Origin of the sequence: Psychrobacter sp. Pi2-1, from assembly GCF_904846645.1 — a bacterium.
GTDB lineage: Bacteria > Pseudomonadota > Gammaproteobacteria > Pseudomonadales > Moraxellaceae > Psychrobacter.
Map to the genome: position 1 here is coordinate 1 of NZ_CAJHBO010000018.1, position 57,671 is coordinate 57,671.

52 protein-coding genes and 4 tRNA genes (1 of these 56 running past the window's edge) are annotated in these 57,671 nt (G+C 43.6%); 25 read left to right on the plus strand and 31 right to left on the minus strand.

Going from position 1 to position 57,671, the window contains the following annotated elements; genetic code table 11:
- Positions 1–108 precede the first annotated feature (108 nt).
- The 5 genes from JMX91_RS10215 to JMX91_RS10235 all read right to left on the minus strand — a co-directional run bounded on the left by JMX91_RS10215 (position 109) and on the right by JMX91_RS10235 (position 4,285).
- Positions 109–621, minus strand: coding sequence for an AMP-binding protein (locus JMX91_RS10215; protein WP_227679380.1), 513 nt, complete (start codon positions 619–621; stop codon positions 109–111).
- A 5-nt stretch (positions 622–626) separates the two neighbouring features.
- On the minus strand, positions 627–1,421 hold the full coding sequence (locus JMX91_RS10220; protein ID WP_037032897.1) for an ABC transporter ATP-binding protein: 795 nt from the start codon (positions 1,419–1,421) through the stop codon (positions 627–629).
- A gap of 47 nt (positions 1,422–1,468) precedes the next feature.
- A complete protein-coding gene (locus tag JMX91_RS10225) occupies positions 1,469–2,236 on the minus strand; it encodes an ABC transporter ATP-binding protein (protein WP_201548964.1) in 768 nt (255 codons plus the stop codon).
- A complete protein-coding gene (locus JMX91_RS10230; RefSeq protein ID WP_201548966.1) occupies positions 2,233–3,330 on the minus strand; it encodes a branched-chain amino acid ABC transporter permease in 1,098 nt (365 codons plus the stop codon). Before JMX91_RS10230 ends, JMX91_RS10225 begins: the two co-directional genes overlap by 4 nt.
- A 76-nt stretch (positions 3,331–3,406) precedes the next feature.
- A complete protein-coding gene (locus tag JMX91_RS10235) occupies positions 3,407–4,285 on the minus strand; it encodes a branched-chain amino acid ABC transporter permease (protein WP_057758078.1) in 879 nt (292 codons plus the stop codon).
- Positions 4,286–4,735: 450 nt separating this feature from the next.
- Between JMX91_RS10235 and JMX91_RS10240 the strand changes: the two genes are divergently transcribed.
- Together JMX91_RS10240 and JMX91_RS10245 are read left to right on the plus strand one after the other, a co-directional pair.
- Complete coding sequence (locus tag JMX91_RS10240) at positions 4,736–6,076, plus strand: NAD(P)/FAD-dependent oxidoreductase (protein WP_201548968.1); 1,341 nt, start codon at positions 4,736–4,738, stop codon at positions 6,074–6,076.
- A gap of 241 nt (positions 6,077–6,317) precedes the next feature.
- A complete protein-coding gene (locus JMX91_RS10245; RefSeq protein ID WP_201548970.1) occupies positions 6,318–7,283 on the plus strand; it encodes a pirin family protein in 966 nt (321 codons plus the stop codon).
- A gap of 87 nt (positions 7,284–7,370) precedes the next feature.
- Here JMX91_RS10245 and JMX91_RS10250 read toward each other — a convergent pair whose 3' ends face one another.
- Together JMX91_RS10250 and JMX91_RS10255 are read right to left on the minus strand one after the other, a co-directional pair.
- On the minus strand, positions 7,371–8,474 hold the full coding sequence (locus JMX91_RS10250; protein WP_057758073.1) for an alkene reductase: 1,104 nt from the start codon (positions 8,472–8,474) through the stop codon (positions 7,371–7,373).
- 250 nt (positions 8,475–8,724) lie between these two features.
- On the minus strand, positions 8,725–9,648 hold the full coding sequence (locus JMX91_RS10255) for a DMT family transporter (RefSeq protein WP_201548972.1): 924 nt from the start codon (positions 9,646–9,648) through the stop codon (positions 8,725–8,727).
- A gap of 606 nt (positions 9,649–10,254) precedes the next feature.
- On the opposite strand from JMX91_RS10255, the gene JMX91_RS10260 reads away from it, so the two are divergent.
- From JMX91_RS10260 to JMX91_RS10275, 4 genes are all read left to right on the plus strand, one after another.
- Positions 10,255–10,668 (plus strand): hypothetical protein, encoded by a 414-nt coding sequence (locus tag JMX91_RS10260; protein WP_101205128.1) that lies wholly within the window; start codon positions 10,255–10,257, stop codon positions 10,666–10,668.
- Positions 10,669–10,948: 280 nt separating this feature from the next.
- Positions 10,949–11,953, plus strand: a complete 1,005-nt coding sequence (locus JMX91_RS10265; RefSeq protein WP_201548973.1) for a lipoate--protein ligase — start codon at positions 10,949–10,951, stop codon at positions 11,951–11,953.
- A 209-nt stretch (positions 11,954–12,162) separates the two neighbouring features.
- Entirely contained in the window at positions 12,163–12,579 is a 417-nt protein-coding gene (locus JMX91_RS10270; protein ID WP_201548974.1) for a VOC family protein, read from the plus strand.
- 128 nt (positions 12,580–12,707) lie between these two features.
- Positions 12,708–13,475, plus strand: a complete 768-nt coding sequence (locus JMX91_RS10275; protein WP_201548975.1) for a lysozyme inhibitor LprI family protein — start codon at positions 12,708–12,710, stop codon at positions 13,473–13,475.
- A 144-nt stretch (positions 13,476–13,619) separates the two neighbouring features.
- Here JMX91_RS10275 and JMX91_RS10280 read toward each other — a convergent pair whose 3' ends face one another.
- Complete coding sequence (locus tag JMX91_RS10280; RefSeq protein ID WP_201548976.1) at positions 13,620–15,755, minus strand: NADPH-dependent 2,4-dienoyl-CoA reductase; 2,136 nt, start codon at positions 15,753–15,755, stop codon at positions 13,620–13,622.
- A 403-nt stretch (positions 15,756–16,158) separates the two neighbouring features.
- On the opposite strand from JMX91_RS10280, the gene JMX91_RS10285 reads away from it, so the two are divergent.
- A complete protein-coding gene (locus JMX91_RS10285; RefSeq protein ID WP_201548977.1) occupies positions 16,159–17,823 on the plus strand; it encodes an AMP-binding protein in 1,665 nt (554 codons plus the stop codon).
- A gap of 203 nt (positions 17,824–18,026) precedes the next feature.
- Here the strand turns inward: JMX91_RS10285 and JMX91_RS10290 are convergent, their stop codons facing one another.
- From JMX91_RS10290 to hemA, 4 genes are all read right to left on the minus strand, one after another.
- A complete protein-coding gene (locus JMX91_RS10290) occupies positions 18,027–18,446 on the minus strand; it encodes a DUF6691 family protein (protein ID WP_201548978.1) in 420 nt (139 codons plus the stop codon).
- 98 nt (positions 18,447–18,544) lie between these two features.
- Positions 18,545–18,982 carry a YeeE/YedE family protein gene (locus tag JMX91_RS10295; RefSeq protein ID WP_201548980.1) on the minus strand — a complete coding sequence of 146 codons (438 nt, stop codon included), beginning with the start codon at positions 18,980–18,982 and terminating at the stop codon, positions 18,545–18,547.
- A gap of 234 nt (positions 18,983–19,216) precedes the next feature.
- Positions 19,217–20,353, minus strand: coding sequence for an aminotransferase class V-fold PLP-dependent enzyme (locus JMX91_RS10300; protein WP_201548981.1), 1,137 nt, complete (start codon positions 20,351–20,353; stop codon positions 19,217–19,219).
- A 356-nt stretch (positions 20,354–20,709) separates the two neighbouring features.
- A complete protein-coding gene (gene hemA / locus JMX91_RS10305; protein WP_201548983.1) occupies positions 20,710–22,122 on the minus strand; it encodes a glutamyl-tRNA reductase in 1,413 nt (470 codons plus the stop codon).
- Between the two features lie 551 nt (positions 22,123–22,673).
- Here hemA and JMX91_RS10310 point away from each other — a divergent pair.
- The 10 genes from JMX91_RS10310 to JMX91_RS10355 all read left to right on the plus strand — a co-directional run bounded on the left by JMX91_RS10310 (position 22,674) and on the right by JMX91_RS10355 (position 31,661).
- Entirely contained in the window at positions 22,674–24,629 is a 1,956-nt protein-coding gene (locus JMX91_RS10310) for a tetratricopeptide repeat protein (RefSeq protein ID WP_201548984.1), read from the plus strand.
- Between the two features lie 207 nt (positions 24,630–24,836).
- Complete coding sequence (gene lolB, locus JMX91_RS10315) at positions 24,837–25,469, plus strand: lipoprotein insertase outer membrane protein LolB (RefSeq protein WP_201548985.1); 633 nt, start codon at positions 24,837–24,839, stop codon at positions 25,467–25,469.
- Positions 25,470–25,559: 90 nt separating this feature from the next.
- Complete coding sequence (gene ispE, locus JMX91_RS10320; RefSeq protein ID WP_201548986.1) at positions 25,560–26,525, plus strand: 4-(cytidine 5'-diphospho)-2-C-methyl-D-erythritol kinase; 966 nt, start codon at positions 25,560–25,562, stop codon at positions 26,523–26,525.
- 167 nt (positions 26,526–26,692) lie between these two features.
- Positions 26,693–26,768, plus strand: a tRNA-Gln gene (locus tag JMX91_RS10325).
- Positions 26,769–27,008: 240 nt separating this feature from the next.
- Positions 27,009–27,084: transfer RNA gene (locus JMX91_RS10330), tRNA-Gln, on the plus strand.
- Positions 27,085–27,193: 109 nt separating this feature from the next.
- Positions 27,194–28,141 (plus strand): ribose-phosphate pyrophosphokinase, encoded by a 948-nt coding sequence (locus tag JMX91_RS10335; RefSeq protein ID WP_057758042.1) that lies wholly within the window; start codon positions 27,194–27,196, stop codon positions 28,139–28,141.
- 421 nt (positions 28,142–28,562) lie between these two features.
- The gene (locus JMX91_RS10340; protein WP_201548987.1) at positions 28,563–29,252 is read left to right on the plus strand and encodes a 50S ribosomal protein L25/general stress protein Ctc; all 690 of its coding nucleotides are present in this window, start codon (positions 28,563–28,565) and stop codon (positions 29,250–29,252) included.
- 177 nt (positions 29,253–29,429) lie between these two features.
- A complete protein-coding gene (gene pth / locus JMX91_RS10345) occupies positions 29,430–30,011 on the plus strand; it encodes an aminoacyl-tRNA hydrolase (RefSeq protein WP_201548988.1) in 582 nt (193 codons plus the stop codon).
- Between the two features lie 100 nt (positions 30,012–30,111).
- On the plus strand, positions 30,112–30,492 hold the full coding sequence (panD, locus tag JMX91_RS10350) for an aspartate 1-decarboxylase (protein WP_201548990.1): 381 nt from the start codon (positions 30,112–30,114) through the stop codon (positions 30,490–30,492).
- A gap of 188 nt (positions 30,493–30,680) precedes the next feature.
- Positions 30,681–31,661, plus strand: a complete 981-nt coding sequence (locus JMX91_RS10355; protein ID WP_201548992.1) for a calcium/sodium antiporter — start codon at positions 30,681–30,683, stop codon at positions 31,659–31,661.
- A gap of 113 nt (positions 31,662–31,774) precedes the next feature.
- Here JMX91_RS10355 and JMX91_RS10360 read toward each other — a convergent pair whose 3' ends face one another.
- From JMX91_RS10360 to JMX91_RS10370, 3 genes are all read right to left on the minus strand, one after another.
- A complete protein-coding gene (locus JMX91_RS10360) occupies positions 31,775–32,437 on the minus strand; it encodes an RDD family protein (protein ID WP_201548994.1) in 663 nt (220 codons plus the stop codon).
- 315 nt (positions 32,438–32,752) lie between these two features.
- Positions 32,753–32,829 (minus strand) — tRNA-Arg (locus JMX91_RS10365).
- A 181-nt stretch (positions 32,830–33,010) separates the two neighbouring features.
- A tRNA-Ser gene (locus tag JMX91_RS10370) sits at positions 33,011–33,100 on the minus strand.
- Between the two features lie 351 nt (positions 33,101–33,451).
- On the opposite strand from JMX91_RS10370, the gene JMX91_RS10375 reads away from it, so the two are divergent.
- Positions 33,452–34,246 (plus strand): hydroxymethylpyrimidine/phosphomethylpyrimidine kinase, encoded by a 795-nt coding sequence (locus tag JMX91_RS10375; RefSeq protein ID WP_201548995.1) that lies wholly within the window; start codon positions 33,452–33,454, stop codon positions 34,244–34,246.
- 108 nt (positions 34,247–34,354) lie between these two features.
- On the opposite strand, the gene JMX91_RS10380 is transcribed toward JMX91_RS10375, so the two are convergent.
- From JMX91_RS10380 to ppx, 5 genes are all read right to left on the minus strand, one after another.
- Positions 34,355–34,915: a YggT family protein gene (locus JMX91_RS10380; protein ID WP_224737825.1), complete on the minus strand. Its 561-nt coding sequence runs from the start codon at positions 34,913–34,915 to the stop codon at positions 34,355–34,357.
- Positions 34,916–35,043: 128 nt separating this feature from the next.
- On the minus strand, positions 35,044–35,877 hold the full coding sequence (gene proC, locus JMX91_RS10385; protein ID WP_201548996.1) for a pyrroline-5-carboxylate reductase: 834 nt from the start codon (positions 35,875–35,877) through the stop codon (positions 35,044–35,046).
- A 177-nt stretch (positions 35,878–36,054) separates the two neighbouring features.
- Positions 36,055–37,623 carry a tRNA lysidine(34) synthetase TilS gene (gene tilS, locus JMX91_RS10390; RefSeq protein WP_201548997.1) on the minus strand — a complete coding sequence of 523 codons (1,569 nt, stop codon included), beginning with the start codon at positions 37,621–37,623 and terminating at the stop codon, positions 36,055–36,057.
- A gap of 189 nt (positions 37,624–37,812) precedes the next feature.
- Positions 37,813–38,616 carry an acetyl-CoA carboxylase carboxyltransferase subunit alpha gene (locus JMX91_RS10395; RefSeq protein WP_102078709.1) on the minus strand — a complete coding sequence of 268 codons (804 nt, stop codon included), beginning with the start codon at positions 38,614–38,616 and terminating at the stop codon, positions 37,813–37,815.
- Between the two features lie 177 nt (positions 38,617–38,793).
- A complete protein-coding gene (ppx, locus tag JMX91_RS10400; RefSeq protein WP_201548998.1) occupies positions 38,794–40,359 on the minus strand; it encodes an exopolyphosphatase in 1,566 nt (521 codons plus the stop codon).
- Between the two features lie 460 nt (positions 40,360–40,819).
- On the opposite strand from ppx, the gene JMX91_RS10405 reads away from it, so the two are divergent.
- Positions 40,820–41,155, plus strand: a complete 336-nt coding sequence (locus JMX91_RS10405) for a DUF962 domain-containing protein (protein WP_227679381.1) — start codon at positions 40,820–40,822, stop codon at positions 41,153–41,155.
- A gap of 162 nt (positions 41,156–41,317) precedes the next feature.
- Here the strand turns inward: JMX91_RS10405 and hemL are convergent, their stop codons facing one another.
- On the minus strand, positions 41,318–42,619 hold the full coding sequence (hemL, locus tag JMX91_RS10410) for a glutamate-1-semialdehyde 2,1-aminomutase (protein ID WP_201549000.1): 1,302 nt from the start codon (positions 42,617–42,619) through the stop codon (positions 41,318–41,320).
- A gap of 106 nt (positions 42,620–42,725) precedes the next feature.
- Entirely contained in the window at positions 42,726–43,079 is a 354-nt protein-coding gene (locus JMX91_RS10415) for a zinc ribbon domain-containing protein YjdM (RefSeq protein WP_275950121.1), read from the minus strand.
- Between the two features lie 314 nt (positions 43,080–43,393).
- Here JMX91_RS10415 and JMX91_RS10420 point away from each other — a divergent pair, with 314 nt between their 5' ends.
- Positions 43,394–44,146, plus strand: a complete 753-nt coding sequence (locus tag JMX91_RS10420) for a YgfZ/GcvT domain-containing protein (protein WP_201549003.1) — start codon at positions 43,394–43,396, stop codon at positions 44,144–44,146.
- Between the two features lie 91 nt (positions 44,147–44,237).
- Positions 44,238–45,563, plus strand: a complete 1,326-nt coding sequence (locus tag JMX91_RS10425; RefSeq protein ID WP_201549005.1) for a D-amino acid dehydrogenase — start codon at positions 44,238–44,240, stop codon at positions 45,561–45,563.
- Between the two features lie 89 nt (positions 45,564–45,652).
- Here the strand turns inward: JMX91_RS10425 and JMX91_RS10430 are convergent, their stop codons facing one another.
- Together JMX91_RS10430 and JMX91_RS10435 are read right to left on the minus strand one after the other, a co-directional pair.
- On the minus strand, positions 45,653–47,857 hold the full coding sequence (locus tag JMX91_RS10430; protein ID WP_201549007.1) for a molybdopterin oxidoreductase family protein: 2,205 nt from the start codon (positions 47,855–47,857) through the stop codon (positions 45,653–45,655).
- Between the two features lie 64 nt (positions 47,858–47,921).
- Positions 47,922–48,620 carry a TetR/AcrR family transcriptional regulator gene (locus tag JMX91_RS10435; RefSeq protein WP_201549009.1) on the minus strand — a complete coding sequence of 233 codons (699 nt, stop codon included), beginning with the start codon at positions 48,618–48,620 and terminating at the stop codon, positions 47,922–47,924.
- A 210-nt stretch (positions 48,621–48,830) separates the two neighbouring features.
- Between JMX91_RS10435 and JMX91_RS10440 the strand changes: the two genes are divergently transcribed.
- From JMX91_RS10440 to JMX91_RS10455, 4 genes are all read left to right on the plus strand, one after another.
- A complete protein-coding gene (locus JMX91_RS10440; RefSeq protein ID WP_201549011.1) occupies positions 48,831–50,072 on the plus strand; it encodes an NADH:flavin oxidoreductase/NADH oxidase family protein in 1,242 nt (413 codons plus the stop codon).
- Positions 50,073–50,505: 433 nt separating this feature from the next.
- A complete protein-coding gene (locus JMX91_RS10445; protein WP_057758006.1) occupies positions 50,506–50,709 on the plus strand; it encodes a CsbD family protein in 204 nt (67 codons plus the stop codon).
- A 738-nt stretch (positions 50,710–51,447) separates the two neighbouring features.
- Positions 51,448–52,107: a hypothetical protein gene (locus tag JMX91_RS10450; protein WP_201549013.1), complete on the plus strand. Its 660-nt coding sequence runs from the start codon at positions 51,448–51,450 to the stop codon at positions 52,105–52,107.
- 84 nt (positions 52,108–52,191) lie between these two features.
- On the plus strand, positions 52,192–52,566 hold the full coding sequence (locus JMX91_RS10455) for a hypothetical protein (RefSeq protein WP_201549014.1): 375 nt from the start codon (positions 52,192–52,194) through the stop codon (positions 52,564–52,566).
- Positions 52,567–52,708: 142 nt separating this feature from the next.
- On the opposite strand, the gene JMX91_RS10460 is transcribed toward JMX91_RS10455, so the two are convergent.
- The 7 genes from JMX91_RS10460 to JMX91_RS10490 all read right to left on the minus strand — a co-directional run.
- Positions 52,709–53,020 carry an NGG1p interacting factor NIF3 gene (locus JMX91_RS10460; RefSeq protein WP_201549015.1) on the minus strand — a complete coding sequence of 104 codons (312 nt, stop codon included), beginning with the start codon at positions 53,018–53,020 and terminating at the stop codon, positions 52,709–52,711.
- Positions 53,021–53,057: 37 nt separating this feature from the next.
- Positions 53,058–53,690, minus strand: coding sequence for a DNA-3-methyladenine glycosylase (locus tag JMX91_RS10465; RefSeq protein ID WP_201549016.1), 633 nt, complete (start codon positions 53,688–53,690; stop codon positions 53,058–53,060).
- Between the two features lie 293 nt (positions 53,691–53,983).
- Entirely contained in the window at positions 53,984–54,493 is a 510-nt protein-coding gene (locus JMX91_RS10470; RefSeq protein WP_201549017.1) for a hypothetical protein, read from the minus strand.
- Between the two features lie 226 nt (positions 54,494–54,719).
- Complete coding sequence (gene purC, locus JMX91_RS10475) at positions 54,720–55,433, minus strand: phosphoribosylaminoimidazolesuccinocarboxamide synthase (RefSeq protein WP_201549018.1); 714 nt, start codon at positions 55,431–55,433, stop codon at positions 54,720–54,722.
- A 128-nt stretch (positions 55,434–55,561) separates the two neighbouring features.
- Positions 55,562–55,891 carry a hypothetical protein gene (locus JMX91_RS10480; RefSeq protein WP_227673345.1) on the minus strand — a complete coding sequence of 110 codons (330 nt, stop codon included), beginning with the start codon at positions 55,889–55,891 and terminating at the stop codon, positions 55,562–55,564.
- Between the two features lie 141 nt (positions 55,892–56,032).
- Positions 56,033–56,938, minus strand: a complete 906-nt coding sequence (gene dapA, locus JMX91_RS10485) for a 4-hydroxy-tetrahydrodipicolinate synthase (RefSeq protein ID WP_101204579.1) — start codon at positions 56,936–56,938, stop codon at positions 56,033–56,035.
- A gap of 450 nt (positions 56,939–57,388) precedes the next feature.
- Positions 57,389–57,671: the 3' end of a hypothetical protein gene (locus JMX91_RS10490; protein ID WP_201549019.1), read on the minus strand. 926 nt of this gene lie beyond the right edge of the window; the window shows 283 of its 1,209 coding nt (coding positions 927–1,209); the start codon falls outside the window, past its right edge; the stop codon is at positions 57,389–57,391.

A 57,671-nucleotide genomic window follows, 5' to 3' on the forward strand; every position in this document is an offset into this window, starting at 1 on the left:
TGAACCCCATCGAAAAGAAATGGGCACAGGCTAAGTTTCTACGCCAAGGCTGGATGGAAAACGACTTATCCAAATTGTTTTATGATATTTGTCCTAACCATAACAATTTTATTTTGAACTGACTATATAAGCAAGCTGCTCGGGACTGTCTGTCGTATAGACACCATTGGGTATCCCGCCTACGCCGCAGACACCCATATCAAAATAAAGCCATTCTTTATTGTCTTCACTTAAGATAGAAACGGTATCGCCTTTACTCAGGCCAAGCTCGACGAGTGCCATACCGATATCGCAGCTATGATGATAATAGTCTAGCCAACTATAACTCTGCCAAATACCAAAGCTCTTTTCGCGATGAGCAATCCTGTCGCCTCGGCTCAAGCAAACCTGTCGCCAAAGTTTGCTCAACGTATCGCACCCTTCTAGGATTTGAGGTGCATGATCGAAAGGCGCATTATGTATCTGTTGACCAGTATTGTCAGCATGACTTTTAGCATGGTTTTCAGAATGGTCTTGAGACGATACTGGTGCGGCAGATGTTACTTTCGTGACCGTAGCATCCGCGGGAGAAAGTGAAGTATTGTTTTTAGTATTAACATCAATATCAATGGAGGTCGTCATGATTATTATCGCCAAGTCTTTTTGCGTTTCCACCGAGTGGCTTCCGCAGTGTTATCTTTGGTTTGTCCCAAATAGAACTCTTTAATATCATCAGAGTGCATGAGTTTGTCCGCTGAGCCTGCCATGACAATACGCCCTGTTTCTAACACGTAACCGTAATCCGCTGCTGCCAAGGCAACTCTAGCATTTTGTTCAACCAGTAGAATCGTCACACCTTGCTCTTTATTTAATCGTCGAATAATGGCAAATATCTCTTGTACCAATAATGGAGAAAGTCCAAGAGACGGCTCATCGAGTAGCATAAGAGAGGGTCGTGACATTAGCCCGCGACCGATAGCGAGCATTTGCTGCTGACCTCCAGACATCGTGCCAGCTGCTTGTGTACGGCGATCTTTTAGAATAGGAAAATACTCATATATCATCTCTACATCGCGCTGTATCTCAGACTTATCACGCCGAGTATAAGCACCCATTGCCAAGTTTTCGGCGACATTCAAAAAGGGAAATACCTCGCGTCCTTCGGGTACGTGCGACAGTCCTTTTTTGACCAAGCGATCAGGCTCAGTACCATCGATACGCTCTCCGTGGAACCATACTGCGCCCTTGCGAGGATTGATAACCCCCGAGATGGTTTTCATTAGCGTCGTCTTGCCCGCCCCATTCGCACCCAAAATAGTGACCACTTTGCCTTCGGGCACCTCTAGACTCACGCCTCTCAATGCCATCACTGGGCCATAAGCGGATTCTAGGTTTCGCACCTCAAGCACGTTGTTTTTTACTTCGGAGTCGACCAAATTCATTTCGGTAGCCGGCGCGGCAGAGGATAGTGATTTTTTAATAGCTGACATTACACACTCTCCTGTCCAAGATAGGCTTCAATAACCTGTGGATTGGCTTGCACCTCAGCTGCCGTGCCCTGAGCCAAAAACTTACCTTCAGCGACGGCCAATACGCGATCTGATACGCGATTCACAAGACTCATGTCATGCTCTACCATCAAGATAGTCAAGCCAAGATCCTTTTGCATATCCTCAATCCACCATGCCATCTCGGATGTCTCCTCTACGCTAAGACCAGAGGCCGGCTCATCGAGCAAAATAAGCTTTGGGTTAGCAGCTAATGCGCGCGCAATCTCGACCACTTTTCTAATACCGTAAGGCAAACCTGCAATCAGCTTATCTCGATACGGCGCTAACTCTAAAAAATCGATAATTTTTTCAACTTGCAAACGATGCTCGCGCTCGCTACGGCGTACCTTTGGCAGAAACAACAAGTCCTGTATCCATGACGTATTGCGCTGCGAATGGCGACCGATAAGCAGGTTTTGAAGCACGCTTGAGTGATCAAACAACTCAATGTTTTGAAAAGTACGGGCAATACCCAATTTTGCGATATCGTGAGCTGGGAGCTTAGTAATATCAGTGTCATCAAAAGTAATACGACCACTAAGCGGCTCGTATAAGCGACTGATTAAATTAAAAATCGTTGATTTACCAGCACCATTAGGCCCTACGATAGTAAATACCTCGCCCTCGTTTACCTCAAAACTAATATTATCAACGGCTTTTACACCACCGAACGCGATAGATAAGGAGTCAACTTTTAATAAGCTCATCGCATACGCTCCGTTTTAAGATAAGTTTTAGAACGGCGAAACAGTCCTTTTCGATACAATGGAAACATCTGAAACCAAGTCCGTATCTTTATCCAAATGCCGTATATACCGCGTGGCTCATAGATGATCATGATGACAATGACTAAGGCAAACAGCGCCGTATCAATACCAGGAATACTGGTGATACTAGAGCCCGCACCTTGACCAACCATATCGCCTAAGATAGCAATCACTTGTGGTAATAAGACAACGACAACAGCACCAAAAAACGCACCATGTATGGAGCCCAAACCACCAATGACAATCTGCAGTAAGATGGTGATAGAGATGATAACGGTGAAGCTCTCATAATTGACTGCTTGTACAAAATGCCCATACATAGCGCCGCCAACAGCGGTAATCGCGCAAGATATGCTAAAAGCTAGCGTTTTGGCTTGCGGTACATTGACGCCAAGCGCGCGGGCGGATACTTCACTGTCTCTGATGGCTAAGAACGATCGTCCAGTGCCGCTTCTGAGTAAGTTGATATACCCTAAGGTAACCAACACCACGAGTGCGAGGCATAAGTAATAAAAGGCTTTGGGCGTGATGTAGCGATCGATGGTGTAGCCAAACAGATTGATAGGAGAGGCAAAGGTGCCAGAGATTCCACCCGTAATAGGCTCAGCTACGATAGCGATGTCCTCAACGATAATACTAAGCGCTAAGGTTGCGATGGCTAAATAGATACCGCTGGTTCGTAGGATAGGTCTGGCGATGATCGCACCGATAACCCCAGTGATGAGTGCGCAGGCAATCAAAGCAGGGAAAAAATTCCACCCTCGAGCCATCAGTGCCATATGGCTAAATGCCCCTATCGCCATAAAGGCGGCATGACCTAAGCTGACCTGTCCGGTGTGCCCGGTCAAGAGCATCAGACCGAGTCCAGAGATTGACCAAATCAATATGGCGCTTAGCTCACTGATATAATAGTTGCTCAATAACCAAGGCGCCATCAGTAGTAGCAAAAGAAGCACGCCATACTTTATAAGTTGGCTTTTGTCATCAAAGATATTGATATCTTGATCATAGCTGTGTTTAAACTGAGCTTTCATGGGCAGTACTCATCCTTGAAAAGATTTGGAGGCCGCTTTGTCATCCTTGAATCAAAGCTGCCTTGGATCAAAGCTTCTATACTTTTTTCTGTTTGACCTGAGAAAAAATACCGCCCGGACGTACGATTAGTACGATTAGCATAACCACATAAGGCGCAATTTGACTAAGACCTAGCGGTAGATAACGACCAGCAAAGGGCTCTATCACCCCTACTAGCAATCCGCCTGCCAGTGCACCAGGCAAGGAGCCTAAGCCACCGATTACCGCAGCGGCGAAGGCCTTGATACCGAACAGTAATCCGACAGAAGGTTCAATGGCACCTTTGGCCGCAAATAGTATTCCAGCAAGTGCGGCAACCACCCCTGACAATGCCCAAACGATACCGTTGACCCGCTTGACAGGAATACCCATATAGTAGGCTGCCATTTGGTTTTGACTACTGGCTTGCATCGCAATACCAAGCCGCGTGTGGGCAAAAAAGAAGTACAAAATGGAGGTTAATGCGATAGTAGATATGATGATAATAATGTCGACATAAGCGATACTCAGTGAGCCTAATGCCAACATCTTGCCTGAAAATGGTGTCTGTAGTGAGACGGGGCTATGTCCCCAGATGACACCAGCGACAAAACGCATCAAGAAACCAAGCGAGATGGTAAGGATGACCATCGCAAATTGCGGTTGACCAAAAATACCACGTAGGATAAAGCGATCAAGTAAGTAGCCAAATGCACCCATGATGACAGCAGCAAAGGTGATGCCTAATAAGAAGGGAAGGTTTGCCTGATCGGCATTGATGAAAGATATGCCTAAAAAGGCACCGAGCATAAGCATGTCGCCTTGGGCGAAATTGACCGCTTCTGAGGCTTTGTAAATGAGTACAAAACCCAGCGCTAACAGCCCATATATACAACCATTAGCAATCCCGCTAATGAGCAGTTGTAGGATATCCATAAAGTCCCTTTTGTCTTAACATTATCATCCGTGACAATGTTTGAATAAGCGGTTCAATCGACTGACTTTTTCATCAACTACTTGTAAAGAAATTCATTTCCTTCATATAAAGACGACTAGCGTTTTAGTAAGTAATCAACATGGCAGCAGTAGTAGCGAATCATATTCATGTATTATCAACTACTTGTAAAGAAATTCATTTTCTTCATATCAAAACGACTAGCGTTTTAGTAAGTAATCAAAATGGCAGCAGTAGTAGCGAATAATATTCATGTATTCACATTATACCAACTACGAATTATTGTCTATAGAAAAATCAAAGTTATTCAATGATTTATAGCAAGCGACAAAAGCTATTTATATTACTCACCTAAAAACACCGCCATTGTTGCCATGGTATAATTAGCTACTTTATATCGTCTATCCAAACCTATTCTATAAGTCATCATCATGAGTCAAATGCCAAAACAAGCAAAGCCAGTTAAGCCAAGCAATTCATCAGCGGGTAATCCATCGTCAGTTAAGAAATCTACTGATAATCACTATGACGTCATTATCATCGGTGCTGGTGCTTCAGGATTGTATTGCGCACTGACTGCTGGTCGCCGTGGTCGCCGCGTATTGGTATTAGATCATGCCAATAAAGCTGGCAAAAAGATTTTGATGTCGGGTGGTGGTCGCTGTAATTTCACCAATTACTTTGTAGAGCCTGAGCATTTTATCGGTGCCAATCCCCACTTCTGCAAATCAGCGCTAAGTCGCTACCCGAGTTGGGAGTTTATCGGCATGGTAGAGTCGCATAAAATTGCCTACCATGAGCGCGAACATGGTCAGCTGTTCTGTGACGACTCAGCACAAGACATCTTATCTATGCTGCTAGATGAATGCGCGGCTGTAGGCGTACAAGTAAAGCTTAATGCTCAAATTGATCATGTTAAAACTGCTGCTCATGATAAAGGCGAACGCTTTTATCTAACGACGAGCAAAAAGCTTGGTAAAAAAGACATCGCGAGCGGCACTCAGTCCGCGCAAACACGCTATAGCTGTGAGTCTTTGGTGGTCGCTACTGGTGGTCTATCTATCCCGACCATGGGAGCAAGTGGTATCGGCTATGAGTTGGCACAGCAGTTCGGGCATACGCTTGTGCCTACTGATGCCAGTCTCGTACCGTTTACCTTCACTGATAAAACAGGCGAGCTTATCCGTGCCTTGGCTGGTATCAGTCTGCCAGTTATTGCCAGTAACGAGCGTATCTCTTTTAAATTACCCGTTCTATTTACCCATCGCGGTCTCTCTGGCCCTGCCATGCTACAGCTCTCCAACTATTGGCAGACTGGCGAAACCATCAGTATCAATCTGTTGCCTGAGATAGACGTCACTGAGCTTTTACTGACTCGCAAAAAATCACATCCACGCCAACTGATTCGTACCGTATTGGCAGAAAACACAGACAATGCGCTACCTAAGAAGCTATTGGCAGCGTTACAGACGCACCTGTGGGAAGACATCAAAGATACAGAACTTGCCAATATCAAAGACGAGCGCCTTACAGAACTTGGTGCTACGCTCAATGGCTGGCAACTCAAGCCCTCTGGCACAGAAGGTTACCGCACTGCTGAGGTCACACGCGGCGGCGTCACAACAGACGAGGTATCTTCCAAAACGATGCAAAGCAACTTGCAAGATGGCTTGTACTTTATCGGCGAGGTGCTCGATGTGACTGGCTGGCTTGGCGGCTATAACTTCCAATGGGCTTGGGCAAGTGGTTTTGTCAGTGGTGAAGTCGTTTAATCACTTCAATGGCTTCCCTATTTATAGCGATAATAGTGGCTTTAGTGTCTGTTAGGATTTGAATAATTGATCAATGTTCAGATAATGGCTGACAGTATGTTTGATGATAGTTGAATGGTTTTAGACAGTAATCTTAGAGAACGATGAGAATAAACACAACATAAGTCTATTTTTATAGTAGAATTAACGTAAGGCATTCATCCTATTGATAGCAATGCCACTTAGACTTATGAGGTAATCCATGCGTCCAATCAAGCATATTCATGGTGATAAAAAGCCGCATTGGGTAGGTGATGGGTTTTTCGTAAAAACCCTAATCAACCATCTCGATAATAATCCTGATTTTAACTACAGCCATACCGATCCCTTTTTATTATTTGACTACGGTAAGCCTACGACCTTTTTACCCAATCCTGATTATAAACTGCAACCGCACGGTGTTGGACTGCATCCGCACAAAGGTTTTGAAACTGTAACCATCGCTTATTCAGGTGAGATTAGCCATGCAGACTCGACCGGTGGGCGCGGCGATATTTTAGAAGGCGATGTACAGTGGATGACTGCTGGTCGCGGCATTCTGCACGAAGAGTTCCACTCTGAAGCCTTTGGGCAACGTGGCGGCGTCTTTAGTATGGTGCAGTTATGGGTCAACTTGCCAAGCGCCCACAAACTAACCGACCCCAAATATCAGTCTATCAAACGTGCTGATATGCCTATCGTCGATCTGATAGACAACAGCGATGAGCAAACTGTCATCGGTCAAGCTGCCATTATTGCCGGTGACTGGCATGGAATAACGGGAGCAGCAACGACCTTTACGCCAGTCAATATGTGGGATATCGAGCTACATAAAGCAGGTACAACCACGCTACAAGTACCGAAAACACATAACACCCTACTGCTGGTACAAGAAGGTCAAGTATTGGTCAACGATACAGCTGTCAGCGCAGGTAGTTTGATAGAATTTTCAGCGCCTATCCGAGCTCATGTAGACACTCAGGTTAAACATCCACCATTATCTGCTACCGATACTGTTGAATTGACCTACCCTGCAACTACCGATGAAGGCATACCCATCAAATTGCTACTGCTAAGCGGCGAGCCAATCGGTGAACCGGTCGCAGGTCACGGTCCCTTTGTCATGAATACTCAAGAAGAACTAAGACAAACTTTCCGTGATTATCAAATAGGCATTTTCGGCAAATAATAAAAATTTATGCATAAAAAAAGCCGCTCAACTATTGCTAGTTAAGCGGCTTTTTTATCTTGCGTTATTTAGCTAAAAATCTAACTATTACGCTTGGTCTAAAAATGGATAGTCGGTATAACCTTCAGCACCGCCACCATAGAAAGACTCTGGATGCTGCTCATTAAGCGGGGCGCCTTTTTGAATGCGCTCAGCCAAATCAGGGTTGGCGATATAGTCACGACCAAAGGCGACTGCATCGATATAACCTGCTTTTACATTTTGCTCTGCTTTTTCGGCAGTATAGCCACCAGCTGCGATAATCATTTGATCAAAAGCAGCACGCACACGCTTACGGAAGTCTTCGCTATACGGCGTGCCACCTGCCCAATCTGGCTCTGACAGATGCAGATACATGATACCGCGTTTGTTAATCTGCTCAATCATCCAGATATTTTCGTCTTCGTTATATCCAGCTTCTACGTTGTTGAACGTACCAAGTGGTGAAATACGAATACCAACATGATCTGCATCCCAAGCGTCTACACACGCATCGATAACATCAAGCGTCAAGCGCGCACGGTTTTCGCGGCTACCGCCGTATTCGTCATCACGCTGGTTGGTTTGCTCAACCCAAAACTGATGCAATAGGTAACCATGGGCACCATGAATCTCTACCCCATCAAAACCCGCTTCTTTAGCGTTCTTAGTTGCTTGACCAAAGTCAGCAATAACTTGTTTGATTTCTTCAAGCGTGGCTGGACGTGGCGGCGTTGCATCTACACGAATGGCTTGGTTGTCGCTGTCACGTAGCGAGGTACGTACACCAACATCAACGTTAGAAGCAGAAATCGGCGCTTTGCCGTCTGGCTGTACACTCTCATGAGAGACTAAGCCCGTGTGCCATAGCTGTACGACGATTTTGCCACCTTTAGCATGGACATTATCTACGATGGTTTTCCACGCAGTGATTTGGTCTTTGGTATGAACGCCTGGCGCGCCAGCATAGCCTTTCGCTTGGAAGGACACTTGCGTCGCCTCAGTGATTACCAGGCCAGAACCTGCGCGCTGTGAATAATATTCGCTTGCCAGTGCTGTTGGTACATCGCTTGGCTCAACCGAACGCAGACGCGTCAACGGTGCCATAATAATACGGTTTTTTAGGGTTTGGGTACCCATCTCGACGGTTTCAAATAAATTATCGTGTGCCATAAAAAGCCCTGTTTATTGTTTTAAACCTTAGTATCAGGTTTACTATTATTGGTAATAAATAGCACTTATATTAGTAGGTAGCACTTAGCTGTCGTTCTATAATTTGCAAAGTACGCTACTCATAAGCCGAGTTCTTTATAGGGGGCGAAAGCGATTATTCCAAGCAATATTTACAAACAGAAACACCAATATTTAGATATTCGAATCTTTATAATTAAAGGCTACGAAGACAGTTTACTGTAGCTTAAACTCACGTCGCCCGCGTGGAATTCTTTGGTTGTAGCATCTTTTTGACAGACAGCTCTAGTGACAGATACGTACCAAACAATATCACCACTGAACCGATGATGGCTTGAATATTTAGGGCTTCACCAAGCAGTAGATACCCTAAAATAATGGCAAAAATCGGAATAACTAGCGTGATACTAGTGGCGCGCGTCGGGCCAATATTTTTAATCAGCTGATTCATAAAAATAAGGGCAATAGCAGTCGAAAATACACCGATACAGATTACGGATACCCACGCCTTTATGCTAATATCTTTACCATAAGGGAACTCATTAAAAGCCACAGGCAGCATAATGATACTACCGATAATGAGCGAGCCTGCGGTGATAGCGACTGGCGATATCTCATACAGATAGTTTTTAGTGATGTTGGCCCCAAGCGCATAACCTACACAGGCTAGTAGCGCGTAACCCATCGGTAATAATCCCTCGACCAACCCTTTGCCTGGCTCACCGCCACTAAATAAGCTTTCGCTCATCAGTATGATTACCCCAATCACTCCGATGACCAAACCGAGTGCTTGTTTTTTTGATAACCTATCTTTAAAGAAGACTCTAGCGATAAAACCACTCATCATCGGCACAGAAGCATTTAGTACGGCTAGCACGCCTGCGTTCACTGACTGCGCGGAAAACGAGAACAACACAAAAGGTAGCGCTGCCGAAAACAAGCCAACGAGCGCTAACATTTTCCAATGCTCCTTGATGCCGACTCTGTTTTTCTTATTGAGTAATACAAAGACCAACATGACCAATCCGGCGAATATCACACGCAAACTGGCGAATGCCAATGAGCCAAACTCAGGTACGCCGATACGATAAAAGACGAAAGAGAGTGACCACATAAAAGAGAGCGTCACAAAGATGATGAGGTCACGGTTGGTCATTGGGTAATCCTATTAAGCGCCTAGACTGCGTTTGCCAACTCGTGTCGGTCATAAGCGTCTGATGCGTTGTAAAAATTATCAAGCGATTAAAAACTCATGATGATAACTTTTTAATTGTTTGATGGGTAATTTTTTATAAAATTTATAGTGGAATTTTACTCATCCGTTGAGTTTTTTCGGAATAATATGAACATTTCTATCTCTTCTATAATCTGTAAATCTGGACAAATCCCTTTTAGTAAGTACTATATAATAAGCAGCGCTTATCCTATAGCTCCTATACTTTAGCCTATTCCAACGCCTTTCTATTCACATACTAAAGAACTCCAAAGTCATCCTTAAGTAAGTCATCCGTTCAATACCTATAAAAACAGATTCACGGTCATAGTAAACCCTTCTTATAACCCTGTCCTATAACAGCTACTCTTAATAATACTGATGTTAAAAGTAGCTTTAATACATCAGTTCAAGATTTTCTTAAAATATATTAGTTGATATTTGTTCACTAATTTTCTACTATCTAAAAGGTATTGGTTAGTATTTGGCAATACAAAAAATAGATGGCAAACATCATTAGTAGGATTTATAAATTATTGAGGAATAATTATGAAAAGGATAGCGTTATTTATCGGTATGATGTCAGTTGCAACGGCAGGTTTTTGCGGGGTTGGTCAGTTCTCAGATGAGACTACTTGCTATGTTTATAAACAAGATAAACTGCAAAAAAAGCTAAACTGTCAGTATGAGGGTGCTGAGGGTGCAGCGATGAGTTACAGTTTTAGACAGGTCTCCTATAACCTGCCAGGATTTGGCAAAATGGCAACCTCTACCAGTGCAAATTATAATGACCGTAATGAAGTGACTGGATGGACGACCACTGTCAATGACGAGCCAGCGATCATCAGATATCGTCTGCCAACCAATCAGCGTATCGTCAGTGATGCCTATGCGCAGTCTGGTAAAGCAGTTATGCAATGTTATCTTAGTACAAAATCGCAGTGGGAGATTTGTGCTAAATAGAACAAAGTACTCTGGCAATTTATAGTGCAATAAAGCTGAGCGTTTTGATTGGCTTTTATGTCCGCCCGCTAAAAACTGAAGCATCACCCTTAGCACCATCCTCTATAAAATTTTTTCACCGTTTTCTCTATATGCTCAACGTCTTCACCACTGTCAAAGCCACTGATAAGATCGCTCCCTCTATTCGACAGCCATTGAATTACAAACCTACATCGGTAAGAATGGGGCTACCTATTTATAAAATCTGCTCACCAACCCAGTTTATTAACGAGTCAAATACATGAAACTGCGCATCCTAAAATCTGCTGTGACCAATCCTTGGTTCAACCTTGCCACCGAGGATTGGATATTTAATACGCTCAATCCCGACTCTCATACCCTATTTTTATGGCGTAACTCTGAGACCGTGGTTATTGGACGCTCACAAAATCCATGGGTAGAATGCAAAACCGATAAGATGGAAGCAGACGATGTGTTTTTAGCGCGGCGTCAGAGTGGTGGCGGCGCGGTATTTCATGATTTGGGTAACACCAACTTTACCTTTTTATCGCCCAGTGATGCTTACGACCAAGAAGCAAACTTCACAATCATCATCAATGCGCTTAAGAAACTCGGCATAGATGCCACGCTGTCTGGTCGTAACGATATGCAGGTCGGCGACCGCAAAATATCGGGCAGCGCATTTAGACATTCAGCCGATCGCAGCTTTCATCATGGCACATTGCTGGTCAATGCCAATATGCAAAAGCTTGGCGACTATCTGAACCCGCATCCGCTAAAGCTGAAAGCAAAAGGCATCAAGTCTGTGCGCGCTCGCGTGGCAAACTTGGTAGATTTTAATGAGGCTATCAATCACGAGACCTTGTCTGATGCGATTATCGAAGCGTTCTGTGAATATCATGGAGAGACTGCACAGGTCGAGCAATTAGATGAAGCTAGCCTTGCTAAGCAACCGACGCTAAACGCTTACTATCAGCAGATGGCAGACTGGGATTGGCGCTTTGGTAAAACGCCTGAGTTCACCCATCATATCGAGACACGCTTTGATTGGGGCATGATGGATGTGCATATGGATGTGAAGCAGGCAATGATTACAGAGGTTGTCATTTTCTCTGACGCGCTAAATGTTGAACTTATTGATCTGCTTAAAAAGACATTGACTGGCGTTAAATATAATAAGCCTGAGATTAAAAACAAGCTCGATGACCTAGCAATAGCGCAACCTGAATTGGCAACGCAAGTGAGCGATTTTGAAAAATGGTTGGTTGGTGAGATGGAAGGTTAGATTTTGCGACGTCAGATTTAATCTAGTAAGTATCCCAGAGTGTGCCGCTTGCACTGCTTGATAAAAAGTTACTGACACAAATGCGCTGTATATAGTTAACGGTATTGACATCGTACATACGCCATTTTAGATTTTGTATATTAATGATGCATAAAAAGCACCCTGCCATTACTCCATTTTTTATGAATAATCAATATTAAGGTATTTTCATGAAGTACTTACATGCAATGATTAGAACCAACAAACTAGAAGAAACGTTATTTTTCTATTGTGACCTTATGGGCTTACAACTGCTAAGAAAGAGAGATTCTGAATCAGGCAGATTCAGCTTATATTTTTTAGCAACGCATGAGGGTGCACCTGAAATTGAGGTGACACACAACTGGGATGAAAAAGAGTATACCACTGGCGATAATTTTGGGCACTTTGCCTTTAGAGTCGACAACATATACGCACAGTGCGACACCTTTATACAGGCAGGGATCGAGATATTAAGACCGCCTAGAGATGGCCATATGGCTTTTGTTAAAGACCCTAATAATATCTCAATTGAGCTGCTACAAAATGGCGAAGACTTAGAGCCTATTGAGCCTTGGATTTCGATGGAAAATATTGGCAGTTGGTAGGTGAGTGAGGCTGGTTAGTTGGGCTAGGATGGGTGGACTGATTCGTTTTTTGCGGAAAGTGATGATGACACGTATATCACAATTTAGCTTTCTTAAAATACAATCAAGCTCTAAAAAATGAGGGTAATATGAAAAAGTTATGCATCACCACAATCGGTATTTTAGGCACTTGCCTACTCTCCACTTATGCCAATTCAGCAAGTTTTGACTGCAACAAAGCTGCTAGCTGGGTAGAAAAAACCGTCTGTGACAGTCCTGAGCTTTCTAGGCTTGATGACGCAATGGCGAAGAAATATAAAATCAATCTTGGCGCTGCTCCTGACTATGAAGACAGCAAAGCTTTTAAAGATAGGTTCATTGCTAATCAACGCACATGGCTTACGTTTCAGCGTAATACCTGTAAAAGTGAAGAATGTCTGATACGTGAATATAAAGAATATATCGAAGAGCAAACCAATTACGGTGTGGCTTGGAATTTTTCAGATGAGTTAAGTCCTTCTGATTTACCGAGAAAAAGTGCCTTTGGTAAGTTTTCTCAAACCTCTCAAATCTCAATATATAATTCAGGTACTCAACGCTGGGAGGATACAGAAGAGGCGAAAAACACGGTATCGATTCATAGTGTCGCTAATAAACCTTACCTTTCTATTATCGAGGGCGTTTTGATTTTTACCAATGCTCATACTTGTGATTTAGGAGAGAGTAAGGCCGTATGGTCACAGAATCATTGGGTCATCAACGATGATCAGCCAAATAAAACTGTTGAGCTGCGTTTATATCCAGCAACTTATAAAGGCCAAACTCAATTATTATTAAGAGATATGGATGATCAATATAGAAGACTGCATTGTGGTATGCGAGGGTATTTTGACGGTATTGTATTAGAGCATGAGTAAGTGAACAAAATCACTCTATTCTCTCAAAATAAACATAAGCTGAACTGAATATTCAATTTAATAAGTCAAACTTTCATTCTAAATAAAAAAAAACGGCAAGAGATATCCCTCGCCGTCCATTATTTAACATTCATGCTAAAGAGTTTAGATCTGAGCAGCGACTTCAGCACCATCACGAATCGCACGTTTGGCATCTAGTTCAGCTGCTAGTTTAGCACCGCCGATTAGATGGTATTGCGCGTCTGGCGCATCGCCAACATTTGGCATCAGCTGAACGACTGACTCTTGACCAGCACAGACAACGACGCTATCGACACGTAATAACTGGCTTTGACCTTGTGGGTTAGTTACCCAGATACCTTCGTTGGTGATTTTGTCATATTGCACGCCTGCGACTTGGATCACGCCGTGAGATTTGATATGCGCACGATGTACCCAGCCTGAGGTTTTGTTCAGACCACTGCCCAGACGGCCTTTGCTACGCTGCATGAGATAAACTTGGCGAATCGGCTTGATCGCTGCTGGTCTGACCAGACCACCATCACTTTGATAGTCGGTATCATTGGTCACGCCCCACTCTTCACGCCACTTGCTGATTGATTGTGGCTCAGGACGATAGCTTGGATCTTTTAGTCCCTCAGGGCCGATCTCATCCAGTGACTTACCATGATTAGCCGTCAGATATTCACTGACATCAAAGCCGATACCACCAGCACCGATGACCGCTACGGTATTGCCCACTGCTTTTTCGCCAGATAGCAGCTCAGCATAGCTCATGACTTGTGGCAGCTCTGCCCCTTCGAGCTTACCTTCTAGACTTCTCGGTACGACACCCGTTGCTACGATGACATGATGGAACTTAGCTTTTTCGAGCATGTCTTTATCGACTTTGGTATTCAGTTTAATCTCAACACCCAAGTGCTCAAGCTCATTGATATAGTAGCGAATAGTCTCAAAGAACTCTTCTTTACCAGGGATAACTTTAGCGTAGTTAAACTGCCCGCCAAGCACGTCTTTAGCTTCAAACAGAGTCACATCATGACCACGTAAGGCCGCCACATGAGCCGCTGACATACCAGCGACACCGCCGCCAATGACGGCGACTTTTTTCGGTTTTTTGGTTTTCTTATAGACCAATTCAGTCTCATAACAAGCTTGTGGATTGACTAAGCAAGTCGAACGTTTGTTTTCGAACGTATGGTCGAGGCAGGCTTGGTTACAAGCAATACAGGTGTTAATGCGGTCTGTCTGGCCATTTTTGGCTTTATTAACCCAGTGCGCATCAGCCAAGAATGGACGTGCCATCTGAATCATATCTGCTTGACCAGTCGCAACGATTTCTTCTGCTGTTTCTGGCATGTTGATACGGTTGGCCGCCATCATTGGGATACTAATGTGCTTTTTAATTTCAGCGGTGAAATCCACAAACGCAGCACGTGGCACACTGGTCACGATCGTCGGCACACGCGCTTCATGCCAGCCAATGCCCGTATTCATGATGGTCACGCCCGCTTCTTCTAGCGCTTTGGCCACGGTGATAACTTCATCCATGACGTTACCGTCTTTGACCAAATCAATCACTGATAAACGGAATAGAATAATAAAGTCTTCGCCAGTCGCAGCGCGTACCGCTTTGACCACGTCGACAGCGAACTTCATACGACCATGAATATCACCACCATAGATGTCTTTACGCTTATTCACATGGCTTGATAAAAACTGGTTGAGCAGATAACCCTCAGAACCCATGATTTCGACACCATCATAGCCTGCTTGCTTGGCAAGTTTGGCTGAGCGAGCATAGTCTTTTACCGTTTGCTCGATGTTTTTGATGCTCATCTTGCGTGGTTTAAACGGTGAGATTGGTGACTTAATCGGGCTAGAGGATACGGCAAATGGATGATAGCCATAGCGACCACTGTGCAATATCTGCATGATGATTTTGCTGTCGTGCTTGTGCACAGCACGGGTGACGCGCTGGTGATTGATAACGTCAGCTTTAGTATTCATCGTTCCGCCAGCAGGCAACAACCAACCTTCGCGATTGGGCGAGATGCCGCCAGTAATCATCATTGCCACGCCGCCCTTGGCACGTTCTGCAAAATACGCCGCCAACTTGCCATAATTATAAAAACGGTCTTCAAGCCCAGTATGCATTGAGCCCATAACCATACGGTTTTTTAGCGTAGTAAAGCCCAAATCTAGCGGCTCAAATAAATGCGGATAGTGTTCATTGGTGCTAGCGGTTTGGATCGTATTGGCACTATGGCTGGCAGACATATCATTTTCCTTATGAATAGTTTATGAGGCTACTTCTTAAAAACGGCTTTTTAGAATTAGTGGGCCTAAGGGGTTTAGCATCATCGATATCGTAACACACCGCGATTATTGTCAGCTATGCAGACAAGCGACTGATGAGTGAGCACTATATTAATTGCTATAATGAGCGGGACGGTGTATCAGGCGGTACTGTGGCATATGGTTAAGCAAACACCACAAAACCCAGCCAACTTTTGAGGTAGATTATATACCGTTAGCTTAATATCATTGAGAGATTAGACTAAGATATAAATCGATAAATATCGACTTATACCTATAATTTCTATGCTAGATTACTGTACTAAATAATATACTGACGTTAACGTAATGACGCATTATAGAAATACGATAAAGGACTATCATCATGACAGATTTCCATACAGGTCTCGGCAAAAATGCCGCCAACCATCAACCACTTACCCCTATTGATTTCATCATTCGCAGCGCGCAAGTTTATCCTAATAAGACTGCCATCATTTATGACGACCTAGAACACAACAACCTGACTCAGACGTGGCAACAGACTTATACTCGCTGTCGCCAACTGGCTGATGGCCTGCGCAAACTGGGTATTGACAAAAACGACACCGTAGCCGTGATGCTGCCGAACACGCCAGCCATGGTCGAATGCGCCTTTGGTGTACCTATGTCAGGTGGCGTACTCTGCACCTTAAACACCCGCCTTGATATTAATGCACTTACCTTTTGTTTGCAGCATTCCGAAGCAAAAGTTTTAATTTTAGACAGCGAGTTTGCTGAGCATGCTGAGATTATTGATGAGACTTTTCCAGACTTAATCGTCATTCATTCAACGGACAAAGCTGTCGATGTTGAGCGCTTTGGGCATATGAGTTATGAAGCATTGATTACTAGTTCAGACAGCCTGAATAACTGGGAAATGCCGACAGATGAGTGGGATGCTATTGCGCTGAACTATACCTCTGGGACGACAGGCAAGCCCAAAGGTGTGGTCTATCACCATCGCGGTGCAACTCTCAATGCTATCTCTAATATTTTAGATTGGGATATGCCTAAACACCCGATGTACCTATGGACGCTACCACTGTTTCACTGCAACGGTTGGTGTTTTCCGTGGACCATCGCTGAACGTGCTGGGGTCAATGTATGCTTGCGAAAAATTGATGCTGATTTGATATTGCAGCTGATTGCCAAGCATCAAGTTAGTCACTACTGCTCTGCGCCAGTCGTGCACAATATGATTGCTGGCGGCAAACCAGAGTATAAAGACGCTATCAGCCATACCGTCAAAGGCTGGGTCGCTGGTGCACCGCCGTCTGAAACCATGCTAGCAGCAATGGAAGCAATGGGTTTTCATATCTCTCATGTCTACGGCCTTACTGAAGTATATGGACCAGTGACGGTCTGCGCTGAGCAGGAAGAATGGGATGAGCTTGATGTGGCCACACGCGCCCAAAAGAAATCACGTCAAGGCATGACTTCTCACTTGATGGCAGGGTTTGAAGTATTTAAGCAAGGTACTACCGAGCCAGTCGCCGCTGACGGAGAAGAGATGGGCGAGCTGGCACTGCGTGGCAATATGGTGATGAAAGGCTATCTAAAAAGCCGCAAGGCTACCGAAGAGGCTTTCGCTGATGGCTGGTTCCGCACAGGCGATTTGGGGGTTAAATACCCTGATGGCTATATCAAAATTATGGATCGACTCAAAGATATCATCATCTCAGGCGGTGAGAATATCTCTAGTATTGAGGTGGAAAACGTCTTGTATAAACTACCTGCGATTGAAAGCTGTGCTGTCGTCGCGGCGCCACATGATAAATGGGGCGAAGTGCCCGTTGCCTTTATCGAGATTCACGCTGGTAGCACGCTGCAACGTGATACGGTGATGGAGCATTGTAGTCAGCATCTAGCAGGTTTTAAAGTGCCGAAACATATTGTCTTTGCAGAAATACCAAAGACCAGTACAGGTAAAGTTCAAAAGTTTGAGCTACGCCAAGCGGCTAAGTCTTTGGCACACGAAACGCCAAAAGTAACCGCCAGTGCGAAATAAAACGGCAATCTATTAAGTCTTATCATCAATTAACATTCATCAGAAAGGTCAGCTATATATAGCTGACCTTTTTTCGAGTGCTAGCCTATTTATACTATAGTTGGTTCAATATAATTTGGAGACAAGGAAGCCAAGTGAAAGTACTACAAATAGTAGACTAAGCGAGGCTGACACCGTATCCAATTTATAGAGAACTAACGATATCAGCCAAGCTTAGGCTCAAGCCATTGATAAGCCAGCATCCCTATAATCATGGCAGGAATAAAGACATACGCTTGCCATTGTCCTGTACCGAGCAATACAATTCCTGGTCCTGGGCAAATACCAACCATCCCCCAGCCGATACCGAACAACATCGCACCGATAAGCAATTTTTTATTAATGACAGTTTTACTCGGCATATCAATCGGTGTGCCAATCCAACTGCTCTGTTGACGCTTTGCTAATCGCACACCGAAAAACGCGACGATTAGGCCACCGCCCATCACCAGTGCAAGGGAGATATCCCATGCGCCAAATACATCCAAAAACCCTTGTACCTTTACAGGATCGGTCATACCTGACACCAGTAGTCCGAGTCCAAACAGCAGTCCTGCTAGCAATCCGATTATATTTTTTAGCATCGTCGTATCTCGCTATTATTATATTTTATTAACCATCGTATGTCGTTCGCGTATGAGCCCAACTATCAACCTTCATCTGGCAATATGCCATGAGTTCGCTATAGCAAGCCTAGTACATGACGACCTATATAAACGGTCACAATTCCAAACAGCATAAAGGTGACGGTCGCTGCCAATGACCGTGGAGACAGACGCGCATTACCGCAGATACCATGCCCACTCGTGCATCCTGAACCTAAACGCGTGCCAAAACCGACCAGTAACCCTGCACCAATTAATGATGGCAAAGAGCTACTGATAGCTACCTCAGGTAGTGGTCTTGCCAACTGATATAGTAGTGGTGAGATGACTAAGCCCAGTATAAATAGCACCTGCCACATCTCTACACGCTTGGGTTTTAGTAAGCTTGAAAAAATACCACTGATACCTGTTATACGGCCAATACCTAGCAGTAAGATAACCGTCGCTATGCCTAGCATTAGACCTCCTACCAAGGAGATCGGCGTAAATGCTTGCCAGTCTATTTGTATGCTCATAACGGACTACCTAATTAAGTTTATTAAATGCGTGCTTGAATATTAATTTATAAAAATACATTATATTATAAAACATAATAAAAAGGTAAAAAAATACTGAACCTAGCATGACACTAATGGTTCAGTATTTTTTATAACTGTAAAGACTCTACTGTAAAGGCTTTAAAAAAGGCGGTGAAAAAACTTAATAAGCTATCATATTACTGTCTTTATCAGCCCTCTTAATTGGTATTTTTACTGACCCAGCACTTTATCAAGTGCCGTTTCAAAACGCGCTACTGTGCCATCGATATCAGTCAATTTATCCAAGCCAAACAGGCCCAATCGGAAAGTTTTGAAGTTATCAGGCTCGCCCACTTTCAATGGTACGCCAGCCGCGATTTGCACTCCGATTTCAGCAAACGCGCTACCCTTATGCATGTCATCACGATCAGTATAAGAGACGACAACGCCAGGTGCTTTAAAACCTTCGGCAGCGACGCTCTCAACGCCCTTGGCTTCTAATACTTCACGGATACGTTTGCCAAGTGCCCACTGCGCGTCACACAATTTATCAAAACCGATTGCTTTGGCTTCATTCACGGCATCACGGAACTGACGTAAGCTGTCTGTCGGCATAGTCGCATGGTACGCATGACCGCCATTTTCGTAAGCACGCATGATGTTCAACCATTGCTTTAGGTCGATACTAAAGCTATCAGACTCAGTACTGTCCACTTTTTTGACAGCAGCGTCGCTTAGCATGACCAAGCCAGCGCCCGGCGTACTGCTCCAGCCTTTTTGCGGGGCGCTAATCAGCACATCGATGCCCAATGATTTCATATCTAGCCATACACAGCCTGAGGCGATGCAATCAATGACTAACAATCCGCCGACGCTATGCACAGCCTCGCTCAACGCTTTGATATAGTCATCTGATAAGATGATGCCCGATGAGGTTTCGACATGCGGCGCAAATACCACTGCTGGCTTTTCTTCTTTGATTTTGGCTACTGCAACGTCGATATCGACTGGAGCAAACGGCTTTGGCGACTCACTATCATCGGCACGATTGGCCGTAAGGACTGTAGATGATTTGGCGATTTTGCCTTTTTCTAAGATTTGCGTCCAACGATAGCTGAACCAGCCATTACGAATGATTAGGCAGTCTTCATCATTTGCCAACTGGCGAGCGACTGCTTCCATACCATAAGTACCAGAACCAGGAACAATCACCACGGCGTCCGCGTTATACACAGATTTTAGGTCACTAGATAGGTCATTCATCACTTGCTGAAAAGCTTTTGACATATGGTTCAGCGCGCGATCGGTATAAACCACTGAATACTCTAATAAGCCGTTTGGATCGATATCTTGACGTAATGCAGGCATTGAACACTCCTAGTGTATGGTTAGATAATATGCGACATGGATTAGATAGCACTGTAGTCAAGTGCTATTATTTGATGGTGAGGTCTTGCGCTGTCTAGAGATGCATTATTTTTAAACAAATAAAAAATAACGAACACTGATGAGGTCTACTAACGTGAAGTTAATATATTTATAGTCATATTACGAGCAAACACCAGCACATATCTTGACCTAAGCCATCCATGAGAGCTTGATATTAGCACTGATACTGAAGGTTGACAACGATACGCTCAGGCAACGATATGACTTGCGCTATCGAGTATTTATTGGTAGGTATTGGTTGATAAATTTTGATTTATAAAGCCACGGTGAAAACATCAATGCCCTCGATGAGCATCTTGTAGTCCTGACACCACGAAGTCTAGCAGTTCACTATCGCCTTCGCGTGCGGCTTTGCGCATAAGTTTCGATGGCGCATGGGTCAATGTTTGAGTCAAACGTCGTGATAGCTCAGTGATGATATCTTCTGGACTGACATCGTCTTGTTGCAGCTTAGCAATAGATTCATGCAGCAGCTTATCCACCTGACCTTGAGTACACGCACGGTATTGCTGAATGTCTTTGCCAACTTGGCGAACCTGAAAGCGACGGTCTATTTCAACCACCAATTGGCTCACTAGCAGTTCAGCATCCACTGCGGCTTGGCGACGCTGTTCGATATTACCTGCAATCACATGCTGCAAATCATCGACAGAGTACAGATAAACATCATCGATACGGCTAATGGTCGAATCGATATCGCGTGGTACGGCCAAATCTATCATAAGCATTGGCTGATAACGGCGACGCTTGAGCGCTTGTATGGTCATTGTCTTATCAATCAACAAATCCATACTGCCACTACAACTGCTGACAATATCAGCTTCCGCCAATACTTGCGGTAGTTCCTGTAAAGGTTTAACGTCTACACGGCGATTAGGGCCACGTAGCTCAGCCGCTAACGCTTCGGCACGTGCGGGATTACGGTTACAGATAATGACTCGTCCGACCCCTAGCCCTGCGATATGGGTCGCAACTAAGCGATTCATCTCGCCTGCGGCAACGACCAAAAGCGTACGGCTGGGTAAATCATCAAATATTTGTGTGACCAATTTGGCGGCGGCAAAGCTAAGCGATACGGCCTGCGCGCCAACCTGCGTCTCATTACGCACTCGTTTGGCGGCAGCGAATACTTGATCGATGATCCAACCGAGCTGATTACTGAGTACTTTTTGGTCTTGAGCCAGATGCACAGAGTTTTTGATTTGACCGAGAATCTGCGGCTCACCCAGTATCATAGAGTCGAGACCAGCCGCTACTCTTAACCAATGAGTCAATGCATGAGTATCACGATGTACATAGAGATAAGGATCAATATCAACGAGTGATAGTTGCTTGAAGTCAGCCAACCACGTTTTGATTTTGGTAATATGCGCACTAATCGCAGCAGACGAGATATTCATGCTACTACTAAAAGCATTATTAGATGATGAATGGCCAGCAGCTTTGACATCCTGTATATCGGATAATTGTGAGTCAGATAATTGGCTATTAGCGGGCTGCGACGTTGAAGTGTGCGGCACTAGCGCATAGATTTCGGTGCGGTTACAAGTAGAGACGATCACGCTACCATCAGTAAAAGCTTCTATTTGTTTGAGTGCGACATTTACATCGTCACCCACAAGCGCCAAGCGCTCTCGCAGAGCGACTGGTGCAGTTTTGTGATTGACCCCAATGACCACTAATCTCATTATCGATAGACCATAAACATGACGCTCAGTTGCCCCTTACGCTATCTTATTATTTTTAAAAGACAGTTTTTGACGACAGCGCTAAAAAGGAAGACCCTAAAAACCGCCTATTATACCATTATTGCGGGCTTTAATTAACACTCACCCATCTATGATAACCATATCTCTGTATCTGGTCGCAAATGTAACAAATCAACTACTCATACGATTTATAAAATCAATAGCTGGGTTTTGACTTATGGTCAATAATATAATGTTAAATCATTCGCTTACTCTATCTTAACTTGTTATATTTCTATAATATTCAGTTCGACAGACCTATCTATATTTAATTATCTTCAGTGTCGTTTTTTGGCAATGTGCTCGCTACTAGTAGCATATTCATACGGTCAGACCTGCCAATATCTGAGTAACACGGATGCTATTGTTTATCTCATCGGTCTACTCTTATAATGTTTGTCATGGGTACATATTGCCAATATTTAACTTAAAATGATTAAAACAAACTTGCCTTATCTGTGTAGGTAAACCATGGGCGAATACGGCTATCTATGATTTTTTTTGGGTCATTACTTCGGTCACCACATTCCTATAGCGAATACTCTAGCTTCCGTGCTTTATTGCATGTCGCTATTGAGCGCCTGTGTCAACGGTATAAGCTAGCATTGTCTCTAGCTGTGTGCCTGTGTTTGGCAGCCCCTGTTCATGCTAGCCATCCCGATGTATTGCTAGAAGCAAAGACTCCTAAAGTATCTGTTGCTACCGATAATAAAGCAACTGCCAATAAGCCAAATGGCAATAAAGTAAATGATAATAATGCTGCGATTGATACACCTTATAATGAAGACACGCTCACCATAGAAAACGTAAAAAACATCAATGACTTAGCGCCAACCAGCCTATGGCAACCTGAGCTTAGTGAACCAAGCTTGTACGCTCTACTGGATGCCGAGTTTGCTGCTGATCGCAATGACAAACGACGTGCAGTTGCCATTTATAAGCAACAGTCTTTTAAAGAAGATGCGACAGCCGTGTTTGAGAGAGCGCTTAGCTTGTCTTTGCGTAACGAAAGGGTTGAGGACTCATTACAGTTTGCCAAGACATGGCAGGACCAAAACCCTGACCACGTACCCGCTTGGTTTTATGTCGCACATTTGGCACTACGTGCCCACGACTATATATTAGCGGGTGAAACGTTAAACCGCATCTTGCGCTATGATCCACGCGCAGACTTAAGCGAAATCCTCATAGGTATTTATCCAAATAATGATGATGACAAACGAGAGCTTCTTGCCGCGTTGCAACCACTAGATAGCGAGCAAAATGCCTCATTGTCAGTGTTAAAAGCGGGTTTACTCTATCAGTTTAACGAACCTGAAGTCGCTATCGTTCATATCAATCGAGCGCTAGATCGTCAGCCAGACTACGTGCCCTTTATTACCTTAAAAGCGGATATATTGCGTAAAATCGTGACCGCAGAGACTGTTATCAATTATGTCAGTCAAGCTCGTCTACGCAACCCTGATAGCAAAAGCTTATATCTATATGAGATTCGCTATCTATTAGATGTAAAGCAAAGCGAACAAGCGTGGAAGTTACTGCTTGAGGCGCATAACCGCTTCAGTGATGATTCTGAGATTACCCTGCTAGCAGCTTTAGTGAGCTTGGATATTGAAGAGTACGCTAGTGCTGATGAGCTACTCAATATGCTTGCCAAGAGTCCAGCTTATCTTGATCAAGCCTATTACTATCTGGGTATCAGTGCTGAGCGTCAGCAGTTGTTCGATCAAGCCAAATACTATCTCAATGGCGTCATGCAAGAGGATTTGGTATTAGAAGCGCGTAGAAAGGTAGTGGCGTTTGAATTACTCGATAACGACGTCGATGGGGCAATCGCGACTTTAGAGAAGCTGCGCAAAGATTTTACGGTATTCGCGCCTGACACTTTTGTCATGCAAGCCGATATTTTGTGGCAACAAAACGAGTCGGATGAAGCACTGCGTTTACTAACCCGTGCCGCTCGTAAATATCCTGACAATGAGATGCTACTCTTTGCACGGGCTCAGCTGTTAGATGATAAAGAAGACTATGTCGTTAAGCGCACCCTGCTCAACCATTTGCAGGCTTTAGATCCTAGCAACTTGTCCTATCAGTTGAGCTATGCACAGTTGCTACTGGCAAATGAGCGCAGCTCAGAGCAAGGACTGGCACTAGCGACAGCGATTATTCAGATTCGCTATGATGATCCACGTTATGATAACGACCTACATCTGCAAGCCTTAAATGTCTTGGCAGGCAATGCATTAGCCAAAGAGAACTATCAGCAGGTCATCGACTACCTACAGACACCTTATGATGTGCTACCAACCTTGCGTTCAGGCACGCTGTTATTGCGCGCCTACCAAGGCTTAGGTAACAATGACAAAGTTGAGGCGTTACTCGCAGATTTGCAGCAGCGCTTCTCATTTGGACAGCACAATATCAATGACCGCATACAGCTGTATTAATAGCGCTGATTTTGGATGTGCTATTCGAGCTTTGCGGTTACAGAGATATGATAATTGACAAGGTCTTTATAAAACCGAAGCATTTATAAATTACAAGGTCGTTATAAGAAGTTAACAGCCGTGCATAACCGAGCAACAAATAACGCTTAAGCTAATATCTTTGTTCATCTTTCCATTTTGAGAAACTACCATTTTTGAGAGACTATTATGTCAGCATCAATCACTTCTTCTAAACCGAATAAATTGGCTTTGTTCACTGCTATAACTGCAGCAATGGTCATTACCTCTGGTTGTCAGTCATTAAAAACGGCCAACGCGACCAACCAACCAACGACCACTGTACAAGGTCAAAACGCTGAGCAACCCAAAAAGCTAGAGAACTTCAATATCACCGGTAAAATTGGGGTCACGACGCCTGCGAATGATTCGACCGGTACCCAAGGTGGTAGTGCGTTTTATGCATGGGGTCAGCAAAACGACCGATTTGCCATTGAGCTGATTGGCGCACTTGGTATCGGTAAAACAAACATTGAATACAATGGTCAGACCGCTATTCTAGTTAGCGAAAAGACAGGTACATTGACCGCTGACGATCCTGAAACTTTGCTAAAGAAAGCCACTGGTTGGCAAGCGCCAATTTCACAAATGCCTTACTGGATTTCTGGTCGCCCGGCACCTTCAGACAGTGCACCACAAATGGATAGTCAGAACCGCTTAGTTAGCTCAGTCAATGGTGAGTGGACAGCCAGCTTTACTTATAAAGGTACGGATAAGCTACCTAGTAAAATTAGTGCCGTACAACCACAAGGCAACAAAGTTGTAATGACGATTAACCATTAATCCATCTTTTATTAACAACAGAAAGCCTGCTAAAAACCATCATTGCTAATTAAGATAGCTGCTTATAACTGCACCTTATGATAAAAAAATATGACTGAAAATATGGCCGAACCATCTGCTTCTATGATTACCCGTTTATCACCTGCAAAACTCAATCTGTTTTTGCACATCACTGGTAAACGAGCCGATGGCTATCATAATTTGCAAACGGTATTTCGCCTGCTTGACTGGGGCGATTACTTGCATTTTTCGGTTAGTAACGATGTCGTAATTTCTACTATAGCTAGTGAATTAAGTGCTAATCAATTCTGTCGTCAGCTACTGATATTGGATGGTGCAGAGGCTATCACTATTAGTATAGAAGATAATTTAATTTTCAAAGCGGCACGCGCATTGCTAGCATCTGCCATACAGTCAAATATTTTACCTGAGCAGTTAGCAAAAGTGAATATCACTTTAGATAAGCATTTGCCAATGGGTGCGGGTCTAGGTGGTGGCTCATCTAATGCAGCAACGGCTATGCTGGTGCTCAATGAGATTTGGCAGCTTAATTTTACCTGTGATGAGCTTATAAAGATTGGCGCGACTGTAGGTGCGGATGTACCGATATTTATCTTTGGCCAAGACGCTATTGCCATGGGAATTGGTGAAGAACTGACTACGATTGAGTTGCCTGACCAGCAATATTTAGTACTGACGCCTAACGCTCATGTAAATACTGCCAAACTATTTGCACATTCCAAACTACAGCGAGATATCGCGCCCCTATCGGTTGCAACTATCCAAAACCAATACGCTGACTATGTACAAACGCTCACTACGCCCTATCATAATGTCTTTACCCCAGTCGTCACAAGCCTCGCTTCTGCTGTTGCAGATGCCTTAAGTTATCTACAGGGGTTAGAAGCGCAAGCATTGAGCACAGCACGAATGACTGGCTCTGGTAGTGCCGTGTTTTTACCTCTAGATGCGAGTGTGGCTACTAACAAAAAACTTGTGGCGAAGTGGATTGCAGATGCGCCTTGTGCGGCATATATCGTTGGAAACTTAAAATAGCACATATAACCTTTAGATTTCTTATCATCTAAATAATGACAACGGTAGGATTGCCTATTTTAATTTGCTAAAATAGCGCCAGCAGTAACCTATGATGAATAAATACCAGAAAAAGCTGCAAATGACTTGCAAAATCTGAAAATTTACTTATAATAGGTCGCCACAATAGGGGTATAGCCAAGTTGGTAAGGCATCAGGTTTTGATCCTGACATCCGTTGGTTCGAGTCCAGCTACCCCTGCCATTTTTTAGTACGAAGCGTTAGAGATACATCGAGTATAAGCGGTTTATAGACAGCCACTTATCTTATTGTCATTGACAACGTTATCCCAGTTTCGGTATAGTTCGCAATGGACACCGCTAGGGAAAAGTTATGTTTTAAACGGTTTATCCGTTTTTTAGATAACTGACAGGTCATGACACCATGTTAAGAACGACTACTTAGTCGCTATTATATATCGGTTGTTCATAGCCTAGACATTACAGGGGTATAGCCAAGTTGGTAAGGCATCAGGTTTTGATCCTGACATCCGTTGGTTCGAGTCCAGCTACCCCTGCCATTTTTTACTGTAATAGTATACTTCAACACCTTCACCACTCTTTTCTTAATTTGAGCAGTTTGACACTGCTTAGCGGTCGCTGCTTGAGTCAATCAATAGGACTTCTGTCATGCCTTATTTGGCGATTTTTACGGGTAATGCCCACCCAGAATTAGCAAAAACCGTAGCCGATCATCTTCACATACCTCTTGGTAAAGCTGACATCACGCGTTTTTCTGATGGCGAAATTGCCGTGGAAATCAAAGAACACGTACGTGGTAAAGATGTGTTTATCATGCAGCCTACTTGTGCACCGACCAACGACAACTTGATGGAAATCATGATGATGGCTGACGCCTTGCGTCGCTCTAGTGCTGGCCGTATCACAGCTGTCATGCCGTATTTTGGTTATGCTCGTCAGGATCGTCGTCCACGCTCAGCTCGTGTACCTATCTCGGCTAAAGTAGTCGCTGACATGCTAAATATCGTCAGTATCGATCGCGTAATGACTGTTGATTTGCACTCAGATCAGATTCAGGGTTTCTTTGATATCCCTGTAGACAACATCTACGGCACACCTGTATTGCTAAACGACCTACAAAAGCAAGACTATGACAATATCATGGTTGTTTCACCTGACGTAGGCGGCGTGGTTCGTGCACGTGCGATGGCCAAACAGTTAGGCGATACCGACATGGCAATTATTGATAAGCGCCGTGCTCGTGCCAATGAGTCACAAGTAATGCATATCATTGGTGATGTCCGTGACCGTGATTGCGTTATCGTTGATGATATGGTCGATACTGCAGGTACATTGTGTAAAGCAGCTGAAGCATTGAAAGAAAATGGTGCTCGTCGCGTCTTAGCTTACATCACGCACCCTGTCCTATCAGGTAACGCACTGAAAAACATCAGCGAATCTGCATTGGACGAAGTGGTTGTGACCGATACTATTCCACTATCTGCTGAAGCCAAAGCTTGTAGTAAAATCCGTCAGGTAAGTATTGCACCAATGCTGGCTGAAAGCTTACGCCGTATCAATAACGAAGAGTCTATTAGCGCGATGTTTGACGCTTAACCTGATACAGTTATTTTTAAAACAGCTATTGCGGTAATTTTTAGTAGCAATGACTGTAGTAAGACATCTTAAATAGTTAAAAAACAGAGCGTCAAGTAACATTACTTGGCGCTTTGTTTTGTGTAAGCGTTTTGCGTAGGTCTTTATTATTGCTACAGAATCACGTATAATGCGCGCCTGTGCTGACCTTTTCGTTGTTTTTATTAGGCTAGCACTATCAAAAGTGCTGATCATGCTTAACAGCAACCATCGTTATGGTAATTATCATAGCGAGCGCTGCTATAAGCAAATGGCTAAGCTTAGACATTATGAGGTTTATTCGTAATGATAATATTAGCTATCATCACGTATTAGTGGATTGGTCGCAAATCCACTTTTTTATGACCAGACACTTCATCATTTTTTTTATAGGATTATATCCATGAGCATTAATCATTTTGAACTAAAAGCCGTTGATCGTTCTGCTGAACTACAAGGTAAAGGTGCGAGCCGCCGCCTACGTAAGCAGAACCTAGTTCCTGCTATCATCTATGGTGGTAATGAAGAACCAACAGCTATCTCTATCAAGCTTAACGAACTAGTAAAATCACTAGAATTCGAAGCGTTCTTCTCACACATCTTGACTATCAATGTTGATGGTGAAGAGCATCAAGCAGTCATCAAAGACTTGCAGCGTCATCCTGCTAAAGGTTTCCCAATGCATGCTGATTTTCAGCGCATTGTGAAAGGTCAAAAAATCCACATGAATGTTCCTGTGCATTTCTCTGGCCGTGAAGAAGCGCCTGGTACTGCTGCTGGTGGCGTATTGTCTACTCTAGTATCTGACATCGAAATCATCTGCCTACCATCTAAACTTCCTGAATACCTAGATGTAGACGTTTCTGGTATGGAAATCGGTGATTTGTTCCGTCTATCAGACATCGAACTTCCTGAAGGTGTTGTGATTCATGAGCTTGAGCTAGAAGATGGCCATGACCGTACTATCGTTAACATGCAGCCACCTACTGTTGAAGAAGTTGATGAAGATGCTGAAGACGTTGATGCTGATGAAGTACCAGCAACTGAGCAAAACGCTGAAGTTGACACTGAAGAGAAAGAAGACGACGAGTAAGATACACTTTCTATGTAGCGACTCATATTGCGCTATGTAGTAACAGACTCGTTTAGTCAACAAAACAGCAGGTGATTTAAAATCTCCTGCTGTTTTTGTAAGTAAGGTTTGAAAATACACAGTTTTCTCAAATTTAAAGCCTTATCTCTATTTATCGTATTCAAGCAGGGTGTTTTTATGGCCATAAAGCTTATTGTCGGTCTTGGTAATCCTGGTCAGCAGTATATGTTCACGCGTCATAATGCTGGGTTTTGGTTCGTTCATCATTTGGCACAGCAGTTCAATATCACGCTCGCCCCTGACAAGAAGTTTCATGGGGTGACAGGACGCGGGCAAATTCATGGGTCTGACGTGCGTCTACTGATGCCGCTGACGTTTATGAATAAATCTGGTCAGTCAGTCGTGCCTATGGTAAATTTTTATGGCATCAAAAACGACGAGCTATTGATTGCTCATGATGAGCTCGATATCCCAGCGGGCAGCATCAAGCTCAAAACCGATGGCGGTCATGGCGGTCACAATGGTCTGCGTGATATTACACCGCACATCGGCAATGACTTTCATCGTCTGCGCGTGGGTATTGGCCACCCAGGTCACAAGTCCAAAGTTAGTGGACATGTCCTCTCAAAAGCGTCACCCGATGAGCAAATCGCTATCGATAGCGCACTGACAGCAGCTTTTGAGGCGTTACCCCTGTTGATGAGCGGCGATACTGAGAAAGCCCGCTCACAAATTAATGGCTTTAAATTACCTGAATAATATAGCCTCATTATAAAAACGGCCTTTTATTTTGGTAGTTTTGTCCCCATTAACCTTTTGATTTAGTTATTTAATATCAGTTACGCTAAGGAAGCAACCTATGCTACTTAATATGCTTAAATGCAAATTACATCGTGCTCGTGTTACCCATGCTGAACTTCATTATGAAGGCTCATGCGGTATCGATGGTGATCTACTTGACCTTGCTGGTCTACGTGAAAACGAATCTATCGATATCTATAATGTGACCAACGGCAAGCGCTTTCGCACCTATGCTATCCGTGCTGAAGCAGGCTCTGGTATTATCTCATTAAATGGTGCTGCAGCTCATATGGCAGATTTAGGTGACATCGTCATTATCTGTGCTTATGCCCAGTTTGATGAAGTTGAAGCATCTACCTACCAACCAAAACTTGTCTACTGTAATGAAGACAACACGGTTAAAGACACAGCAAATATCATCCCTGTACAAGTTGCTTAATATGACAGGATGATAAGGTTTTGGTTAGATCAAGAGAAATATCAAACTAGAGCGTTGATTTAACTCTGGTTATTACCAAAAACCTCGATGCTAAAATGAAAGCTGAATCTTTGTGTCGATTCAGCTTTTTTTGTGCCAGTTTTATTTATCAAGTTCATCACTTTTATTATCTATAAGGAAACATACTGATGTGGTTGGCAGTGATTGCAATACTGATTGGGTTAGCAATTTTAGTTTGGAGTGCCGATGTCTTTATTGATGGGGCGACAGCACTAGCAAAGAAGTTTAGCGTGCCAAGCTTCTTGATAGGTGTCTTAATACTGGGTATCGGCACATCAGCCCCTGAAATGGTGGTGTCAGTATTGGCCGCAATTGAAGGCAGCCCTGAGCTGGCTTTGGGTAATGCTTATGGCTCAAACATCATCAATATTGCCTTGGTACTCGGTGCAACCGTACTGATTAGCCCTATTATCATTCGTAAGGGCATCGTAAAGCGCGATCTACCTCTATTACTCCTAATCACTGCTACAGCGGCGTGGCAGCTGCGTGATGGCGTGTTGAGCCAAGCTGATGGTATTGTGCTACTGATACTCTTGGTTGTCGTCTTAGCGATACAGATCGTACTGAGTATCCGTGAAGGGTATCATGAGCATGAGGATGATGTGATTATTGAGAGCACTGATCCAGATCACATAGAGCCAAGTATGGCGCGTGGTCTTGTCAGCTTACTTATCGGTATGCTGATGCTGGTCATCAGTTCACGTGCCATCGTCTGGGGTGCGGTCGAGCTGGCAACGCTGTGGGGGCTCAGTGAGCTTATCATTGGATTGACGATTGTCGCTGTTGGCACCTCATTGCCCGAGCTGGTATCGAGCTTGTCAGCGGCGCGTAAAGGCGAGCATGATATGGCGCTGGGTAATATCATTGGCTCAAATATCTTCAACACGTTAGCCGTTGTCGGTTTGGCAACCGTGATTGCCCCTATTACCGCTGATCCCATTATTTTTTCACGCGATGTGATGGCAATGGGAGTCTTGACGATATTGCTAGTGACACTATGCGTATTTGCCTTTAAAACAAAACGCCAATTCGGTCGTACGTCAGGTGCCACATTGGTGCTGTTCTTTATGGGCTACACCGCATGGCTGATCCAAAGCGTCAGTATGTAACCAGACTTTTTCTTATACCATCCAATTTTCGATAATTTGGATAGTATCGTTTCAAACGGTCTGTTTAGGGTTCAGCAAAAAGACGATATATTGGATGATGTTACGGTTTTTTGTTACGGTTTTTTGTTACGGTTTCTAAAGCCGCGCCATAACCCTTCATGTGCCACTTTTGGCATTTTTAGCGTAATGGTATTGGATAGCATGTCTTGTACTGCCAGACCGCGAGGGTTGAACAGACAGAATACATAGTTAAATACCAATCCAAGGAACGCGCTGGCAAGTAAGGCGGCGCGTGACCCATCGACTAAACTACCGATAATGCCAAAAAGTAATGGCATCAAACAAGCTGACAAGATACGTTTGAACGACTGCCCCCATGTTAGCCATTGACCAGCATCATTGATAGTCTTCAATCGCCATGTCTGCATTCCCAATGTCTGCCCGCCACGGCGCCAAAATATGCCATAGAATGCGACCAACGTCAGTACAAACGACGGCGTCATAATGGCGTTTTGGTACCATAGCGGTAGCGACTGGGCCTGCGATGACTCAGTCCCTGTCTCCATCGTTAGAATCGTTCCCACTACCGTCAGTATCGTTCCCACCAAAAACAACAATGCCAAAATCAGCATGCCATCATAAAGAATCGCCACGACACGAATCATAGGCTTAGCGATGGTTGGCTCTTCGTTAGGATCTTGCTGTACAGGCGCACTCGATTGGGGCTTTGATTTACGAGTCGTTTTTGACGGACGTTTAGATGGACTTTTTGACATGGTACAAGCTCATAGCAAGCAGTGAATAATAACGCTATTGTACCGTAAATGGTGAGGCTATCGTACATTATCCTAGAGGACATCTTAGATGGCCTAACATCGTAGATGACTGTCCAATATTATAGATTGCTCTCCAATATCGTAGATGGCTCTTTAATATTATTAGTTGGCTATCCAATCATGTTATACACAGAAGATGATCGTAGAATAAATAAGTAGAAGGGTAAAAGCTACAGACATAAAAAAACCGCCAATTGTCATAAGACAGGCGATTATTTTAATGTTTTATCAGCTTGTATTAAGCTATTATGCAAATGGTGCGCCTGGAGAGATTCGAACTCCCGACCCCTTAGTTCGTAGCCAAGTGCTCTATCCAACTGAGCTACAGGCGCGTATTTTGCACTTTATCCACTGCGAAGATAATATCTTTTGCAGTAAATTAGGTTGGTCATTATATAGATAATATCGCTTGTGTCAACATCTTTTTTAATTAAAACAAATTATTTTTTGAATTAATTATTAAAATGTTTAACGCAGTATATTGCGTTATTACTCTAATAACAACTGAATAAATGGCGGTGAAGGAGGGATTCGAACCCTCGATACGCTTACACGTATGGTTCCTTAGCAGGGAACTGGTTTCAGCCACTCACCCACTTCACCTAACGATTCAAGACATTTATAAAATTTCTATAAACATAGTATTGATGCTAACAATACGTCTCATGTCGTGGGCGAGTATTATAACAAAGCCAAAACGAATTGCAAGCATTGTCTACAGATTTAATGAGGCTTTTATCAAAATTATAGATATAAGTACTTATATTGCATTTTTATACGGAAAATTGCGACCTATCATTGCTAAATATAACAACTAAACTGCTCACTAATATTAGGTCTACTCACTCTACCGTCTTGCACCTCATCCACAAGCATAAGACTATGATAGATTTTTTAGTAGTAGGTGGCTATAGTATTTATCACTTACTTTAAAATATCTCAAAAGGAGCTGTTATGCGACCTGTCGTACTGTGTTTTTCAGGATTAGATCCTTCAGGCGGTGCTGGATTACAAGCGGATATCGAAGCCATTGGACAGTCAGGGGCACATGCAGCCATCACGTGTACGGCGGTCACTATCCAAAGCTCACAGCAGGTGTTTGGCTTTGAGGCTTGTGCGGCATCATTGGTAAAAGCTCAAGCTACTGCAGTACTTGATGACTTGCCTGTTAGTGCTATCAAATCAGGTATGCTCGGCACCACTGATAATATCGCAATGTTGACCGAACTATTTGCTGATCAAGTTATCGATAATGATACGCCATTTGTCTTAGACCCTGTACTAGTCGCAAATAGCGGTGGTAGCTTGGGCGATGAAAAAACTCTGGTTAGCGCTTTTAGACAACTGCTGCCCTACGCCACTTTAATCACTCCAAATACTCATGAACTACGAGCGCTTAGCGGTGAGCAAGACTTGCATGTCGGTGCACAAAAGCTATGTGCTCAAGGTACTCATGCCGTACTGGTAAAAACCTCACATGATTTTGATAGTGGTGATATCGAGCAGTACTTATATATACAGGGCGAAATGGTCCATAAAAGTACCTTGCCGCGCTTAGATGGTGAGTTCCATGGCTCAGGATGTTCACTTGCCAGCTTCATCGCTGGACGCTTGGCAATGGGCGATGCTCTCATTGATGCTGTGCAAGCGGCCGACAGTTGGATTACCCAGACATTGCGGGCAGCTGATGCACCCCATCCTGATGATACTCAAGCTCAGCTCATACCTAATCGCTTTGTTCGTTTTTAGCATATTTACAAAGCCATAGCTTACCCAAGTAACAGACGCAAAAAAGGCGCTCTATATTTTTGTAGAACGCCTTTTTCATGACAGTTTTCAGACTTAATTCTATTAGGATTAACCCAAGGTTGGCAACACACTCGCAGCCAAGCCACCGATAAATATCTCCAACAAATAAAATGCTAAGAAAGCCACCATTGGCGATAAGTCGAGCATACCTAAATTCGGCGTGATACGACGAAACGGGGCCAAAATAGGCTCAGCCAAATTGATAATAATGCCAATAATCGGATGCTCAGATCTGGTAAACACCACAATCCAGCTAACGATAATAGAACCAATCACTAAATAGCGACACATGCGTAAAAAGTCTAACAGTAAGCTAGTCGTACCTGTAAAGAATAGCGGTACAGGGGCAATACCTTTATGCGTCAATGCGGCCTTTCCAGAGATGTCGATTAGACGAATCAAAAACATTAGTACGATAGCGGCAATACTAATACGACCCTGCGCGACAGTCGGGAAAATACGCCCAAACACATCGACGATATGCGTTGCTTTATAAGCAGGTGCAATCATCGGATTGCTCGCATCCATCCCTGCAAACTGCAACATAAAACGAATAAACACCAGCATCATAGCGAATGTGGTGACCAAATCAAAAATTTGAAATAACATGTTGTTCATGAAGTGCTACTCAATGTGACATTATTAACAGATTCTAGGATGACAAATGTCATTATCAGATGCTGATGATTACATAAGGTGTGTCGTCAGTTATCACTCACAGCACACCTTGTTAGTGTTTACTTACTCATCTCTTCACTTAACGCTTGGCTACGAGCATAGCAAGCTTGCATGGCCTCGCTGATTTGACGACCAATCTCATTGGCTTGCATTGACTCGACCGCTGCCTGAGTAGTACCGTTCGGCGAAGTCACTTTACGGCGCAGTTCAGCTGGTGCATCATCACTATTCATCGCCATTTTTGCAGCACCTAACATGGTTTGCATAGCAAGCGCTGAGGCTTGTTCTTTATCCAGCCCTAATGCAACTGCCCCATCGACCATCGATTCGATGAAGTAAAACATATACGCTGGCGCTGAACCTGATACGGCTGTAACGGCATGCATATGCTCTTCGTCATCGACCCACATAACCAAACCTGAGGCTTCCATAACGGCTGTTGCTAGCTGCTTCTGTTCTGCTGAGATACTGTCTGTACCGTAGAGGCCAGTCGCACCCATCTGAATCATAGAAGGCGTGTTTGGCATTGCACGGACAATATTGCTATAGCCGCCCAACATGTTTGATAAAAGATCAGTCGACAAACCTGCCGCTACTGAAATGACCAATTGATTGTCTAGTACATCAGCAAAAGCACCAACGACCACCTTCATCATTTGGGGTTTTACGGCGAGCACCACGATATCCGCACCGATCACAGCAGACTTTGGATCAGCCATTGGATCAACAGTATTTAGGCCTTTGGCGGCTAATTGCTCACGTGCATCGCTGCTAGGATCGGCGACCGTGATTAGATTTGGTTTGATGCCGCAACCCACAAGCCCGCTAATGAGCGCTTGTGCCATGTTTCCGCCACCAATAAAACTGATTTTTTTATTATCTAATATCGACATACTTGTCTCCTAGTCACAAAATTCAAAGGTATTCAACTTAACATACTGATATATAAAACGACACTCAGTTTATCATACTGCCACTACCACCGTTTGATAAATTCAAAATGTCGCGCCTGACATCAACCTGATAAAAATCAATGAGTCAACCAACGGATATTAAACTTTTGACGCTTTCTATTTTAGACTAAGCTCACTTGCAATGTACTCAGCCAATTGATTGCTTTTAGCATCGCTATCCATCTGCTCAGAACTCAAAAGCCAACTCTCAAATGGCAATGTTAGTAATAGAGGAATATCAGTTTGTATGTCGCTTCCATTTTCAGATTTTTTTATAAAGGTGATGCTAACTACCATTAAGCTGTCTCGCAGCCATATTGGAATCCCAAGCGTTTGATACAGTTTTTTGCCTGCTTGTGGGCGCGCAGCCATCTCGGTCTTTAACCGTTGCATACGGTCTAACGGTGCTACTTTTAACACTATCTGTTGTACTACACAGTCCGTACTATTTTCTAGTAATCGTAACAGCGCGTCTCCCATCACTCGTAATTGCCAAATGCAGTCATTACTGCTGCACAAGGTGACTAATTCGAAGCTACTATCAGCTGAATTATTCTTAGACAAACTCAGTCTAGATAATGGTAGCACCTGCTCGGTCAGTGGTAGCTTCAGCCAAGACAGCCACTCGCTGCTCATACGATAGAGCTGCTGACGATAGCGGCGAATGGTATAAGATGCTTTACGACCTTGCCAAAACAGTTCTGTTTGATGATCTTGGTCATCACGTTGGCTTAGAGTTAACACATCATCGACGAGTTGCTTAGCAGGCGGTAGCGGCTCATCTTGACCGAGCCAATAGTGCAATAATTGCCGCTGACGATACATGGGTAGCTTTTGCAACGCATCAATATTTAATACACGCTGTGCGGGTGAAAATTGCAGGTCTGTATTTTCTGTCTGCTGCATATCCTGCATAGCTTGAGCATTGACTGTTTCCTGTGCATCACTTAATAGCTGCGCACTACGAGCAATATTATCAATGACATTGGGATTGTATGTAGCCAGTATTGGCATGATATCGCGGCGTAGGCCACTACGTACGTTGTCGCCGCTGTCATTAGTAGGATCATTTATATAAGGCAACTCTAAACGCTTAGCATAGGCGCTAATATTGGCTCGTCGTATCGTGAGCCAAGGTCGCCACAGGACATTGCGCTGCCCGCCTTGTCTTCGCACACGCCACGGCTGCATACCAGACAGACCATTGACTCCAGCACCTTGAATTAATCGCATCAATACGGTTTCAGCTTGGTCGTCAGCATGATGGCCCAATAGCAAAACATCACCTTGATTGATATGTGCGCGCATTACCTCATAGCGAGCTTGCCGTGCTGCCTGTTCATCATGACCGTTTACTTGCGCACGTAATATATAACACGGTATTTTTTGAGCCTCTGCCCAATCAGCGACATGGGCTGCCCAAGCGCTACTGTCTGCTTGTAATCCATGATCGACATGTAACAGCTGCGGCAGACATGGCAATCTACCTTGTCGATAGAGCTGCACACACAGCGCCGCAAGTGCCAATGAATCACGCCCACCACTACATGCCAGCCAAAGACGACGACCATGCAACTGATCACTATACTCAGACATACTGCTCACTAATGCGGTTGCTAGTGTCTTATCAACTGGCAAATCGGCAATTGATTTAATAGGATGTGAGATAATTGCACTGCTGGTCATATTCAGCCTTATTTTTAGTTACGTTAGGTGCTTTATGTTAGGTGCTGTACATAGCAACAGTAATAGTAACAGCCAAAAAAAACGCGCCATTAAATGACACGTTTTTATTTTAGCACTAAGACTCAGACTCTAATATTAAAAGCCACGCATTTGTGATGTTTAATATTAGGTTGGTACAGTATTAGCCAACTAGGCAGGCAACATCACTTCTGAATTGAAAGACTTTAGCTTTTCATAACGTAGCTCACAACGCTCTTGAGGATCTAAATCTTTGATTTCATCAAGCTGCTCAGTAATCAGTGCTTTTAGTGCATTCATTACAGGTTGTGGCTGCACATGTGCGCCCTCGCCTTCTTCGATGACAGCGTCAATCAAACCCATTTGATAAAGGTTAATGGCGTTTAATTTTAGTGCCTCACTAGCGTCTTGTGCTTTTTCAGCAGTTTTCCAAAGAATAGAAGCACAACCTTCTGGCGAGATGACTGAGTAAATGCTATTTTGTAGCATATTTACTTTATCACCAACACCAATCGCTAATGCTCCGCCTGAGCCACCTTCACCAATGATAGTCACAATCACAGGCACTTTCAGACTAGAGAACACAGCGATGCTTTCTGCAATCGCTTGTGCTTGTCCGCGCTCTTCTGCACCGATACCAGGATATGCGCCTTGGGTATCGACAAAGGTCATCACAGGAATGTTAAAGCGCTCAGCCATTTTGACCAAACGAATCACTTTGCGATAGCCTTCAGGATTGGCCATACCAAAGTTATGAGCAATACGCTCACGAGTGCTACGACCACGATGCTGACCAATTACCATCACAGGCTGACCATCAAAACGTGCAAGACCACCCAAAATGGCTTTGTCATCGGCAAAAGCACGGTCGCCATGCAACTCGTCAAATTCGGTAAAAAGCTGATTAACATAGTCCATAAATAATGGACGCTTGGCGTGTCGTGCAAGCTGCACACTATCCCAGACAGTGCTCATAGACGCTTCCCTTTAATAATTATACTTAATGTATTTATGTTTAAGAATAATATCGTTATCCGTATTCAGATAATGAAAGTACAGTTGTAAACTCAATAGGAGCTATAGTAGCACATCTTAAATAGCATGACATTATCGACAACGCCGCTTTTGTTACGTTAATCTTTAACTCAATACTTACAATGGTAACTGCTCAACCTCTGGAGTCTCGGCCTCTTGAGCTTCAATCACACTAAGCTGTACGCCCCACTTAGCAAACTGGTCAATCTCAGTACGCAAATCTGCCAGCAAGAAAGCATAATGCTCACTGCTATCCGCTAAAGTGATTTGCCAGCTGTTTTCAGCGACTACCTTTAGTTCTAACTCTGGTAGCGCATAATCACTGCGGCTATGATGCGCTAGTACGGCAAGGCGTAACAGTAAGCAGAGATACACTAGCTGGTCACCACCAATCTGACAAGTCTGCTCTAGCATATCGGCTTTGAGTTTGCGGCGATGATTAAGCATCAACTGCGCCATGCGTTTTTGATCAACTTGCGAAAACCCTGGAATATCAGAGTATTCAAGTAAATATGCGCTGTGCTTGTGATAACTACTATGACTGATTGCCAGCCCTATCTCATGCAAGAATGCAGCACGTCTGAGCAAGTCGCAATCATCATTGGACAGCGCAAGCTTGTCTTTTACTTGTTCGAATAAATGGCGACTGGTCTTGACCACTTGCTTGGCTTGCTTTTTGTCCCCTGAGTAACGCTTGATTAAGGCTAATACACTGCGGTCACGCACATCTTCACTAGCAAAACGACCAAGCATATCGTACATAACGCCTTCACGTAACGCACCATCTGAGTAGGTAATGGTCTCAACGCCCAGCACTTTCATTACCGCGCGCAGCACTGCCACACCAGCAGGAAATACGGCCTTACGATGTTCTTTGACGCCTTCTAACTCGATATCATCGATATTGCCAATTTTGATCAGCAATTTCTCTAATTTTTTTACACCTTTATAGGTAATGCGTTCTTGCTCATCGGCCCAACCTTTTGATACTAGGACATTACGCACCGCTTTGATTGTACCGCTTGAGCCAACCACGCTACTCCAGCCTGTCTTTTGATAACGACCGTTAATCGCTAAGACTTCTTTACGTGCACCTGAAATTGCACTATTAAAAGCTTCTTTGGTAATCAGACCATCAGCGAAGAATTTTTGGGTAAAAGAAACGCAGCCCATTTGTAAGCTTTCAGTCAATAATGGATCGAAATTTTGACCAATAATAAACTCTGTCGAACCGCCACCAATATCCATAACCAAGCGTTTATCACTACTCTCATTGGTATGCGAGACACCCAAATAAATCAATCGCGCCTCTTCGCGGCCCGCGATAATCTCAATCGGTTTTGGCAGGATTTTATTGGCACGGGAAATAAAGTCGTTGGCGTTTTTGGCTTGACGCAACGCATTGGTCGCGACCACACGAATCCGCTCTGGCGGTACTGAATCCAAGCGCGCCACAAAGCGGCTTAAACAATCAAGACCGCGCTGCTCAGCGGCTGCGCTTAGAATATTATTTTCGTCCAAACCGGCGGCGAGCTGTACCTTTTCAGACATCGAGACTACTTTTCGCACTTCCCCATGGTCAAGACGAGCAATAGCTAAATGGAAACTGTTGGAACCAATATCGATGGCTGCCATCATTTCATCATCGCCAATTGGCGGATTCGTAAGGTAGTCAATAGGCATAGGACAAGTCGTCACCGTGTTAGAGAGAGTGGATAGTTTACCAAAATCACGTGCTATATAGTTATAAAATCACATGTATAGAAAAAAGTAGTAACCACAAAAATCAGGGCAATTTTATCATTAAAGCATTTATGCCAAACACTCGCAAGCGATGCAAAACTGTAGCGGGGACATCGAAGACCACCCTATCAGCTGACAGGTATCGGCTCAGCATCTAGCGCTTGTGTTACACATATCGGTTTGCTACATTGAAAGCTATCAATATCATGATAAAAAACCGTTATTTACAGCTCTTTTATCCGTATAATTTACTTCGAAAGCCACCAGCTAATCGGTTAAAAATCATTTGCAATTAGTAGTTATCAAACCCACCAGCAAGGAAGCTAGTCATATGAATCAGATCACGACAAAAGACGCAACCCAAAATACTGAGACCCCTATCAGTAGCGCTAAAAAAGACATGGTAAAAACTGAAAATTCACCTAAACAGGCATTTTATGATTTTTACTTAGATGAGCATCAAAACATGGCCTGTCGCCGCCTACATTTCGCAGGTAGTAGCTTTGGCTTATTAGGACTGGCAAAGTCTGTCAAAACTGGCTCAGCCAAACCTTTGGTAAAGGGCATTGCCGCTGGATATGCCTGCGCATGGGTTGGACACTTTTTCTTTGAAAAGAACAAACCCGCTTCTTTTAAGTTTCCGTTAAAAAGCTTTGTCAGCGATTTTCGTATGTATAGCGATGTGCTACGAGGCAATCTGAGCTTGAGAGATCGCAAGTTTGATAAAGCACGATAAAGTGTAGTCGCCATATAAATTAAATGACACACTTTGTATTCTTCCCAATACGATTATAAATAAGATATCGATAAACAAAAAAAACCAGCAAAGATCACAGGATGATCTCGCTGGTTTTTTAAGCTTTAACTTTTTAGTTAGCTAATAACTTACATGGCTAAACTATGCATTTGCCATCTCTGCAAATATCTCATCAGCAGCGCTAATTGACGCCTCGATATCTTCATTGCTGTGCTTGATGGACATAAAGCCCGCTTCATACGCAGACGGCGCCAAGTAGATACCGCGATCGAGCATACCATGGAAGAAGGTATTGAACACCTCCATGTCGCACTCTGTCACATCATCAAAGTTACTTGGGGTTTTGGTATCAGCGTCTTTGACAAAGAACATACCAAACATACCGCCCAATTTATTGGTGCGCAGATTGATGCCATGCTTATCCGCCGCCGCTTGGAAGCCATCGACCAGATGATCGACTTTGGCAGCTAAGTCTTCGTAAAAACCTTCTGCTGTTAAGTCTTCAAACATCGCAATACCAGCACGCATGGCGAGCGGGTTGCCTGATAACGTACCAGCTTGATAAACGCCACCAAGCGGTGCGATGCACGACATGATTTCTTCTTTACCGCCAAACGCACCAACTGGTAGACCTGCACCGATGATTTTACCAAAACAGGTCAAATCAGGCGTGATACCGAAGTGTGCCTGCGCACCGCCCAGACCCACGCGGAATCCTGTCATCACTTCATCAAAAATCAATACTGCGCCATTGTCCGTACACTGGGCACGCAACGTATCATGAAACTCTTGTGTTGGGATTACCATATTCATGTTGCCAGCGATCGGCTCTAAAATCACACAAGCAATCTCGTCGCCCCATTTTTCAAAGCAGTCTTTGATCGCTTGTGGATCATTATAAGGAATCGTGATTGTGTGCTTCGCAAAATCGGCTGGTACGCCTTTAGACGTTGGCTCACCGATATCGAGCATACCTGAGCCTGCTTTGACAAGCAGACTGTCTGAATGCCCATGATAGCAGCCTTCGAACTTGACGATTTTGTCACGCTGAGTATAACCGCGTGCCAAACGAATCGCACTCATGGTCGCCTCAGTCCCCGAGCTGGTCATGCGAATCATCTCAACGCTCGGCACGAGCTCACAGATTTTATCAGCGACCGTGGTTTCAAACGGCGTTGGTGTTCCAAAGCTTAAGCCATCATCGGCGGCTTGTTTGACAGCGTCGATGACTTTTGGATGCGCGTGACCCAAAATCATTGGGCCCCAAGAACCCACATAATCAATATAGGCATTGTCTTCGGTGTCATAAATCTTGCTACCATTGGCGCGGTGCATAAAAATTGGCGTACCGCCGACCCCTGAAAAGGCGCGGACGGGTGAATTAACGCCGCCTGGAATATGTTTGCGGGCTTGCGCAAAAAGCTGTTCGTTTTTAGTACTCATAGCTATTCTCTATATATAGGTTTTATATTGTGTCAGTTCTGTATTTTCTAAATGTCGTCAGTCTTATATTTGTTTATTATCGAATCTTTCAAGACATTTTCACAATTTACGCTTTTTTGACGACAGAAGATTTGAGCTTCATTGGGCCATAGCCGTCAAGTTTACAATCAATATCGTGACCATCGGTTGCGTCTGGCAATAGGCGAATACTTTTCGCTTTAGTTCCAACTTTAATGACAAGTGAAGAGCCTTTGACCTTTAAATCTTTGATCACAGTGACCGCATCGCCGTCCTGTAACTCATTGCCAACCGCATCACGAATGACGGCATCTTGCTCTTCCGCTTGTGCCGCATTCGTCTCAGCCGCCGTCCACTCGTGAGCGCACATCGGACATACCAGTAACGCACCATCTTCATACGTATATTCAGCATCACATTTCGGGCAATTTGGTAAGCTCATCATATCCTCGGCAGTCATCAGACGTTGGGTTTATTGTAGAGCGGACATTGTACCGTAACTCGCCATTTTTAACCAATTTGTACCGTTGAAAATGGCGCACTACGCCCAATTTAATGCTTAACCCACACTGAAGCGCCCCACTTATTGATGACGTTTTTGTGACACCATTTTTGTGGTACTCTTCTTAACCTTATTGACATTTTTGCTGACACGTTCTGTCAGTAACAACAGCGTCTATATTAAAGCGCACCTATAACTTTTATCGCTTCGATTTCATCTATATATTTTAATTATTAAGCAGAAGGATAATAACAATGACTCAGTCTCCAAACCCCTCAGCATTGCCGCAGTTTTCGCAGTTGACCATTCAAGGTGAGGATGCCGAAAAATTCTTGCAAGGGCAATTGACTTGTGATGTCACCAAACTTGGGCTTAGCTATCAGGCAGCCGCTATTTGTAATCTAAAAGGTCGGATCGAATTTGGTATTTGGATCAAAAAACAAGCCGAGAAGCACTATGATGTGGTCATCAGCAGCGATTGTGCAGATGGCTTACAAGCTCATTTAAAAAAGTTTGGCGCGTTTTCTAAATTTGATACCAGTGAGTCGATCGCGATTTATCCGTGTGTGTTAGCAGACGAACCAACCTTTAGCCATAAGGACGATCACAATACCGCTAAAGACACGCAGGATTGGATGGCGTGCAGTATCGCCACTGGTAACTATTGGATTGTCGCGGCGACTCAAGGCGAGTTCCAACCGCAAGAGCTGCGCCTGCATCAGCGCGGCGGTATGGACTATGATAAAGGCTGCTACTTGGGTCAAGAAGTCATCGCCCGTATTTATTTTAAATCAGCGCCAAAAGCGTTTTTGCATTATATCAAAGGCACAGGCGCGCTCCCCGCAGCAGGCGACAAACTCGATAAAATCCAAGTGGTGAATGCGATAGAAAATGACAATGGCTTTACTGCCCTTATCGTTGCTCGTCCTGAACACTTGGCAGAAAGCGATTTGAGCATATTGGACTTGCCAGCTGTCCTACAAGTAGATGTCGCACGCCCGAAATAAAAGCACATCGAATCAGGCAGGCGACGCAGCAAAGGTGATGGTCGTTTAATACAGCGCGACCGTCATGATTAACATGAGCATAGAGAATCCTATGACACATATTGCGGTACTCGGAGCAGGTGTGGTGGGCGTGACCACTGCATGGTATCTACGTCAGGCAGGCTATGATGTGACTGTGATTGAGCGCGAACCAGCGGCAGGTATGCAGACATCATTTGCCAATGGCGGTCAAATATCTGTCTCGCATGCTACGCCTTGGGCCAATCCTGCGACCCCGATGAAAGCGCTCAAGTGGCTGTTTAAAGAGGATGCTCCGCTACTCTATCGCTTGCGTGCGGATAAAGCGCAGCTCAAATGGGCCATGCAATTTTTACAAGAGTGCCGCGCCGATAGAGCCGATGCCAATCTGGTGCAAATGGTGCGCCTAGGTCTATATTCAAGAGATACCTTACAACAGCTGCGCGCGGATATTGACATCAACTACGAGCAGCAAACACGCGGTATCATGCATTTTTATACCAATCAGGCAGAGTTTGATGCGGCTATCGAACCAACTGAACGCATGCAAGCGCTTGGTTGTGAGCGCCATGTGATTGATATTAACAATGCTGTCAATTTAGAGCCAGCGCTTTACCCAATTGCGCATAAGCTCACTGGCGCGACTTATACCAGTCGTGATGAGTCTGGCAATGCGCATCTATTTACCCAACGATTGGCACAGCGCTGTATCGATGCTGGCGTACAGTTTTTATATGATACCGAAATTTTAGCGCTCAATACCGATACCGACTCTGCGCGTCCGCATTTACACAGTATTACCATCCGTCCAAAAGGCGAAAATGCGCAGACCTTCACGGCTGATAGCCATGTGGTCGCGCTTGGCAGCTATAGCGTACCTCTGCTAAAACCTTTGGGCGTCCATGTACCTATTTTTCCGGCAAAGGGATACTCGGCTACCTATACGGTGAATCCGCGCGCACCCCACTTAGCGCCTTTTGTCAGTTTGATTGATGATGAATTCAAACTGGTTACCTCACGACTGGGTGACAAATTACGTGTTGCTGGCACAGCTGAATTTAATGGCTATAATTTAGACTTAAATGCTACGCGCTGTGAAGCCATCACTCGGCGTGTGCAGCAATTATTTCCGAAAGGCATTATTGCAAACTCGGTGCAATATTGGACAGGACTGCGCCCGATGACCCCATCGAACGTGCCCCTAATTGGACGCGCACACTGTGGTCAAGTCAAACATGGTAGTCATAACGCTTCAGCCACTTTTGATAATTTATGGCTCAATACAGGGCATGGTACCTTGGGATGGACGCACTCTTGCGGCTCTGCAAAAGCCCTTAGTTTGCTAATCCAAGGCGAAACCCCTAATGTCGATTTTGATTTTATCGGTATGAGCGTTTGATCAGCTCAGCGATGTATTCAGATTGCAAAAAAAAGGCGCTCACTTTACGTGAACGCCTTTTTTATATTTCTACAAATATATGATTAACTTTATGCTAGTGCGCCTTCTGCTACAGTCTCTGTAGCAGTAGATAAACCATCTACACCCATATCCAATGCTTCTAGTTCTAGTTGCACAGGCACACCATTAACGGCGGCATTACCACTCAACTGATCAATCAACGTCTCATCAGTCAAATCATTAACACTAACACCTGCATGCGCTTGCGCAATCTTTTGCTTCACCCCTTTACGACCGTGACCAAAGCCGTGCGGAATACTGACCACTCCTGGCATTAGCTCATCCGTCACTTCTGCTACAATGACCACGCTACCTACTCGAGAAGTTACTCTGACATCTTGACCGTCTGCAATACCATGTTGCGCTGCTGTTTGCGGATGCAGCATCAATGTACAGCGAGATTTACCTTTTACCAGTCGATGGCTATTGTGCAACCATGAATTGTTGCTACGTACATGACGTCGGCCGATTAGCAAAATCTCATTACTGTTGTACTGCTGTACCATCTCTTTGACACGTGCCAAATCTGACTGATAAAAATCAACATGAAGATGAATTTGTTTATCGGCGTGTTTAATGGCCTCTGGCAACATACGATGCAACGGACCCAAATCGATACCATGTGGGTTTTCGATCAGTGCTTCAAATGTCACCTCTTTATGAGGTCCATACTTTAGACCTTGCTCTAACAAGAACTTAGGACCAAAGGCTTTCGTCGCGGCACGTTCTTTTTGCGTCGCTTCTGGCGCGTCTTTGTCTAAGCGGTCAGCCAATCCTAAATAAATCTCCCAGTCATGCTTGGTATCGTCAGTTTTATCAAACAAAGCAGGCGAATATTTGGCGACATTGTGCACGGCAAAACCATTAAAAGTAATGTCATAATGGTCGCGCTCTAACGGCGATACAGGTGGCAGAATAATATTGGCATGGCGACTGGTTTCAGTCACAAAATAATCAAGCGAAACCATAAACTCTAACTGAGATAATGCTTCGTCCAATTTTTCGCCATTTGGGGTACTCAGAACCGGGTTACCAGCGACCGTAACGAATCCTTTTAACTGGCCTTCCCCTTCGACCAACATCTCATCTGCCATCGCAACCACTGGATACTCACCATTAAAATCTGGCAAGTTACTGACGCGGCTGTGACGTTTACCCAAATAGCCTGGGCCTGAGCTGTTCACAACATCGACAGCAGGATTTGGGAACATGAGTCCGCCCACTTCATCTAAACGACCCGTGACGATATTGATGACCATAGATAGATATTGGCTGAGCAAACCAAACTCTTGCACTGAGATGCCCATACGGCCATAACAAACTGAGCTTTCCGCTTCACAAAACTCTTTGACGATACGTTTGATTTCGGCTGCGGTAATACCCGTGATGTCTGCAACTGACTCAGGCGTGTATTGTTCAGCAAACAAAGCAAGTCGATCGATCTCAGGTGCCAAGGCTGCCACTCTAGTATCGAGCTTGGCATAACCCTGCGTATAGATTTCATTGAGCATGGCCAATAGCAGCAATACATCCGTCGCTGGACGAATAAAGTGGTGCTCACTAGCGATGTCGGCAGTTTCGGTACGTCTTGGATCAACCACTACTACCTTGCCATCGCGCGCTTTGATATCTTTTAGCTTTTGGCGCATGTTGGGCGCAGTCATGATACTGCCGTTAGAAGCCAGCGGATTGCCACCGATGATCAGCATGTATTGCGTGTGATTGACGTCAGGAACTGGAATACGCAGCATATGACCAAACAGATGCATGCTAATAATATGATGTGGCAGCTGGTCGATAGAAGTGGCAGAAAAACGACTGCGCGTCTTTAAACTGGTAAGCAGTTGTTTGATGGTCAACATACCGCCCATATTATGTACATTAGGATTACCCAAATAAACACCCAACGCATTTTGACCATACTTTTGCTGTATGGATTGAATACCTGCAGCAACTTTATCCAACGCTTCTGGCCAACTAATAGATTTCCAACCGTCTGCCGTTCTCTCTACCGGCTGACGCAAACGGTCAGGATCTTCATGCAAATCTTGCAAAGCAGTGGCTTTCGGACAAATATAGCCTTGTGAAAAGGGATCGTTTTTGTCCCCTTTAATCGACAAGACTTTTTCGCCATCATGTTTTATTTCGACGCCGCACATTGCTTCGCACAATGTACAAGTTCTAAAATGCGTTTGCGTTTCGCCTAACGTTGGTGCAGCCGTGGTTGTGGCCATAGTCACTCTCCCTGTTGTGTTTTTTTGTTCTAGATTTCATGACAATAATTTTTGCTTATTATCACTACTGACTAGTATTGCTTCCGTGCAAAAAATTGGCGAACAGTGCATCAAAGCTGATACTCAACGTGGCAATCGCTTGTTGTCTTGAGTAACGCTGCTGATGACAGCCCAATATCAACTCATGTACTTGTGCCGCCGCCATATCGACGCATAGATTGACAGCACTGCGCTCGCAAGTACGATTGGATAACTGTAATCCCTGAATAAATATCTCTGTCCATTCTTCTTGTATTTCAGTAATCAGATTGCCCAGTCCGTTATTCAATGATGACTGGTTTTCTATACTGTCACTAAATCTAGGACGATCTTCGAGCAAGTGTTGAAACAGTGCGATATTCTCAAATGCAGAATCAAAGATCATAATCAGACATTGTCGACATTGCTGATTAAACTGATCTTTACTCAACACATCATAATCTTTGAGCATATTGACCCATGCCAGTCGCATCGGTGATAGATAATTGTCTTTTAGTTGGGCGCTCAGCTCATTTTGTAACGTCTCTAGGCTCTCAAAATGATTGTAAAAACTGGGTTGGGCAATACCTGCACCTTTGGCAACTTTATTCATGCTCATGCCCTGAGCACCTTCCAAACTATACAACCGCAAGGCACTTTTTAATAACGCACGCCGAGTCTTAGCTTTCGCCAGCTCACGTTTAGATTCTACTGGAACTGTCAAATCTTGCGCTAATACATTCAATGCAGAGGTTTTCCTATTCAATAGATAATTATATCGACACACCAGTAATTTACCTTAGGTGCTATTATGCCAAAAAAATGTGATGATAATGGTCAATTACCGACAGCGAATATTTTAGCTATAAGGTTATAGTCATTTAAACCATATGTCTATAGCCAAACCCATAGTAGAACTCATGCTTCACAAAACAACCATTTCTAGGCCACTATCATGACATCACCTATATTCTCGCCTTTAGTGCTGCCTTGTGGCGCTACATTACCCAATCGCTTAGCGAAAGCTGCCATGGAAGAAAACATGGCTGATGTCGGTCAAATTCCTGGCCCTACTCTGCTCCGTCTATACAAAAACTGGGCCGAAGGCGGGACAGGTCTGTTAATCACCGGAAACGTGATGGTAGATGGCCGCGCTATGACAGGGCCTGGTGGTGTCGTATTAGACAAACACAGTGAGATAGCGCCTTTTAGAGCATGGGCAAATGCTGCCAAGCACAACAATACACAGGTTTGGATGCAGCTCAATCATCCTGGCCGTCAAGTATATGCTGCCATGGGCGGCGATGTGCTGTCACCTTCTGACGTGGCAATTGACTTGGGTAAGCACTCTCATCTATTTGGCAAACCACGTGCGATGACTCCGCAAGATATTGAACAATTGATCCAGCGGTTTGCCGATAGTGCCCTAAAAGCAGAACAAGCTGGCTTCGATGGCGTGCAAATTCATGCCGCCCACGGCTATCTAATTTCTCAATTTTTATCACCGCTTACCAATAAACGTAAAGATGAATACGGCGGCTCGGTTGAGAATCGTATGCGACTATTGATCGAAGTAATCAAAGCCGTTCGCGCTCAAGTTGTGCCTACCTTTGCAGTCGCTGTTAAGATAAACTCCGCCGACTTCCAGCGCGGAGGATTTGATGCAGATGATGCCAAAGTGGTTATTTCAGCGATGAATGAATTGGCCGTAGATTTGGTTGAACTATCAGGTGGCAGCTACGAAAGCCCAGCCATGCAAGGCAGCACAGCAGATGGTCGCACGTTGCAACGAGAAGCGTACTTTTTAGACTTCGCAAAAGAGATTGCTCAAGTCGCTACCATGCCTATCATGACGACAGGTGGCGTTAGACGATTGACTGTCGCAGAAGATGTACTGGCGCAAGGGATTGACGTGGTTGGTATGGGAACCGCATTAGCCATGAACCCTGCTCTACCGAATGACTGGAAAAATGATAGTACGCTTAGTGCTCACAATCCTGTGGTACGCTGGAAAGATAAAACCTTAAGTGCAGTTGCTACAATGGCCGTCATCAAGCGACAATTACAACGCATGGGACAAGGGAAATCGCCCAAACCAACTGCCTCGCCAGTTTTCTCATTGATTGCTGATCGTATACGAATAAAAAAACTCACCAAACGCTATCATCACTATTTGAATAAATATTCGACGAGATAGTTTTTAATCAATTTCAAAGACAATAAAAAAGCAGCTACTCTATTTTTGAGTATCTGCTTTTTATCTACATAAGTATTTTTGAATAATAATATATTTTTTAATATTCATATAAAAAACAAGTTCATAGAAAAAATTATTATCACGCACAATAGACGCAATTTACGTGGCACTACTACAGCAGCCCTGTATATAACACTTAGTAAACGCTCACTATAATTAAGTAACACTATAAACATAGCATATACAGACAGCTGAATTGAAAAGTCCTATATTTGATCTCACAAGATATTTGGAACCAATCCTTTATCCTTGTGCAATACAATTAGAATAAAAACTAAATAGTAGTATCAGTAATCGATATCGCAAAATAAGCATTAAAATAGTGATTAAGAAATAAATCAAACACAATAAGTTCAATAAAAGGAATAATACAATGAACGAACATACTCTAAAAGGCGAATGGAACCAAATGAAAGGTTCAGTTAAACAAAAATGGGCTGAGCTAACAGACGACGATCTTACCCATATCGAAGGTAGCCGTGACAAACTAGTAGGCCGTGTACAAGAGCGTTATGGTCATGCCAAAGAAGACGCAGAGCGTGAAGTAGACGACTGGCGTGTAGAAAACAAATATTAATATATTCATTGCATGCTTATTCGCCACATAATAACTGTACTAAATAAACTAAAAAACCGCATAGAAATATATGCGGTTTTTTTATGGCAGATTTATACTGTACAGATAAGCTGTTGGAGAAATAAATTACCATTCTCCAGACACGATAAAACCGCATAGCAATCAATTGTTATGCGGTTTTATTGTTAACTATCCATGTTACCTATCACGACTGCTTTTCATGCATCCTTGCATAAATATTCAGTATATTGTGATACTGGGCATCCTGCCCTTTTTACTACACTACAGCTTCAGTATTACTTGCTGCTATTAGCAAAGGGACTGTGTCCTTACTTCAATCGCTATTGTCATCCTGACGCTAGTTATCGAATCATTATCCTTAATGCGGTCAACTCAATCCTTGAGTCACATTCCCTAATGCCGTGTAACTATAATGCCTAACTCTCACTCTTATGTTAAGTCGCGTAAACGTCATTGTGTGTAAGCATATGCTTACAACAATCTATTTTACTTGCCACAATTATTACAACTTATTAACGCAAATGACACCTAGCGCAAAGTTTTGTGCTCTATTATAGACAATGTAAGGAAATATTTCAAAAAATAAATTACTAGAAATACTTATTAACTACGATCTAATTTAGTTCGCCAGAATACTTTTAAAATCTTATAGTTATAGCAGATATAGATATTTCCAACATATATCGCCTACTTAATACCATCATAGGATATTGCCTCATGAAAACGATAAAACCCTTCTCTATTAAGGCCATTGTATCTACTGGTCTTGTCGTCGCGTTATTAGGTACGACAGTGAGTTGTGCGGTTGTAGGCTCAGGATATGACAATCAGCCCGTATATCGTGGTGATAATAGCCAAAACAATAATTTTAATCGCGTAAGTCAGCAGCTTCGACAAGACTTGCGCCGCAAAGGCTATCAGGTTATAGATATCAGAGCTGATAGTTACCGTGGTGATCGAGCTCTTACGACTTATGCTAAAAAGAACAACCAGGCCTACGAGCTAAAATATACTTACCCTGCCCTAAGACTCATCAGCTCAAGCAAAAAAGCATGGCCAGATAACTGGGACAATAATAAGTCGCAAAATGATAATAGCCGCTATAAAGAAAACAAGCATCAAGATAATTATCAGAATGGTCAGCGCTATAAAAAAGGCGATGTCGAAAACACTATTAAAAGAGAATCACGTTACCCAGCTATCAAACGCCGTGCTATCAATAAAGTAAGAGCGATGGGCTACCGTGTCGAAGATATCGAGCTTGAAGAAAAAAACAAGCGCGGCGTCTTCGAGATTGAGGCCAAACGAGGTTCGCAGAAGTACGAAATACTATTAAGTTATCCAAATTTAGATGTGATCAAAGTCAGAAAAGATTGATCGCTTTAAGCATTTTCAGCTAATGACCTCGGTACATTTAACTTTTACCCATATTGAGCAACGATATATTACTAGGAAATCATTATGAAGACTCTATCATTTGCAACATTAAAAACGGTAGCGACTGGCAGCATAGTCGCAACTTTATTAGCAGTGACCACAGGCTGTGTGACTGCGCCGAATGGCTACAATGGCTATGACGACCTTTACGAGCACTCTCATAAGGACAATAAAGGCCATAAAAAACACAAAGACAAAAAGAACGACAAAGACAGCTATGTCTCCGTTGTCGAGCAACGAGCTGCTAGTAAAGTCCGTAGCATGGGATACCGTGTCAAAGACGTCAAATATAAAAATGGTGATCGTAAGATTAAGATAAAGGCTGAACGTGGACGCGATGATTATAAAATCGAGCTAGGCTACCCAAGCTACAACGTGATTAAGCTTAAGAAAGATTAATCGATCATTAAGCTCTGATATTCACTGTTACTACTCAGTTGAAATATCAAAAATTTTATAACCAAATAAGTCATTAAGTGGCTTATTTGTTTTTTTTATGAGAAGTCTTACACTCCATAAGCTAATATCTTTCTATATAAAACTAAAAATCCAAGACTTTTATCACATCATAAGCTGGCGTTTCATAGGGGTGTGCCTCTTTTAACGCGGCAATGGTAGCATCGATAAAAGCTTCATCTACCACCATTTCCACTCGCCACTCATCGACCGTTTCTAAACTATCGTGACGACCGATATGCGGCGTACTACCTGATAGTGGCATAAACTGACCGGCTCCTTGTACCTGCCAACAGCATTGCTCATAGTTTCCAATCTTCCCAGCGCCAGCAGCAAACAGAGCAGATTTTACTTGTTCTAACGCTGCATCAGGAATGAAAACGGTCAACTTATACATAGGTTTACCTCATAGAATGGTTTTGAGTCTCAACCTGCTAGTTCTTAGATAAGGAAGGGTGATCAGTCCATATATAACGTAGCAGCCAGTCTTTGGCATCACCTGCATAATCAATACCAATACGTGGACGTAGTGATACAGGTGGCTGGCAGCCATCATCTTCTATCCAAACTTCGGATGTCGGCGAAACAGGTTTGCCATATAAATCGCGATCAATCTGCAAGCGTTTGGTCAATTTACCAGGGCCTGCGAACTGCTTAGAATGTGTAAATTGCTTATCTGGACTGAGTTGTTGCTCTTCGATCAGACGGTCACTATCATCGGTCAAAAACCCAGCGCGGATCAGCACCGATTCAGGTGACTCTACAGCACCACTAATCAAATTTAGCATATGATGCACGCCATAGGTCAGATAGACATAGAACACGCCACCTTGCTCATACATAATCTCTGTGCGCGCCGTTCGAGTACCTGCATGTGAATGGCAGGCGGGGTCATCTTGACCAATATAGGCTTCTGTCTCAGAAATACGCATTCGCAAAACTTTTTCTGATCCGTCGCTGTCGATCAGCTTTCTACAAACCACCTTACCCACCAAATCAGCGGCCACCACACAGGTTGGACGCGTAAACCAAGCTGGCTCTAAAACAGTTGATGAAGCAGTAGACATTAGCGAAACCTTTTCTTATTTTTATGGTCTAATTGATATGAGTAAGTACTAACAAATTAGCATAAAAGTAAGACAAGGTATCGAGGACAGTGTTGGCGCTATGTTTGATTTTTTATACGAGTTAAATGATAAGCCTATGGCTGAAGAGTGATACTGTTGATAAATGGATAGGAATTATAGTCTGTTATAAGTGGTTCCATTATAGTGGTCTATTTTAAGTAGTCTGTTAATAGGTTTGGAGGGTAAAATAACTGGTTCTATTGGGGTATATCCAAATCAAGGCTAAAATCTATTTAGAATGCTTTAGAATTTAAACGCTCAAGATAGGCTTTACGACAAGGGCTAAAATCTGTCCAAGATACATGTACGAATAAATATTGAACTGTACCTTTATTTAATACAATGTCATCATCATTTTCTTTATTAGTAATAAGACTATACTGATCATAGCAATATTCTTGACTATTAGAGTCTTCTGTAGGCATCTCTTTCCAAATTTTTTGGCTAGTAATATTTTGCATTAATCGATTAACAGTTGTTCGAGTCGGGTTTTCATAAACTTTGACTGCGGCCCTAACCATATCTTTTGATCTCTTAGTATTTCGATTTGCGAGAGGAAGCCCTTTAGTTACATCATCTAGTAATGAGGCAACTTCTTGCATTGACGGTCTATCTTCTCTGGATGGCGTTTTACCCCCGAATCCTATATAGCCGTCTGTGTAAAAAGTCCACCAAATTAGTGAAAGAAATGATATTACCATTATAATAAAAACAGTTTTTATAATAGAAACGATATTTTTCATTGTTTTATGCCAGTTCGATGCCTGTATAGCGCACCGATCACTAATAGAATATGTATGGTAAGTACACCATGAAGTACCCTGTGAGTATTTCAGCGAGTTAAAATATTGATACTAGTAGCCTACAGCTGAAGGTTCAAGTCCTCACTAGAGTACCATTATGAATATAATGCCATAAAAAAACTGAGCACATGGCTCAGTCTTTTATTTTATGTTCAGTATCAGATACTTATTTTAATGGCACACCAATACGGTCAGCCACTTCTTCATAAGCTTCAATCACATCACCTAATGACTGACGGAAACGGTCTTTATCAAGTTTCTTCTTAGTGTTCTTATCCCAGATACGGCAGCCATCTGGTGAGAACTCGTCACCTAATACGATACGGTCATGGAATATGCCAAACTCTAGTTTAAAATCAACTAGGATTAAATCACCCGCATCAAACAATGCCTTTAATACATCGTTGACTTGATAGGTCAGCTCTTCCATCTTAGCCAATTGCTCTTTGGTCGCCCAGCCAAGAGATACAGAAAGTGATTCGTTAACCATCGGATCACCTAGCGCATCATCTTTATAAAACAGCTCATAAGTTGGCGGCGTCAATGCCTGACCTTCTTCTAAGCCTAAACGACGCACCAAACTACCAGCTGCAAAGTTACGCACCACGCACTCTACAGGAATCATGTTCAAGCGTTTAACCAACACTTCGTCATCAGACAATTGCTTTTCAAAATGTGTTTCGATACCAGCATCAGACAATTTTTGCATGATAAAAGCATTAAAGCGGTTATTAACCACACCTTTACGTGCTAATTGTTCGATACGCTTACCATCAAGCGCTGAGGTATCATCACGGAAGTGCAAAATCAGAAGATCATTGTCTTCTGTTTCATAGACAGATTTGGCTTTACCTTTATACAGCAGTTGTTGCTTTTGCATTATGGGGGTTCCTGTTCGTTCAAGCTTATGTGGTAAAAACGCGCAGCTACCGCTGACTGATGTAAGATACATGGTTTGCGGCTATGATAAAAAACGCAACTGTCAGCGATATAGATAAGGGAGTAAGTTTAGTTCGAAGTGTTGCTAACAGCACGCTGAGGTTTTGGCAGCTGATACTGATTGCCTGACTCATTTTGTAGTTGGAGCGTGTTTGCCCCAGCATTAGGTGTTGAATATAAAGGTACAAAGGGTGCCGTTTCTTGGGCAGCAGGTAGCTCTATCGGTGCAAGCTTTTTGCTTTGTTGATAATCTAAGCTGCCGTTGTCACGTTTACCAAGCAGGTTTTTGGTCGCTTGACAGCCGCTTAATACCAAAGTGCTACCCAAAACCAAGGTCAGCATTGCTGGAAGTAGTTTTGTCGTCTTTGATGATACTGTTTTTGATGATAATGTCATCATGTTGTCTCTCTGAGTTAGCAGTTATTGCTCATGTAGGCGATTGACTTATCATTATAAGTTGACTTGCTACTAGCTCGAATATCAATCATCGAACTAGCAACAAATCTAAAATCGCCGAATATCAATTGGCTAAATATCAATTTATCGTATGTTTGCTCGAACCAATGCTTCATCGATAGTCGCATGATGCTGCTCGGCGAGCCAAACCAATGGCAGACGGATACCTTTATCGATAATGCCCATTTTATGCAAGGCGTACTTCGCTGGGATAGGGCTTGATTCGATAAATAGGTCACGGTGCAAATGTTTGACCACGTCATGGATTTTACCAGCCGCTTCAAAGTCACCACGTAAACCTGCAGAAAAAGTCTCACTCATGGCTTTTGGCGCCACGTTAGCAGTGACTGAGATATTACCTTTGCCACCTACTTTCATTAGATCAAGCGCAGTGCCATCATCACCAGATAATACAACCATTCTGTCACCAACGGCTTTGATCAATTGCTCACCGCGACCGACAGATCCTGTCGCATCTTTGATAGCAACGATATTATCGATGTCACACAAACGCTCAACCGTTTCTTGAGCGATATCAACCACTGTACGTCCAGGCACGTTATACAGCATTTGCGGTATATTTACGGCTTTGGCAATGGCTTGATAATGCTGGAATAAGCCTTCTTGTGGTGGCTTATTGTAGTAAGGAGCGACTAGCAACGCACAGTCCGCACCTGCATCGGCAGCATCCTGAGTCAGCTTGATGGCTTCCATCGTGTTGTTGGCACCAGTACCCGCGATGACCGGTACACGACCTTTAACATGCTGGACAAAATAGCGAATGACATCGCTATGCTCTTGCATAGATAGGGTCGCTGATTCACCAGTAGTACCAACAGCCACAAGGCAGTGTGTGCCCTGCTCGATCTGCCAATCTATGAGATCTGCGAGACGTTTATAATCGACCTTACCGTCAGGGTGCATGGGCGTTACCAAAGCTACCATTGAGCCTTGTAGTCGGGTTTTGATCTCGTCGTATGCTGTGCTCATAACCGTGCCTTACTGTATTATCCTAGCTTTTATTAAAGCTGTCACATGATAGGTCGTTTGCAAGTGGCCATTTATTTGTGTGCGTTGATAAACGCTGATGGCGTAACTTACTTGATATTAATGCTGCGTCTCTACTTACTATAATAGCGTTTGTATCATAGATTATTATATTTACGATATCAGTATCGTGATGGCAATTTACCAAGAGTAATAGGCGTACCTACTAGCCGACAGAAATATAATAATAAGAGTGCTCGTTAGTGTAGCATATTTTGATTTGACCGCTATCAATCAATTGGCAGTCAGCACATAATTTTAGTACCAAAAAATGGGCATTATTTTTTGCTTAAATTTATAAAGCTTGGCCTAAAACCTTGCGAATAAATAATCGCACTACTACAGGAGCAGTTTAGCGTAATCAACGTGCGCTGATAAGTCTCTTATGTAATATTAACGAATCGTCAACACATCGATAGTAGGTCGATAGAATCGAAAAGGCAACCCTCTCGTACCGATGCCGCTACTGACAAATATCTGTGCACTTGCATGTTGGTATAGGCCGCGCTGCTTACCCATACGACTGTTATATAGCAATGCTGACTGTTCACTACTGCGTCGAATATCGTTCTGTTTTTGAGCAAACAGGATATTTTTTTGAATAGCCTTTGCAGCGCCTGTTATCAATAAAGGGCGTGGCTGTAAAGATTTTGGCAGATCACTGATACTATCAAAT

Excerpts from the sequence above, each read along its gene's own strand:
- JMX91_RS10215 (WP_227679380.1), bottom strand. The coding sequence starts at position 621 with ATGACGACCTCCATTGATATTGATGTTAATACTAAAAACAATACTTCA.
- JMX91_RS10220 (WP_037032897.1), bottom strand. The coding sequence starts at position 1,421 with ATGAATTTGGTCGACTCCGAAGTAAAAAACAACGTGCTTGAGGTGCGA.
- JMX91_RS10225 (WP_201548964.1), bottom strand. The coding sequence starts at position 2,236 with ATGAGCTTATTAAAAGTTGACTCCTTATCTATCGCGTTCGGTGGTGTA.
- JMX91_RS10230 (WP_201548966.1), bottom strand. The coding sequence starts at position 3,330 with ATGAAAGCTCAGTTTAAACACAGCTATGATCAAGATATCAATATCTTT.
- JMX91_RS10235 (WP_057758078.1), bottom strand. The coding sequence starts at position 4,285 with ATGGATATCCTACAACTGCTCATTAGCGGGATTGCTAATGGTTGTATA.
- JMX91_RS10240 (WP_201548968.1), top strand. The coding sequence starts at position 4,736 with ATGAGTCAAATGCCAAAACAAGCAAAGCCAGTTAAGCCAAGCAATTCA.
- JMX91_RS10245 (WP_201548970.1), top strand. The coding sequence starts at position 6,318 with ATGCGTCCAATCAAGCATATTCATGGTGATAAAAAGCCGCATTGGGTA.
- JMX91_RS10250 (WP_057758073.1), bottom strand. The coding sequence starts at position 8,474 with ATGGCACACGATAATTTATTTGAAACCGTCGAGATGGGTACCCAAACC.
- JMX91_RS10255 (WP_201548972.1), bottom strand. The coding sequence starts at position 9,648 with ATGACCAACCGTGACCTCATCATCTTTGTGACGCTCTCTTTTATGTGG.
- JMX91_RS10260 (WP_101205128.1), top strand. The coding sequence starts at position 10,255 with ATGAAAAGGATAGCGTTATTTATCGGTATGATGTCAGTTGCAACGGCA.
- JMX91_RS10265 (WP_201548973.1), top strand. The coding sequence starts at position 10,949 with ATGAAACTGCGCATCCTAAAATCTGCTGTGACCAATCCTTGGTTCAAC.
- JMX91_RS10270 (WP_201548974.1), top strand. The coding sequence starts at position 12,163 with ATGAAGTACTTACATGCAATGATTAGAACCAACAAACTAGAAGAAACG.
- JMX91_RS10275 (WP_201548975.1), top strand. The coding sequence starts at position 12,708 with ATGAAAAAGTTATGCATCACCACAATCGGTATTTTAGGCACTTGCCTA.
- JMX91_RS10280 (WP_201548976.1), bottom strand. The coding sequence starts at position 15,755 with ATGTCTGCCAGCCATAGTGCCAATACGATCCAAACCGCTAGCACCAAT.
- JMX91_RS10285 (WP_201548977.1), top strand. The coding sequence starts at position 16,159 with ATGACAGATTTCCATACAGGTCTCGGCAAAAATGCCGCCAACCATCAA.
- JMX91_RS10290 (WP_201548978.1), bottom strand. The coding sequence starts at position 18,446 with ATGCTAAAAAATATAATCGGATTGCTAGCAGGACTGCTGTTTGGACTC.
- JMX91_RS10295 (WP_201548980.1), bottom strand. The coding sequence starts at position 18,982 with ATGAGCATACAAATAGACTGGCAAGCATTTACGCCGATCTCCTTGGTA.
- JMX91_RS10300 (WP_201548981.1), bottom strand. The coding sequence starts at position 20,353 with ATGCCTGCATTACGTCAAGATATCGATCCAAACGGCTTATTAGAGTAT.
- hemA (WP_201548983.1), bottom strand. The coding sequence starts at position 22,122 with ATGAGATTAGTGGTCATTGGGGTCAATCACAAAACTGCACCAGTCGCT.
- JMX91_RS10310 (WP_201548984.1), top strand. The coding sequence starts at position 22,674 with ATGATTTTTTTTGGGTCATTACTTCGGTCACCACATTCCTATAGCGAA.
- lolB (WP_201548985.1), top strand. The coding sequence starts at position 24,837 with ATGTCAGCATCAATCACTTCTTCTAAACCGAATAAATTGGCTTTGTTC.
- ispE (WP_201548986.1), top strand. The coding sequence starts at position 25,560 with ATGACTGAAAATATGGCCGAACCATCTGCTTCTATGATTACCCGTTTA.
- JMX91_RS10335 (WP_057758042.1), top strand. The coding sequence starts at position 27,194 with ATGCCTTATTTGGCGATTTTTACGGGTAATGCCCACCCAGAATTAGCA.
- JMX91_RS10340 (WP_201548987.1), top strand. The coding sequence starts at position 28,563 with ATGAGCATTAATCATTTTGAACTAAAAGCCGTTGATCGTTCTGCTGAA.
- pth (WP_201548988.1), top strand. The coding sequence starts at position 29,430 with ATGGCCATAAAGCTTATTGTCGGTCTTGGTAATCCTGGTCAGCAGTAT.
- panD (WP_201548990.1), top strand. The coding sequence starts at position 30,112 with ATGCTACTTAATATGCTTAAATGCAAATTACATCGTGCTCGTGTTACC.
- JMX91_RS10355 (WP_201548992.1), top strand. The coding sequence starts at position 30,681 with ATGTGGTTGGCAGTGATTGCAATACTGATTGGGTTAGCAATTTTAGTT.
- JMX91_RS10360 (WP_201548994.1), bottom strand. The coding sequence starts at position 32,437 with ATGTCAAAAAGTCCATCTAAACGTCCGTCAAAAACGACTCGTAAATCA.
- JMX91_RS10375 (WP_201548995.1), top strand. The coding sequence starts at position 33,452 with ATGCGACCTGTCGTACTGTGTTTTTCAGGATTAGATCCTTCAGGCGGT.
- JMX91_RS10380 (WP_224737825.1), bottom strand. The coding sequence starts at position 34,915 with ATGTTATTTCAAATTTTTGATTTGGTCACCACATTCGCTATGATGCTG.
- proC (WP_201548996.1), bottom strand. The coding sequence starts at position 35,877 with ATGTCGATATTAGATAATAAAAAAATCAGTTTTATTGGTGGCGGAAAC.
- tilS (WP_201548997.1), bottom strand. The coding sequence starts at position 37,623 with ATGACCAGCAGTGCAATTATCTCACATCCTATTAAATCAATTGCCGAT.
- JMX91_RS10395 (WP_102078709.1), bottom strand. The coding sequence starts at position 38,616 with ATGAGCACTGTCTGGGATAGTGTGCAGCTTGCACGACACGCCAAGCGT.
- ppx (WP_201548998.1), bottom strand. The coding sequence starts at position 40,359 with ATGCCTATTGACTACCTTACGAATCCGCCAATTGGCGATGATGAAATG.
- JMX91_RS10405 (WP_227679381.1), top strand. The coding sequence starts at position 40,820 with ATGGTAAAAACTGAAAATTCACCTAAACAGGCATTTTATGATTTTTAC.
- hemL (WP_201549000.1), bottom strand. The coding sequence starts at position 42,619 with ATGAGTACTAAAAACGAACAGCTTTTTGCGCAAGCCCGCAAACATATT.
- JMX91_RS10415 (WP_275950121.1), bottom strand. The coding sequence starts at position 43,079 with ATGAGCTTACCAAATTGCCCGAAATGTGATGCTGAATATACGTATGAA.
- JMX91_RS10420 (WP_201549003.1), top strand. The coding sequence starts at position 43,394 with ATGACTCAGTCTCCAAACCCCTCAGCATTGCCGCAGTTTTCGCAGTTG.
- JMX91_RS10425 (WP_201549005.1), top strand. The coding sequence starts at position 44,238 with ATGACACATATTGCGGTACTCGGAGCAGGTGTGGTGGGCGTGACCACT.
- JMX91_RS10430 (WP_201549007.1), bottom strand. The coding sequence starts at position 47,857 with ATGGCCACAACCACGGCTGCACCAACGTTAGGCGAAACGCAAACGCAT.
- JMX91_RS10440 (WP_201549011.1), top strand. The coding sequence starts at position 48,831 with ATGACATCACCTATATTCTCGCCTTTAGTGCTGCCTTGTGGCGCTACA.
- JMX91_RS10445 (WP_057758006.1), top strand. The coding sequence starts at position 50,506 with ATGAACGAACATACTCTAAAAGGCGAATGGAACCAAATGAAAGGTTCA.
- JMX91_RS10450 (WP_201549013.1), top strand. The coding sequence starts at position 51,448 with ATGAAAACGATAAAACCCTTCTCTATTAAGGCCATTGTATCTACTGGT.
- JMX91_RS10455 (WP_201549014.1), top strand. The coding sequence starts at position 52,192 with ATGAAGACTCTATCATTTGCAACATTAAAAACGGTAGCGACTGGCAGC.
- JMX91_RS10460 (WP_201549015.1), bottom strand. The coding sequence starts at position 53,020 with ATGTATAAGTTGACCGTTTTCATTCCTGATGCAGCGTTAGAACAAGTA.
- JMX91_RS10465 (WP_201549016.1), bottom strand. The coding sequence starts at position 53,690 with ATGTCTACTGCTTCATCAACTGTTTTAGAGCCAGCTTGGTTTACGCGT.
- JMX91_RS10470 (WP_201549017.1), bottom strand. The coding sequence starts at position 54,493 with ATGAAAAATATCGTTTCTATTATAAAAACTGTTTTTATTATAATGGTA.
- purC (WP_201549018.1), bottom strand. The coding sequence starts at position 55,433 with ATGCAAAAGCAACAACTGCTGTATAAAGGTAAAGCCAAATCTGTCTAT.
- JMX91_RS10480 (WP_227673345.1), bottom strand. The coding sequence starts at position 55,891 with ATGATGACATTATCATCAAAAACAGTATCATCAAAGACGACAAAACTA.
- dapA (WP_101204579.1), bottom strand. The coding sequence starts at position 56,938 with ATGAGCACAGCATACGACGAGATCAAAACCCGACTACAAGGCTCAATG.